Source organism: Croceitalea vernalis, from assembly GCF_031846405.1.
Lineage (GTDB): Bacteria > Bacteroidota > Bacteroidia > Flavobacteriales > Flavobacteriaceae > Croceitalea > Croceitalea vernalis.
In genome coordinates this window covers 634,387-692,057 of record NZ_JAVRHU010000002.1, presented here as the reverse complement: position 1 = coordinate 692,057, position 57,671 = coordinate 634,387, and the positions used below count along the sequence as shown (strand labels likewise).

The following is a 57,671-nucleotide window of genomic DNA, read 5'->3' as shown; positions in this document are numbered from 1 at the left end:
CGTTGGTAGCTTTATTACCTGTTCTAGGTACATCACAATCTGCTTTTGACAAATATGAAGATTCTGAAAATGTAGGTTCAGTAATCATCAATAAAGGTCTATTAGGTATTGTAGCAAGTATGTCTGCTGACGAAAATGATAAGGAAACTCAAGAATTCATAGAATTAGCAAAAAGTATCGATAATATCAAAGTCTTTATGTCAGAAGATGCATCGGCTTCTGCTGATATGGCGAAGACTATGAAAAAATATGTAAAATCAGCTTCGCTTGAAGAGTTAATGAAGGTTAAAGATGGTGATACTAATGTAAGGTTTTACATAAAAAACGGCCGAAACTCTAACCGAGTTACAGAATTATTGATGTTTGTGACCGGAATAGATGAAAAAGCAAAGGGTAAAAATGGACCGCATTTTGAAACTGTGCTTTTGACAATGACTGGTGATATTGAGCTAAGTAAGATAGGTTCACTTACAAATAAAATGAATTTACCCAAAGAGCTAAAAAAAGCTAAAAGAGGTAAATAATTATTACAATTAACTGTAACAAAACAGCCAAAAATCATACTTATTTATAAGTCAATCAAAAAATATAAAACAATGAAAAAAATAATTAAAAGCACCTTATTACTTGCAGTTATTTTGCTTGGGTCATGTGCTTCACAACAAAGCCTTCAAGAGTACTATATAGATAATCAAGAAAATCCTAATTTCATTTCTTTAGATATTCCTGCAAGTATTTTGAAAATGGAGGTAGCAGAATTAACAGATGGTCAACAAGCAGCTGTTAACTCTTTAAAAAAGTTTAATCTTTTGGCTTTTAAAAAGACCGATGAAAATTCTAGTGACTTTAAGATAGAAAAGGCTAGAGTGAAAGAGATATTGAAAAATGATGATTTTGTTGAGTTAATGAAAATTAATTCACAGTACGGTAAAGGAGTGGTAAAGTATCTTGGAGACGAAAATGCTATTGATGAAGTTATCATTTATGGTGCAAGTGACGAACAGGGTTTTGCTTTGGTTCGTGTATTAGGGAAAGATATGAATCCAGCTCATATTGTACAGCTAATGCAAGCCATTCAAAAATCAGATTATAATGGAGAAGGCCTGGGGGAAATAGGTAAGTTCTTAAAAGGATAATCCAAACTCAACTCAACTTGAAAATCCTGAAATGCAATTGCACTTCAGGATTTTTTTATGTTATAGATTTGATACTTTCTTAAAAAAAAGTGGTGACCAAATTGTTATATTAGTGTCAGAAAAATATATAACACTAAAACCTATATAAACAATATGGAAAATTTATCAATGGAAAGCATAATGGGTTACGTTGAAACCTATGGAGTACCAGTTTTAAAAGCCATTCTCGTATACATTATTGGTTCTTTTATTATCAAGAAACTAGTAGGTATTTTAAGAAAGGTAATGGCTAAAGGAAGTTATGATGAATCATTACAGAAGTTTTTGATGAATTTGGTTTCTTGGGCTTTAAAAATATTCTTAATAATAACAGTTATTGGTACGTTAGGAATTGAAACTACTAGTTTGGCAGCTGTAATCGCCGCCGCAGGTTTAGCTGTTGGTTTAGCCTTGCAGGGATCACTTTCAAATTTTGCAGGAGGAGTTTTAATAATGATTTTTAAGCCTTATAAAATTGGCGATTTAGTTGAAGCTCAAGGAGTATTAGGAGTTGTAAAAGAGATTGAAATTTTTACTACAAAATTAGTTTCTCCAGACAACAAACTCTTGATTGTACCAAATGGGGCAATGGCCAATGGAAATATTGTAAACTATACAGCAGAAGGTAAGATCCGAGTTGATACCGTGATTGGTGTTGATTACGCATCTGATATCAAACAAACAAAAGATGTTTTATTGGAAGTATTAACTTCGAATCCACTGGTTTTACAAGACCCTGCACCATCCGTTAATGTTATGGAATTGGCTGATAGTTCAGTGAATTTTGCTGTACGTCCTTTTTGCAAACCTGAGCATTATTGGGATGTCTACTTTGGAACATATGAAAATTGTAAAATAGCCTTGGATAAAGCAGGAATTGAAATTCCATATCCACATGAAGTTCAGATTAATAAATAATTTGAATCTACAATTTTAAAAAATTAAAGACCGCTAAAAAGCGGTCTTTTTTAGTTTTATAGGCTTACTATATGCCAGTATAGTTAGAGGGGTTTATTTGTTTTAGCTCAGTCTTAATATCATCTGAAACTTCTAGGGTTTCAATAAAACTGGAAATAGATTGGTGGTTAATTTTTTCATTAGTACGAGTTAGTCCTTTCAAAGCCTCATAAGGATTTGGATAACCTTCTCGTCTCAGAATTGTTTGGATAGCCTCAGCAACAACAGCCCAGTTATCCTCAAGGTCTTGTTCAAATTTAGAGCTGTTCAAAACAAGTTTATTCAAACCCTTTAAAGTAGATTGAAAAGCAACCACAGTATGAGCAAAAGGTACACCCACATTTCGGAGTACTGTACTGTCGGTTAAATCACGTTGTAACCTAGATACTGGTAGTTTGCCTGAAAGATGTTCAAAAATTGCGTTTGCTAAACCAAGATTTCCTTCTGAGTTTTCAAAATCTATTGGATTTACCTTATGTGGCATAGCTGAGGAGCCAACTTCACCTTTCTTTATCTTTTGTTTAAAATAATCCATTGAAATATAAGTCCACATATCTCGGTTTAAATCAACTATGATGGTATTAATGCGCTTTAAACAATCAAATAGCGCAGCCATATGATCATAGTGTTCAATCTGAGTAGTAGGGAAGGATTGGTATAAACCTAGTTTTTCTTGGACAAATTCTTGTCCAAATTTTTTCCAGTCTATTTGTGGGAAGGCAACTTTGTGCGCATTATAATTACCTGTTGCTCCGCCAAATTTTGCGGCTGAAGGAATATCATTTAGTAAATCAAACTGTTGTTTTAAACGTTCAACAAAAACACCAATTTCTTTACCCAATCTCGTTGGACTTGCAGGTTGACCGTGGGTTCTAGCCAACATTGGTATTGCTTCCCATTCTTTAGCTAAAGTTTTAAGTTTATCAAAAACTTCAAAGTATAAGGGGACATAAACATCATTCATTGCCGATTTAATTGAAAACGGAATTGCTGTATTATTAATGTCTTGTGAAGTCAATCCAAAATGGATAAACTCTTTATATTTCTGTAATTTTAAGTCGTCAAATTTTTGTTTGATAAAATATTCGACTGCTTTTACATCATGGTTGGTAATCTTTTCAATGTCCTTAATTGCTTGAGCATCACTGGCTGAAAACTCCAGATAAATTTTTTGCAAATCAGCAAACAATGATTTGTCAAAATCTGACAATTGAGGTAAAGGAATTTCACATAGCGCAATAAAATATTCAATTTCAACTTGAACCCGATATTTGATTAAAGCTTCTTCAGAAAAATAATTACCTAAAGCTTCAGTTTTATTGCGATAACGACCATCAATAGGAGATATAGCGCTTAGTTGATTTAAAGACATTTTGCTAATTTTTAAGAAAGCGCAAAGATACTTAATATTAAAGATTTATATTCCTTTTGCAATAAGCTTCTCAAGGGTTTTTTTGCCTCTGCTTTTATATCCAGCGGTGCTATTTCCAATGGTTGTTTCCAAGATTATTTTCAATTCTGGGTAGATCCAATCAAACCGCTTTCCTAATTCAAATAATGAAGACATTGCAAACACTTTTGTTGCCACTTTATGATTGCCAATGAACCAGTCAAAACAAACATCAACTAATCGTTCTAATTGTTGATTGGTAATTACGTTTACAAACTCTTTTTCACCTTTAAAATATGCTATAGTTATCAATTCACAAGTGTGGGCCATGGGCCGAAGACATGATTCTGAAACTAAGTTTTTAAGTTCTTTACTGAAAAATTCAAAATGGGGTAATAGATATTTTAATTTTTTTCTCATTAAATGGTCAAAAACCCAGCTTGCATTAAAATCATGCTCTTTATCTTGTCTAAATACTTCTTGAAGTAGCATTTCAGTAAGATTAGGGTAATCCATCAATTCATTTACTAACTCATCAATTTCAGTTTTAGATAATCGCCCTGAATTAAGCCTTCTATAAAGTTGCTCTTCTTTCAAATTTTATAAATTGGAATTTAATTCGTTTACCAATTGCGGTACACCAATACTAGCTGAAGATTTTAGAATTGTTAAATTTTCGAAATCATTTTTGGTAACACTCGGTTTCGGATCAATAAAAAAAATTGGGGTTTCAGATTTTACATAATTCACCAAACTCGCTGCCGGGTATACTTGCATTGATGTTCCAATTATAATTAAAATATCGGCTGTATAAGTTATTTCAATTGCTCTTTCGAGCATCGGCACCATTTCACCAAACCATACGATATGAGGGCGTAGTTGATGCCCATCTGTTCCTAAATCGCCTATGTTCAAATCTTTTTTCCAATTCAATACGAGATTTTCATTTACTGTACTTCTTACTTTGAAAAGCTCACCATGTAGGTGTAAAACTTTTGAACTTCCGGCTTGCTCATGTAAATTATCAACGTTTTGAGTAATGATATTTACTTCAAAATTGGTTTCAAGTTCAACTAAAGCCAAATGGCCAGCATTTGGTTTTACTTTTAATAACTGATTTCTTCTTTGATTATAAAACTCTAAAACCAATTCAGGATTTTTTGCAAACCCTTGTGGAGAGGCTACCTCCATAACGTCATGACCTTCCCATAAACCATTGGCATCTCGAAAAGTTTTCAATCCGCTTTCTGCACTAATTCCTGCACCTGTTAATATTACAATCTTTTTATTCATAACATGAATGATTTTAAAATTACAAATTTCATTCAGGGCTAACATCTAAAAACTATGCTTATTTCTCGCAAAAATGAATTTCGTATTTTTAATCACAACCAATTAAAAATTAACAAGATGACTACAGTATTATACATTGTTGCGGGTCTCATTTTTCTGATAATAATTTTGACTCTTTTAGCTCCTAAGACCTATGATGTTTCTCGTTCAATAACTATTGAGAAACCCAAAAAAGACGTATTTGAGGTATTACGTTCACTTAAAAAGCAAGATGAATGGTCACCATGGGCAAAAAAAGACCCTAATATGAAAAAGGAGTTTAAAGGTATAGATGGAGAGGAAGGGTCGGTAAGTTATTGGTTAGGGAATAAGGAAGTAGGTGAAGGTGAGCAAGAAATTAAAAAAATTATTGATGGCGAACGTATTGAAGGGGAACTACGTTTTATGAAGCCCTTTAAATCTGAATCAAACTGTTATTTCATCACAGATGAGATTTCAGAGGGAAACACAAAAGTCACTTGGGGCTTTTCAGGAAAAAACAAATTCCCGATGAGTATCATGATGCTATTTATGAGTATGGATAAAATGGTAGGTAAGGACTTTGAAGAAGGACTTTCAAATCTGAAAACTATTATGGAAGGCTAGCATGAATAAAAATATGATAGGTTGGTTTGAAATTCCTGTTACTGATATGGAACGAGCCAAAACCTTTTACGAAACAGTTTTTCAAATAGAAATTCAAATTCATGATTTTGGAGAAGCGGTTATGGGTTGGTTTCCAAGTGCAGATGGTAAGCCAGGCAGTTCAGGTTCTTTAATACAAAAACCTGAATGGTATATTCCAAATTTTAAAGAAGGTGTTTTGATTTACTTTTCCTCTGACGATGTTCAAAATGAATTAAACAGTATAACAGCTGCAGGTGGTCGTATATTAAAACAAAAAACGCTGATTAGTCCTGATATAGGGTATATGGCTCTTTTTCATGATTCCGAGGGCAATCGAATAGCTTTACATTCAAAAAAATAGACTATTCCATTAACTCTAATAAGGCTATATCAAAATCATTTTCTAAAATAACCTTATTATTACTAACGATTACTTCAGTTTCTGAGTAGGTATCGTAAAGTCTGGTGCCATTTCCAAAAAAGCCTTTTACCCAAAGCGATTTTTTACCTTTTGGAAGATTTAAGCCAATAACTACTTTGTCTTTATACTCGCCGTTAACATAGGTTCTTGAGAACACATAAGGAGATTTCGCTAAACGTTTATGTTTTCCCGCTCCAACAGCAGGGTGATTAGCTCTAAATTGCCCTAATTTTTGCCAATGACTATGAACTCTTTGGATAGACGGAATACTATCCAAATCTTCCCAATTCATATAAGAACGTAGCGTTGCATCCCCTTCTGTTCCTTCTATAACAAGTGGTCGAGAAGTTTCATCTCCATAGTACACTTGAGAAGCCCCTGGAGTTAACAATAATACATTGGCCGAATAAAATGGTTTTTTACGTTCTTTGTCAAAGGGACTACCATCATCGTGTGAGGTTAGGTAATTAAGAACACTTTTCTCCTTAAGTTTTGTATTGAGTAATTTATTATACTTTCTGAAAATGGTTTCATAATCTTTCTGAGCATCATATTTTAACTCAAAATTGATGAGACTTTTAAATCCATGATTAAAAAAATCAACTTTTTTATCACCAAAATTAAATAATCGCCCTGTTGAAATACCATAATTATAAACTTCTCCAACCATATAAAATGGGTTATCATCTAACACTTCATTCGGATGTTTTTTCTTCCAAGTTTCAAAAGCGTATTCTGATTCTTGATATAACTCCGTCCAAGCATTTTCATTAACGTGTTTAACGGTATCTACGCGAAAACCATCTACACCAAATTCATGAATATAATCTGTTAACCACTTGATAATATAAAATCTAGGAGCTCTGGGGTATCCTGTTCTTTCAAAAAATAGGTTTAATTCATCCAGTTCTTGACTAAGTCGTCCTTCCTCTTTCCATTTTGCTAGTAAAGCATCTGGTAATTCTACCGGTACGTCAGATTCCGTTAAAATATCAGGTAAATTATCTACTAATGTACATGCGGTAGTATTATCATAGGTGGTGAATTCGCACGTGGGATCTTTTCGAACCCACTCTTCTGGCCAGACAGGGTCTATCTCTGTTTCAGGTCCAGTATGGTTTAAAACTACATCCAACAAAATTCTTATGCCCTTGGCATGTGCTTTCTTAACTAAATTCTCAAGGTCTTTACTTGTACCAAAATTCGGATCTATTGCCGTCCAGTCTTTTGCCCAATAACCGTGATAGGCATAAGTATTGCCAGTTCCTTCATTAGTTGCTCCATGAACTTGCTCTATAATAGGGGTAAACCAAATTGCATTAATACCTAAATCAGTAAAATACCCTTCATCGATTTTCTTAGAAATACCATCAATATCCCCACCTTCAAAGCCTCTTAAAACAGCTGTTGAATCTGTTCTTTCAAAATTCACATCTTTTTCAGGATTGCCATTATTAAAACGATCTGTTAGTAAAAAATAGATATTAGCCCCTTCCCAAAAAAATGGCACTTCTTTTTTTACTTCCTTCTCTGTTGCGGCAACAACTTTTTCTTCAGAAATGCTTTCTTTTTTTACTTTTTTACAACCTAAAAGAAAGGTCAATATCGACATTGCGATAAGTAGTTTTTTCATCTTTGAGGAATTTCTCTAAAACTATAAAATGCATATCGAATTATAAAATTTATTTCCTCAGTATTCAATAGTAGAGCAATACTAGTGCATGTTGATCATAATAGAAATCACAACTATTTACGGTTCAATACTTTATATTCTTCATAGCAGCTACTAATTGCATCTAATATTTGAAGATCATTAGCTGTTTGTATGAAGGATTTTGAATAATTACAGTTGTTCAAGATGTCTTCAATATCCATTTTTTCAATTTGCAGCAATTGGATGAGTGTTTCCCGATCAAATTTAGAAGCCAACAAATCTCTAATATCATCATCTTCTTTCATCTGTCTTAACTTTCGCATTTGTTGTGGTTTCTTCCCAAATAAATTCCGCAACAAATCCGCAGGATTTAAGATAGCCCCTAAAACTTTGGTAACTGCACTTGGGTTCTTATTTCCTCCTTCATAGCTTTTGTTAAGACCTGAAATACTATATTGATATCCGGAATTTACCGGTAAGTTTTTTACATCAATTTCTAAAAAGCCAGTAAGTTGATAAGGTCTTACAATTACTTCTTCTAAGGCGTATGCCAATTCCGTTAGTGATATTTTGGTGTCCTCAAACTTGAACATATCATTGGTAACTCGAACCTTTTGTGGTTTAAAGCCCAAATAGGTTAAATATAGCGTATCGTTAACAGCAGCATCAATTGCAAATTGTCCGTCTTGATTTGTAATAGTACCCTTAACTTGATTTAAGTTGATAATATGAACACTCTCGAGCGGAAAGTTCGTTTGAGCATTTATAACGGTTGCTTTGAGTTCTTGAATAATTTGAGAATTCTCATTGTTCTGAGAAATACCTAGGGCAGTAAATAGAATAAAAACAACGGGTAAAAGTCTATTCATGTAACAATTTTGTTAACTAAAAATACAAAACAAAGCAAACAAAATGGCCCAGCCCCAATATTTAGGAACATCTTAACTAATAAAAACCAGGTTTTCTTTTTCCTTTAGGTTTTCCTGAGCCTCCTGAGCCTCTTGAATTTCCTCTACCTCCTCCTTTAAAAGATGAATTGCGATCTCTTCTACCACCTCTATTGCGGTCTCTTCTGCCACCGCCGCCTCGACTGCCGCGACCACCGCCTGGATTTTTGGAAACCTCAACATTTACAAAACGACCATCTACTTTAAAATCTGAAAAAGTCTCTAAAATTAGTGGTGTGAATTTTGCTTCTGTGTTGAAAAATGAAAAAGTATCTTTTGTGTCAACTTTATAAATATCATCTTTTTCAAGACCTAATGTGTCTCTTAAAAAGTCTTTTAATGACATCCAATCATAATCATCACGTTCTCCAACGTTGATGAAGTATCGCACAGAACCATCTTTTGGAATATCGCCAGCCTCAGATCTAGATCCTCGTTCTCTTTTGTTTGAACGGTCATCAGAATTTAAATCTCTGGTTTTATTATAATAATTAAAGAAACGTGTAAACTCTACAGAGACTATTTTTTTTATTAATTCATCACGGTCAATACCGTCAAGAACTTCATTAATTGCAGGTAAATAGACATCAACATCTTCGTTGATTTTTGTGTCTTTAATTTTATTTACAAGATGATATAGTTGTATTTCGCAAATTTGAATTCCGGTTGGAATTTTAACTTCGAGAAAATCTTGTTTAATTTTTCTTTCAATTGCGCTTATTTTTCGAAGTTCACTTCGGGTAACAATAACCATTGAAATACCTGATTTACCTGCTCTACCAGTTCTACCGCTTCTGTGGGTATAGGTTTCTATTTCGTCAGGAAGTTGGTAATTTATAACATGAGTAATATCATCAACATCTATACCTCTTGCAGCCACGTCGGTTGCTACTAGCATTTGAATTTGTTTTTTTCTAAACGAATTCATGACCAAATCTCGTTGGTTTTGACTCAAATCACCATGTAAGGCACCTGCATTGTAACCATCTTCAATTAACTTTTCAGCTACCCTTTGAGTATCACGCTTTGTTCTACAAAAGACTACAGAGAAAATACCTGGGTTGGCATCTGCTAAGCGCTTAAGTGCTGGGTATCGGTCACGTCCACTGACTACATAATATTCATGTTGTACGGTACTCGCCCCTGCATTTTTGGCCCCTACAGTAATTTCTTTAGGGCTATGCATAAATTTTTTAGCAATCGTAGATACTTCTTTCGGCATCGTAGCCGAGAATAACCATGTAGATTTCTCTTTTGGAGTATTTGAAAGAATATCTTTTATGTCTTCATAGAAGCCCATATTCAACATTTCATCAGCCTCATCAAGAATGCAATAATCTATTTTTGAAATGTCAACTAAACCACGACCAATCATATCTTTCATACGACCAGGAGTTGCAACAACAATCTGCGCTCCTCTTTTAATTTGTCTTGCTTGATCAGTTATGCTTGCACCTCCATAAATGGCTACAATGTTTACACCTTTTTCATATTTAGAATAAAGTTGCATTTCATTCGTGATTTGCAAACACAATTCTCGAGTAGGTGATAGAATTAAACCTTGGGTAGTTCTGCTAGCAGCATCAATTTTTTGTATTAGCGGAAAACCAAAAGCAGCAGTTTTACCTGTGCCTGTTTGGGCTAGGGCAACCAAATCGGTTTCATCTTCTAATAAAATTGGAATTGCTTTTTCTTGAACTTCTGAAGGGTTTTCAAACCCTAAATCTGTAATTGCTGATAACAAGGACTTTTGAAGCCCTAAACTTTCAAATTTTGACATGTATGTTTATAAGTAATCGCGAATATGTGTGTTGCATAGAGCGTTTTTGACTTATAAACCTTTGCTCAGCGCAGCACCTGCCATACCGGCGGCGTTATTAAAGCTGCAAAGGTACTGCTTATTATTTATGTAGCATTGGTAATTACAGATAACTTTAAACCAGCTACTTATAACTTCGAAAGATAATTTATGAGCTGTTTGATAGCTTTGGCTCGGTGACTGATGGTATTTTTTACTTCAAGAGCTAACTCCGCAAAGGTTTGATCATACCCATTAGGAATAAAAATTGGGTCATAACCAAAGCCCTTAGTTCCTTGTTTTTTTTCACTAATTCTTCCTTCTATTATACCTTTAAAAATATGATTTGTAGCACTGGTGTTTAATGCAATAACCGTTTTGAAGTGAGCATTGCGACTTTGGGCTAATTTTAAATTTTCAAGTAATTTTTTCATGTTATCCTCCGTATTTTTTTGTTCTCCTGCATATCTAGCAGTATGAACACCAGGCGCACCATTTAATGCATCTACTAACAAACCCGTATCATCTGAAAAGCAAGGAAGCCCAAAGTTTTTAGTCACAAAATCAGCTTTTATTTGAGCGTTTTCTTCAAGTGTGTTCCCAGTTTCGGGTATTTCATCTTTACAGCCAATCATATTTAAAGAATACAACTCAATATTTTTAGGCATCAGTAATTTCACTTCTTTAAACTTGTTCGTATTGTGAGTGGCAAAGACTAGTTTCATATCCTTTTGATAAATTTTGTGTACTAAAGTAGTACTTTAGTTACCATGAATATAAAAATACCTCCTCCTTTAGTCATGGCATTTTTTGCAGGTTTAATGTATGTACTAGCTACTTTTTTGCCAGTTGGTAAATTTGATTTTTTTGGAAGGGAGGTATTAAAATATATAATGTGGGCTTTGGCATTTTTTTTATTATTAATATCATTTCTACAGTTTTATTGGGCAAAAACTACCACTAATCCAATTAATCCTATAAAAGCAAAAAAATTGGTTATGAATGGAATTTATAGCTACACTAGAAACCCGATGTACCTCGCAATGCTCTTGTTTTTAATTGGTTTTGGATTAAAACTTGGGAATGCATTTAATGCGATTACGGCTGCCGGCTTTGTCTATTTTATGAATCATTTTCAAATAAAGAGGGAAGAACAAGCATTGGAAGATTTATTTGGAAAGAATTATAAATTGTATTGTAAAGCAGTTAGGAGATGGTTTTAAAAAATAAAATTGTTCTTGGATTAATTAGTTTGTTTTTAGCTCAGGTTTTGAATGCACAGATTCATTATTTTAACTCTTTTGATGACACCAAAATTGCATATACAATGGAAGGTACTGGTGAACCTGTTTTACTAGTACATGGTTTTATTCAAAATAGAAAGTCTTGGGATAAAACGGTACTGAAAAAGGAATTAATATCAAGAGGCTATAAGGTCATAGTGCCTGATTTGCGGGGTAATGGCGACTCTGACAAACCTCAAAAAAATACAGCTTATAGTGACCATGCGGAAGTTAAAGATCTAATTTTTTTAATGAATAAATTAGGTTTTGAAAAATACAAGGCAATAGGCTATTCACGGGGCAGTATTGTTTTAGCTAAGCTTTTAACTGAAGATAAAAAAATTGAGAAAGCAGTCTTGGGAGGTATGGGAATTGATTTTACCAATCCTAATTGGACTAGAAGATTACAGTTTACTGATGCTTTCAATGGGACAACAAATGAAATGACTAAAGGTGCGGTTGATTATGCTAATTCTATAAATGCTGATATTAAATCCCTCTATTTACAGCAAAAATTCCAGCCGGTTACTCCTGTTAGTGACTTAAGAAATCTGGAAATGAAAGTATTGGTAATTGCCGGAGATCAAGATTTAGATAATGGCAATCCGCAAGACTTAGCAGACGTAATTCCTAATGCTATTTTGAAAGTTGTGCCTGGAAATCACAATGAAACATACAAAAAGGAAGTCTTTTCAAAAGAGGTTATGGAGTTCATCAAAGACTAGCATAATTTAATTGAATGTCAAATCCTTAAAAATTTGATTCTTTCAGTAATAATTCTATATCGAATTATCTAAAATATGTTTCAAAACACTTTTTTTTAGCACGTAAAAAATGTCGAACATTTTTATGTTTATTTTTAGGGCTTAAATTTCTTTAAAGTGGTGGAAATAGGTAGAAAATATGTCTTTGATTTTGATAGTACTTTGACTAGGGTAGAAGCTCTAGATGTATTAGCGGAAATGACTCTTAACGGAAAGTCAAATAAAGATGCAGTCCTTGCTGAAATTCAAGAAATTACAAACCTAGGAATTGATGGAGATATTTCATTTACCGAGTCTTTAGAGCGAAGAATAAAGCTTTTAAAGGCGCACAAAAATGATTTACCTGCATTAGTTGCAGAACTGAAGCAAAAAATATCAAAATCGATTGAAGAGAATAAATCATTTTTTGATAATTACGGAGATGACATATATGTTATCTCATGTGGTTTTAAAGAATTTATTGACCCCATAGTAAAAGAGTATAATATTCCTTCTGAAAGAGTTTTTGCCAATACTTTTGAATTTGACAAAGAGGGCAATATTGTTGGTTTTGATGAGGGTAATGTACTTTCATCACACAATGGTAAAATCGAATGCCTTAAAAACCTTAATTTAGAAGGAGAAGTTCAGGTTATTGGTGATGGATACAGTGATTACGTGATGAGAGAGGCGGGTATAGCTGATAAGTTTTTCGCCTATACAGAGAATGTACATCGGGAAAAAGCAGCAAATAATGCCGATTATATAACACCTAATTTAAATGAATTTTTATTTGTGAACGATTTACCAAGAAAAATTTCATATCCAAAAAATAGAATAAAAATTCTATTATTAGAGAATGTTCATCCTGATGCTTTTGATAACCTTTCGGAAGAAGGTTTTTCTGTTGAATTGGTAAAACATGCTATCCCTGAAGAAGAATTAATTGAACGGATAAAGGGTGTACATGTTTTAGGAATTCGTTCAAAGACTCAAGTAACCAAAAGGGTTTTAGAGGCCGCTGACCGTTTATTAGTAGTTGGTGCCTTCTGCATTGGAACGACCCAAATAGATTTAGAAACGGCTAAGAAAGATGGGGTAGTAGTTTTTAACGCTCCCTATAGCAATACACGTTCCGTAGTTGAAATGGCGTTAGGTCAAATAATAATGTTGAAACGTAGCATTTTTGCACGTAGTTCTGAAATTCATAATGGACAATGGTTTAAAACCGCTTTAAATTCACAAGAAGTGCGCGGTAAGAATCTTGGAATAATTGGGTATGGTAATATTGGAAAGCAGCTTTCGGTATTAGCCGAGGCCATTGGGATGAGGGTCTATTATTACGATGTTGCTGATCGTTTAGCTCTTGGTAATGCCATAAAATGCAACACTTTGGAGGATTTATTATCTGTCTCAGATGTTGTTACCTTGCATATTGATGATAATAAAGCGAATAAGAATTTTATCAGCGAGCGTGAAATTAATCAAATGCGTGATGGAGCAATATTAATTAACCTATCAAGGGGTTTTGTTGTTGATATTCCTGCATTGGTAAACGCTCTTAAAATTAACAAATTAGGAGGTGCAGCAGTTGATGTTTATCCAGAAGAACCTCGAAGCAACGGTGAATTTTACAGCGAACTACAAGGTCTTGAAAATGTTATTTTAACTCCGCATATAGGAGGAAGCACTGAAGAAGCACAACGTGATATTGCTGATTTTGTTCCAAATAAAATCATGGATTATATCAATTCTGGCAATACAGTAGATGCTGTAAATTTCCCAAATATTAGATTGCCAAAACAGAATAATGCACATCGTTTTTTACACATTCATAAAAATGTTCCCGGCGTAATGGCAAAGATTAATGAAGTGCTTGCAAAATTTGAGATGAACATAACTGGTCAGTTTCTATCAACGGACAGTGATGTAGGTTATGTAATTTCAGATTTGGACAAAGAATATAATAAGGATGTAATTAAGGCTCTTAAGAACATTGAAAACACTATTAAATTTAGAGTACTTTATTAAAATCATAAAACTATTATCATTGCTTTTCACAAGCATTTATTTGTCTTTCACAACATTTATATTTTACGCTCAATTTTTAAGTTTAAATTGCCTAAAGATTAATAGTACTTCTTAAAGAAGATTCAATTGAAAATTGGTAATAAAGAAATTTTTAAAACAGGTTTTAGAGCATACTATTTGCTAGTAGTGTCAATAATTGTTTTGACGATAGCCATTCAGTCTATAATTCAATATTCGCTTGCCAAACAAAGATCAACTGCTATGATTGTGAACTTGGCGGGTAGACAACGTTCATTAAGTCAACGTTTGTTGAATGAAGCATATTCTTGCAAGTATGATAACTGTGATTTTGCCGAAGTTAAACTCACACTAAATAAATTGTATCAAATGAATACAATTTTACAAAAGGGTAGTGAGAATTTGGGTATTGACCCTTTGGATAGTGAAGAAATTCTTGCAAATTTTAGTAAGCTAGAACCACACGTTAATTGGTTTCAATGGAACCTTAGTGATTTAAGAGAATTAGATAATATAAAGTTTAACGATATGCGTTACCGTGTGGATCGTTTTACGGCCATCATGGATACTATCGTGTTACAATTTCAGAAAAAATCTGAGGAAGATATTAAAGGTATGCGAATAGTGGAACTAGAATTAGCTATTTTCTCTGTTTTAATAGTTTTATTTGAAATTTTCTTTATTGTTAATCCGATTATTAACCGGATTATAAAGCAAAAGAGAAAGCTTGAAGAAATTGCTTGGCATCAATCTCATGTTTTTAGTTCACACATGAAAAACATTCAAGATCTCCAATATGTGTTAAAGGTTGAGAAAATACCAGAGCGCCAACAAGAAATAATAAAGTTTATTTCAGAAGAATTGGATAAGCTAAAAAATGTTTCTGATAGTATGGTCAAAGCTCTTAAGAAAAATGACGAAACAGAAATGCCACATCATGCTGTTATAAAAAAAGTAGAAGGTTTGCTGGATAAGTACAATATCAAACCGTCAGAAGAACTTATTGATGATGATAAGGCTCATTCTTTAGAATAGTATATCCTCGGTATAATTGTTCAACAACAAATAACCGAACCATTTGGTGCGAAAAAGTCATTTTTGAAAGGCTTATTTTCTGATTGGCTCTTTCTTGTATAGCAGAGCTAAACCCATAAGGCCCACCAATAACAAAAAGTAAATTTTTTATACCACTATTCATTCGTTTTTGTAATAATTCTGAGAACTCAACACTCGAAAATTGTTTTCCTTTCTCATCTAATAAAATCAGAATATCGGAAGGTACTAACTGTTTTAAAATAGCTTCACCTTCTTTTCTTTTTTGTTCTGATTCAGATAAGTTTTTTGTGTTTTTGATATCCGGAATAATTAGCACTTCAAATTTCACATAATGTGTCAACCTATTGGTGTAAATTGACATTAAATTCTCTAGTTCCTTACTATCGGTTTTCCCTATAGCTATTAGTTTTATTTTCATAAAAGATATCGCCTTAAAACTATCAAATTTAGTATTTGCAAATGATTTAAGTCAGATGGATTAGCTTTTTAGTATTTTAGCTTAAACACAATTTTTGCCCATGATTTCTGAAACTCAATTTGGTAAAGAGTTAGATCTAATTATTAGTAATGCTATTCGAGAAGATGTTGGCGATGGAGACCATAGCTCATTAGCCTGTATTCCTAATGATACCGTTGGTAAAGCAATGTTATTAGTAAAAGATGAGGGAATTTTGGCTGGGATTGAATTTGCAAAACAAGTTTTTGCTTACGTTGATTCGAAATTAGTTATTGATACCCTGATAGAGGACGGAACACCTGTTATGTACGGTGATATTGCATTTTACGTAAAGGGAAGTTCTCAAAGTATATTAATGGCAGAACGTTTGGTATTAAATGCCATGCAACGAATGAGTGCAATTGCAACCAAAACTAATGATTTTGTAAAGTTATTAGAAGGCACAGACACTAAGATTTTGGATACTCGCAAAACAACTCCTGGTATTAGAGCTCTCGAAAAGTGGGCTGTTAAAATTGGAGGAGGAGAGAACCATCGTTTTGCTTTGTATGATATGATTATGCTTAAGGATAATCATATTGATTTTGCTGGAGGAATAACCAAAGCTATTGAAAAAACAAAGGATTATCTAAAAAGGAGTAATCGAGAATTAAAAATTATTGTAGAAGCTCGAAGTTTAGATGAAATAAAAGAAATTCTTGAATCTGAAGGAGTTTATCGAATCTTGATTGATAATTTTAATTACGAGGATACAAGAAAAGCTGTTGCGTTAATCGGTTCCAAATGTCTTACAGAATCATCTGGCGGTATAAATGAAGAAACTATTAGGCAATATGCAGAATGTGGGGTAAATTATATTTCATCCGGAGCTCTTACACACTCAGTCTACAATATGGATTTAAGCCTAAAAGCAGTATAAATGTCGGAGGCTATTGAAAAAAAGGTAGAACAAATTCCAATAATAAATTGGGTTGCTAGATTTTTAAAAAAAGTAAAACTACCGGGTTTCGAAGGTCTTTCAATTTATGATTTAATTGAAATCTATATTGTTGGTATTGTAAAAGGTACTTTGTCAAGCAGAGCAAGTTCGATAGCCTTTAGTTTGTTTATGGCACTTTTTCCTTTGCTGATATTTTTAGTTACACTTATACCATTCGTTATACCCCATGTTAGCGTTGGTAATGAGAATTTTGATGTCCAATTTTTGTTATTTCTTGAGTCTTTTTTACCGTCTGCAACAAGTGAATATTTTAGCGAAATTTACCAGCAAATTAAAGATCAAAAACGTGGAGGTTTATTATCTTCTGCATTTATAATTTCAATCTTTTTAGTTGCTAATGGAGTGAACGCCATTTTTAGCGCTTTTGAAAATTCATATCATATTGAACTCACAAGAAACTTTTTTCGCCAATATGCTTATGCCTTAATGGTGGGGCTATTACTTTCTATTTTATTAATTATTGGTGCTGTTGTTTTCGTCTATTTTGAATTTTATATTGTTGAGTATACTAGTGAGTATTTAGGTAAAACTTTAGGGTATGATGTTGCCAAAGGTGATGATATTGGCTTGCAATTATCTAAGATTTTATTCTTTATGCTTCTATCTTATTTAACTACAGCAATATTGTATTATTTTGGTACTGCTGAAGGACGAAAAGTCAAGTTTTTTTCGGCTGGAGCTTTAATGACTACCCTTTTATTTGTTGTAACATCTTATTTATTTGGAGTTTATGTGGAAAAATTTGCTAGATACAATGAACTTTATGGCGCTTTAGGAGGTTTATTAATATTAATGGTATTTATTTGGCTTAACTCAAACATAATATTGTTAGGCTTTGAACTAAATGCTACATTACATTCGCTTAGAAAGAATGTGATGAAACAAAACAAGAATGAGTAAAAGACACCCCCGAATTTTTATTTTTATTGCAGTATTTTTTTTCACGGCATATAATGTCTCATGTCAAGAAATTGTAGGTAAATGGAAAACTATAGATGACCGTTATGGCACTCCAAAGGCAATAGTAGAGCTTTACAAAGAAAGTGGTCTTTTACATGGTAAGGTGCTTGAGATTGTTGAAAAGGGTAAAGAAAATGCGCTTTGTATAAAATGTGATGGCGACTTAAAAGATAAGCCTGTTGAAGGCATGAAAATCATTTTTGGTTTTAAAGATAATGGAGAAGGTGTTTATAAAGGCAAAAAACTCTTTGACCCAGAGCAAGCTATGACTTTTAGAGGCAGAATTTGGCTAGACCCAGATAACCCAGATCAATTAAAAGTTCGTGGATATTTGGCATTTTTATATCGAACGCAAACATGGATTCGTGTAGTTGAATAATTAACAAGTATGGACTTTTTTTTAGATGTTGTCCTTCCGATACCGTTACAAAGATTTTTTACTTATCGCTTAAATACAGAACAGGCGTCTTTAATCAAAAAGGGTGTTCGAGTGGCAGTTCCTTTTGGTAAATCAAAAATATATACCGCGATTGCATTGGATATACATCATAACGCCCCAATCGCTTATGATGCTAAAGAGATTCATCAAGTTTTAGATAGTGAACCTATTATTACAGATACCCAACTCAAGCATTGGCAATGGATTGCGGAATATTATATGTGCACTTTGGGCGAAGTTTTAAGAGGAGCTTTACCGAGTGCTTTTCTTTTAGAAAGCGAAACTTTGGTTCAGTCCTCAAAAATGGAAAATGTTGATGAAGCGGAGTTGACAGATAATGAGTTTTTAATCCTAGAAGCACTGAGACATCAGTCAAGCTTAAAGATTGATGAAATATCAAAAATTGTTGATCGAAAGAATGTTTTGCCTATTGTTAATCAGTTGGTTAAAAAAGAGGCAATTATTTTACATGAGTCATTAAATGAACAGTATCGCCCAAAACTTGAAAAGTATATAAGATTAAATACTTTATATGAATCTGAAAACAATTTAGAAAACCTACTAAAAACACTGACCCGAGCACAAAAACAAAGCCAAGCGATTATGGCTTTTTTTCAATTAAAACCTAAAAATTCAGCTATAATAAAAGTAAATGAATTTGTTAAGTCTAGCGGAATTTCAAAAGCTGTAATAAAAGCCCTTATTGATAAAGGCATTTTTGAGGTCGTCAAGGTAAGAACTGATAGAATACAATTTGAAGAAAACTCAAAAGAAGTAAATCAAATTCAACTGAATGAACTTCAAACAAAGGCTATTGTAAACATAAAATCTAGTTTTAATTCAAACAAAGTGTGCTTATTGCATGGTGTAACATCTTCTGGAAAGACCGAAGTGTACATAAAACTCATCGACGAAGTACTTCGAGCTGGTAAGCAGGTTTTGTATTTATTGCCAGAGATTGCATTAACTTCTCAGCTTATTAATCGACTTAGAGCATATTTTGGTAATAAGGTCGCGGTTTATCATTCAAAATATAGCGTGAATGAACGAGTTGAAGTTTGGAATAATGTTTTACATAATACCAAAAAAGCTCAAATCGTAATTGGTGCGAGATCAGCGCTATTTTTACCTTTTGGTCATTTAGGTCTTGTTGTAGTAGATGAGGAGCATGAATCATCATTTAAACAATTTGACCCTGCTCCTCGATATCATGCTAGAGATGCTGCTATTGTTTTAGCAAGCCTACAAGAATCAAATTGTTTATTGGGGTCAGCTACGCCAAGTATAGAAACCTATTTTAATGTAAAGTCCAAAAAGTATGGTTTTGCACAAATGAGCAGACGTTTCGGAGATGTTTTAATGCCTGAAATTGAGCTGGTTGATATTAAAGAGGCCACCCGAAAAAAACGAATGAAAGGTCATTTTTCTGAAAGACTTTTAGAAGAAATTTCGACATGTTTAGAAGAAAAAGAGCAAATAATTTTGTTTCAAAACAGAAGAGGTTTTGCCCCGATTGTTGAATGTACCACCTGTGGTAATGCAACTCAATGCCCTAATTGTGATGTTAGTTTAACTTATCATCAGCATAGGAACCAATTAAGGTGTCATTATTGCGGATATCATATGTCATTGGTCCAAAGTTGCCAGGCATGTGGTAATAATACCCTTGACACTAAGGGATTTGGCACTGAACAAATACAGGAAGAATTATTAAAATTATTTCCTAATCATCGGATTGGCAGGATGGATTTAGATACCACTAGGGGTAAATATGCTTATGAGAAAATAATTAATGCATTTGAAAATCATGAATTTGATATTTTAGTCGGCACTCAAATGGTCACAAAAGGTCTTGATTTTAGAAATGTGGCTTTAGTTGGTATCATGAATGCCGATAATTTATTAAATTTTCCGGACTATAGGGCCCATGAACGCAGCTTTCAGTTAATGACACAAGTAGCAGGAAGAGCTGGTAGAACTGAAAAAAGAGGAAAAGTACTTATACAAACCTACAACCCATATCATCAAATTTTGCATCAGGTATCGAACTACGATTTTGATAAGATGTTTACTGAACAGTTGTATGAAAGAGAACAATTTAAATATCCGCCTCACGTCAGAATTATACGAATTACTTTAAAAGACAAAGATTATAATAAACTAAACGAGGCATCTGATTGGTTTGCTTCATCACTCCGAAATGTATTAAAAACGCAAGTTTTAGGACCTGAGTATCCTGCTGTGGCAAGAATTAGAAACCAGTATTTAAAGAATATTTTAATTAAAATAAGCAGTAATTCATCTGTACTACAAACAAAAAATAGCATTAAAAGAATTGAAAAATCCTTTAATGCTATTTCGTATTACAGAAGTATTAGACTAATCTACAACGTGGACCACATCTAATTATACATTTGCTAACGCTTCGGCTAGCTCAGTTTTTTTGTTTCTACTTAAAGGTATTTGTCTTCCACCTACTTCAACATTTTTACTGTTGAATTTCTCTATTTTTTCAAGATTAACGATGTAAGACTTGTGAATTCTTAAGAATTTTTCAGCAGGTAATTGCTTTTCAAAAGATTTCATAGTAGATAAAATCACAATGTTAGCTTCGTCAGTAACTAATTTAATATAGTCACCTAAGGCCTCTATCCATTTAATATCATTAAGGATAACCTTTCGTTTTTTAAGGTTACTTTTTACAAAAATGTGCTCTTCATCCTCATCAACTCTATTGATTTGCTCATATTTTGATACGGCTCTTTTTACAGAGGCTTCAAAACGGGCTAAGGTAATAGGTTTGTGCAGATAATCGGTAACATCATAGTCAAATGCCTTTAGTGCATAATCCGGTTTACCAGTGATTAGAATAACCTGTGGTGGGTTCTCTAAAGCCTCTAAAAGGTCAAAACCACTGATAATAGGCATCTCAACATCTAAAAAGATAAGATCTACTTCGTGGTTCTTTAAACCGTTTTTGGCTTCAATGGCATTGCTGTACTCAGCGACCAAGGCAAGATGTGGGTGATTGTTGACCAACTTAGCTACAGCCATGCGCTGCATTGATGAGTCGTCTACAATTATACTTTTAAGTTTCATAAATTGGGGTGATTTGTGGGGTTAAATCATCGGCAAATTACATAAAAACAACGTTAAAGTGCAACAAAAGATGTAAACATGGTGTATTCTGTTGTGTAATTAGCATTAGGCGCGATGTAGGGTTTATTTCGATTTTTATTGTTAATAACTTCTTAAACGAATAACGAAGATTTAAGTTATTTCTTGTGAAAGGACAGAAGAATGTTTACTTTTGCGCTCCTTAAATAAATATATAATATGAATCATTACGAAACTGTTTTCATTTTGAATCCCGTTCTGTCTGAAACTCAGATAGAGGAAACAGTTAAGAAATTTGAAGATTTCTTAATTAAGAATGGTGCCAAAATGGTGGCCAAAGAAAATTGGGGGCTAAAGAAATTAGCCTACCCTATTCAGAACAAGAAAAGTGGTTTTTACCACTTATTTGAATTTGCTGCTCCAGGTGAGGCCATTGGTCCTTACGAGTTAGAGTTCAGAAGAGATGAGCGCATTATGCGATTTTTAACTGTTAAGTTAGACAAACATGCAGTTGCATGGGCAGAAAGAAGAAGAACTAAATTAAAAGCTAAAGCATAGTTATGTCATCAATAGAACAACAAGCAAAATCAAAAAAAGACGGTGAAATCAGGTATTTGACCCCTTTAAACATTGAAACTAACAAACAGAAAAAGTATTGTCGTTTCAAAAAGTCTGGTATCAAGTATGTTGATTATAAAGACCCAGATTTTTTAATGAAGTTGGTTAATGAGCAAGGTAAACTTTTACCAAGAAGATTAACAGGTACTTCATTAAAGTATCAAAGAAAAGTAGCTCAAGCTGTAAAGAGAGCTCGTCATTTGGCATTGATGCCATACGTAGGTGATATGTTAAAATAATAAAAGACGGAGAAATGGAACTTATATTAAAACAAGATGTACAAGATTTAGGTTTTAAAGATGATGTCGTTACTGTGAAGAATGGTTACGGTAGAAACTTTTTGATTCCTCAAGGTTTGGCTGATTTAGCTACCCCGTCTGCAAAGAAAGTGCTTGCTGAAAATTTGAAGCAAAGAGCGCATAAAGAGAAAAAAGTAATTGATGAAGCACAAAAGATTGCAGACAGTCTAAAAGCTTTAGAAATTAAAATACCAGCGAAGGTTGGTGCTGGTGATAAACTATTTGGATCTATATCTAATATTGATTTAGCTGCCTCTATCGAAAAAGCTGGTCAAGCTATCGATAGAAAGTTTATTACAATACAAGGTGGTACCGTTAAAAGAACTGGCCCTTATAACGCTAAGATTAGATTACATAGAGAAGTTATTGTTGATTTTCCTTTTGAAGTAATTGCAGAGGCTAAGTAAACAGTACTTTTTTGTTAATAAATTGTGAAGAGCTATGCATGCATAGCTCTTTTTTTTTGCTACGTTTACAATTGCTTAAATATCATATTAATCAGATCATTATGAAAAAAATATTTTTAATGGGAATAGTCGTTTTGATGACCATCACATCGGCTTTATCTCAAGTTACCACCTCTAATATCAGAGGTGAAGTGACAGATAATCAGGACGCACCTTTATTTGGCGCAAACGTTGTTGCTATTCATACTCCTACAGGAACGAGATACGGCTCTATTACTAATGATGAAGGGCGTTTTAATCTACTAAACCTAAGGGTTGGTGGCCCATATACGGTAACAATTTCCTTTGTTGGTTTTCAAGATGACGTGAGAAGTGATATATTTCTTTCGCTTGGTAAAACCTTCAATTATAATGTTCAGATGATGGCTGGTAGCCAGCAGCTTGACGAGGTGGTCGTTGTTTCTGACCAATCAGGCACTTTTGGAAGTGATAGAACAGGAGCCGCTACAAGTGTGAGCAGAAGAGATTTGGTACGTTTACCAACAATCTCAAGATCTACAAATGATTTCATCAGATTGGAACCAGCAGCTTCTTCGGGTGCTTCGGGGCTTTCATTTGGTGGTCGTAATGACCAGTACAATAATTTCTCATTGGATGGAGCAATTTTTAATAATCCATTTGGATTGGATGCTGCCCAACCAGGTGGACAAACCAATGCAACACCAATTTCTATTGAGGCGATTGATCAAATTTCAGTTACTACTGCTCCTTATGATGTAACCCAATCAGGTTTTACAGGAGCATCGGTAAATGCCGTTACGAAAAGTGGAACAAATAATTTTTCTGGGACTGCCTACGGTTTTTTTAGAAATGATGATTTGACCGGAGGAAAAATCAACGGAGATGATGTAACCAAAACCGGTTTGGAACAAAAGCAATATGGATTCAGTATTGGAGGACCAATCGTTAAGGATAAGTTATTTTTCTTTGCAAATTTTGAAAAAGATGATTTAACTGAGTTGGGCACCGACGGTTTTGTGCCTAGCGGCGTCGGGCAAGATGGAATTAGTACTTCTAGGGTAACTCAAAGTGATATGCAATTGGTTGATAATATTTTACGTCAAGTTGTTGTTGGCCAAGATGCTCAAGGCAATCCGACTTTTTATAACCCAGGCGCCATTACAGGTTTTAATTTTAATCAAGAATCTACCAAAGGTATTATCAAGCTAGATTGGAATATTAATGATAACAACCGATTGGCTTTGATTTACAACTTTTTAAATGCTACTAAAGGTAAACCAGCTAATCGTGACGCAATCACATTTCGTGGTCCTAGCACACAAACTTTGCAGTTTGAAAATGCCGGGTATGAAATCACCAATAATATAAGATCCGTACAATTAGAATTAAATAGTACAATTAGCAACGAGGCAACTAATAAACTTCAAGTTGGTTATACACATTTTGACGATTTTAGAACGCCATTTTCAAGTCCTGCACCAAGTATTACAATTTTGGATGAAACCGGTAGTTCAAATTATATTATAGCTGGCCACGAACCTTTTTCAATTAATAATCGATTGGATCAAAAGGTATTTCAGCTAACTGATAATTTAAATTTTTTCACTGGTGATCATACTTTTACGGTAGGTTTTTCCTTTGAGAAATTCCAGTTTGACAATTCCTTTAACTTAGGTTTTTATGGAGCAAGAGGTGTTTTCTTTCCTTCAAACTCTATTGCTGATTTTAGAAATTTAGATGCAGCTGGCGAAGCAGCCTTAGTCGCTGATTACCAAGCACAGTTCAACGCAGCCATAGCCACAGCAAATAACAATAACCAATTTGAAGACGGTACCCCTGGTGGTTGGTCTTTGGCAGAAACCAATGTTGGGCAGCTATCATTTTACATTCAAGATGAATGGGATGCCACTGATGACTTTAAATTGACTTATGGAGTTCGTTTTGATAAGCCGTTATATTTTAATACTGCTGATTTGATAAGGGACAATATTGATAGAAAAGGTGGAACTTTAGCAGAAGGTGGTACTTATGCCCCAGATATTCAATATTTTGATCCCGAAACGAATGAACCTATTACTATCAACTCAGAAACCTTGCCAAACAATGATTGGTTGGTTTCTCCAAGAGTTGGTTTTAATTGGGATATTCATGGTGACCAAAGCGTTCAGCTTAGAGGTGGCTCTGGAGTATTCACAGGGCGTTTTCCATTCGTTTGGTTAGGTAATCAGGTACAGGGAACCGACTTTTTCTTTTACCAAGCCGTTGATCCAGATTTTCAGTGGCCGCAAGTATGGAGAACTAACTTAGGTCTTGACAAACGTTTTAATAACGGAATTGTACTTACAGCTGATCTTTCATATACTAAGGACCTTAATGCAGCACATGTTCAAAATTGGGGCCTAGGCGCACCTTCTTCAACACTAAATGGACCTGATAATAGAGTTGTTTATGAAGATGATGACAAATCACAATTATTTGGTGGGCCAACAAATGCCTATGTATTCACTAACTCTGACCAGGGTCGTATTTGGAATGCTACATTGAAATTGCAAAAAACCTTTGATGACGGTCTTTATACACAATTGGCATATAGTTATTTAGACGCTAAAGAAGTGAATTCTATTGATGCTGAAATTACAGGTGATGCTTTTGCAGGAAATGCTATAGTAGGTAACGCAAATACAGATGTATTGTCAAATTCACGTTATGGAGACAAGCACCGTATCATAGGTGTAATTTCAAAAGCTTTTAAAACTGGGACTACCATTTCATCTTTTTTCGAATATGCTCAGAGTGGTCGTTTTAACTATATCTATGGTGGAGATATCAATAATGATGGTTCTAGCATAAATGATTTGCTTTACATTCCAACAGCTAGCGAGATTGGTCAAATGGCCTTTACGGGAGTAGGCCAAGATGCAGCATTTGAATCTTTTATTCAACAAGATGATTATTTGAGCGGGAGAAGAGGTCAATATGCCGAGCGTTATGGAGCCTTAGCGCCTTGGAGAGGTCGCTGGGATGTAAAAGTGCTACAAGATATTAAGTTGAACGATACGAATAAATTTCAGGTGAGTTTGGATGTCATCAATATTGGAAATTTATTGAATTCTGATTGGGGAGTGGTAGAACGTCAAGATTTTGATCAAGTACTGGGTGTAACCGTTGACGATACAAATACGCCGACGTTTACATTTGATCCTAATAGAACAAATACTTTCTCTGCAGATACGAGATTACTTTCTAGATGGCAAGCGCAAATTGGTCTGCGTTATATATTTAATTAATAAAGTTTCAAAATTTCAAAGAGGGCTGTGCGTAAGCACGGCCCTTTTTTATTTTTGCATTATGAAGTATAGTAGATTATCAAAAGAACAATTTGTAGAATTACATCAAGAATTCATCAATTTTTTGGCAACCCAATCCATCACTGCAGATGAATGGAAAAAGCTTAAAAATGAGAAGCCAGAAGTTGCCGAAGAAGAACTTGATGTTTTTAGTGATTTAATTTGGGAAGGTGTCCTAACCAAGGTAAAGTATTTAGAAAATATATCGGAACGCCATATGCATCTTTTTGATTTGAAAGAAAAAGAGATGAAATTAATTTCGGTCAAAATTTTAAATCCTGAAATAGATTTAAGGACCGAAGTTGGTTTCAGCTGGTTTAAGAGAAATTTTCAATCAGATTTTGTAGAATATCTTACTGCTTCAAAAAAGTATTCTGAAGATAAAAATGTGGATAAATTCAGCTTAATTCAGCAAGGCGCTGTTATTACAAAAGGTGCACTTTATCAATGGTTTGACGATATGATTGAATAATACCAATTAATAGTAATATTCAATTCTAAAATATACAATCTAGTATATTTGCAAGATATTCAATTTTTATGGCACATAAACCATCAATTCCTAAAGGTACCCGAGATTTTTCTCCTTCTGAAATAGCAAAGCGCAATCATATTTTTAGTGCGATAAAAAAACAGTTTGAGATTTTTGGTTTTCAACCTATTGAGACACCAAGTTTTGAGAATTCAGAAACATTATTAGGTAAGTATGGCGATGAAGGAGACCGACTGATTTTTAAGATTCTGAACTCTGGAGATTTTATTTCTAAAGTAGATGATGTTACATATAGCTCCAAAAATTCAACTTCTATTGCTCCTAAGATTACAGAAAAGGCGTTGCGCTATGATTTAACAGTACCATTTGCTAGGTATGTGGTAATGCACCAAAACGAGCTTGATTTTCCATTTAAACGGTATCAAATTCAGCCAGTATGGCGCGCTGATAGACCTCAGAAGGGGAGGTTTAGAGAATTTTACCAATGTGATGCCGATGTAGTTGGCGCAAATTCATTATTACAAGAAGTTGAATTAATTCAACTATATGACTCTGTTTTTACGGAATTGGGTTTGAAGGACACTACTATTAAAATCAACAACAGAAAGATTTTATCAGGAATTGCCGAATTTATAGGGGCTAAACACCTATTAATTGACTTTACAGTTGCATTAGACAAACTAGATAAAATAGGAGAGAGGAAGGTAAAAGATGAAATGCTTAACAAAGGTATTTCTCAATCAGCAATTGATAAGGCATCTCCATTATTTTCAATGAAAGGAAGTGTCAAAGAACAATTGACTCAACTAAAAGGATTATTAACAGATTCTGCAGTGGGTATAACAGGAATCGATGAATTAGAAGCTATCATAAGTACCGTAACAGAATTGGGTTTAAAATCTGCTAATTTACAATTAGATGTAACCCTTGCTCGTGGGTTGAATTATTATACAGGTGCCATATTCGAAGTTTCAGCGCCAGAAGGTGTACAAATGGGTTCTATTGGCGGTGGAGGGCGTTATGATGATTTAACTGGAATCTTCGGACTAAAAGATGTAAGTGGTGTTGGCATCTCTTTTGGTTTGGATAGAATATATTTGGTATTAGAAGAATTGAATCTTTTTCCTGAGTCAGTTGACCAGTCTTTAAAGGTATTATGCTTGAACTTTGGTGATAAAGAAGGTTTAGCAGCTTTAAAATTAGTAGCTAGGTTACGAAATAAAGGTATTAAGGCTGATTTATATCCTTCAACAACCAAGGTTCAAAAGCAATTCAAATACGCTGATAAACGAAATGTGCCTTATGTCATCTTGCTGGGTGCAAAGGAACTGGAGAATGGAGAATTTATACTAAAAGATATGGTTTTTGGTGAGCAAACCACTCATAAACTAGATGAAACTCCGAATGCTCTTTTTAACTAAAATCTTTAAGACGTTTTTGGATTTCAGAAATCACAAATTCGAAACGCTTTTCTGAATTGGGGATTAAACCTTGATGTTTTTGAGATATCCAAGATTCAAAATCTTTAATCGAAATCCATTCTAAGGCTTCTACTTCACTTTCTTGCTTGGTAAGCGCTACGCTCTTATCCAACTCATAGATAAAAACATTGATGAATTCTCGGTCAAAAATACGATTGCTGTGTTTCTTTTCTTTTTTATAAATGGTGATTTTTTGAAGGTTTTCAATTTCAATAGTAATTCCTAACTCCTCTTGACATTCTCGAAAAGCACCTATTTGAGGACTTTCACCTGCTCCAATGTGTCCGGCTGCAGATACATCCCATTTTAGAGGATAGGTTTCTTTATGCCTTCCGCGTTGCTGTAAAAGAAGATAACCATCTAAAGAATAACACCAAACATGAATAGTAGGATGAAAAAGTCCGTTTGCATGTGCAACGGACTTTAATTCTGTTGTTCCTGTTGGTGAGCCATCTTCATTTAAAATGTCAATAAGTTCATCCATGAATATGAGCTCTTACTCTTTAATGAAGAGTTTAAGAAAGATTTTAATCAAAATAACTAAAAGTTTCACCAGATTTGATGGTCAATAATGTTTCGTAAATCAAACGAATTACATTTTCTACATCATCTTGATGAACAGTTTCTACGGTGGTATGCATATAGCGTAAAGGCAATGAAATCAATGCAGATGCTACACCGCCATTGCTATATGCAAATGCATCCGTATCTGTTCCTGTAGCCCTGGAGTTTGCGGCGCGCTGGAAAGGTATTTTATTAGCCTCTGCAGTTTCAATAATTCGCTCACGTAATTTTTGTTGTACCGCAGGAGCATAAGCTATGACCGGTCCTTTACCAATTGATGCTTCACCTTGAACTTTTTTATCAATTAGTGGCGTTGTTGTATCATGAGTAACATCAGTAATTATAGCTACATTAGGTTTTATAGTTTGCGTGATCATTTCTGCTCCACGTAATCCAATTTCCTCTTGTACGGAATTTGTGATGTATAACCCAAAAGGTAATTTCTTATTGTTTTCATAAAGTAATCGTGCTACTTCGGCTATCATAAAACCGCCTGCTCTATTATCCAAAGCTCTACATACGAACTTGTCTTTATTTAAAATCTGAAACTCATCAGGGTAAGTAATCACACAGCCTACATGTACCCCCATTTTCTCGACTTCTTCTTTATCTTTTGCTCCTATATCAATAAAGATATTATCAATTTTTGGCGGTTCCTCTTTCCCGTTTCGTCGCGTATGAATTGCCGGCCATCCAAATACACCTTTTACAATACCATTCTTTGTGTGAATGTTTACCCACTTTGAAGGTGCAATTTGATGGTCGCTTCCACCATTTCTAATTACATAAAGCAAACCATTGTCGGTAATATAATTTACATACCAAGAAATTTCATCGGAATGGCCTTCAATAACAACTTTGTACTCAGCTTCTGGGTTAATTACCGCAACAGCAGTACCATAGGTGTCAGTAATAAAATCATCTACATATGGTTTCAAATAATCCATCCAAATTTTTTGACCTTCCCATTCATAACCTGTTGGAGATGCATTGTTTAGGTATTTTTCAAAAAATTTGATAGACTTATCTGTAATGATTTTTTTATCAGGCATGAGTATGTTTTAAGGTACAAACATAGCAATATTCACTTTTATTTAATAATATGAATTAGCCTTTATCCTTACTTTTGGTACGATTAATGACCTCTTTGGTTTATGGAAAAACTTGTAACCGCCATTTTAAGTATTTTCTTGCTAACGTTTACCTATGGGCAAGAAGAACAACCACTAGATTCCATTTCTGATTATTATGTTAGAATGCAGGGAGACTCTGTTCTTTTGAGTTCTATTCCACTTGATGAAGTTTATATTTTCGGTAAGTTGGAGTTTTCAGATAAACAAGAAAAATTAAGATATTATATTTTAAGAAGAAAGACTTTAAAGGTTTATCCTTATGCCAAATTAGCAGCCGAGAAGTTAGTTGAACTTAATGATAGTATCTCCCAAATAAAAAAGAAACGTCAACAAAAACGCTACACAAAAAAGGTTCAAAAGTATATAGAAGGAGAGTTTTCAGATAAATTGAAAAAATTAACGCGAACTGAAGGTCAGATACTAATAAAATTAATTCATCGACAAACCGGCGCTACTGCTTTTGATTTGGTAAAAGAACTTAGAAGTGGATGGCGAGCTTTCTGGTATAATACTACAGCGAAAGCATTTAAAATAAGCCTAAAGCAAGAGTTTTTGCCTAAAGAGGTTCATGAAGATTATTTAATTGAAGATATTTTACAACGTGCTTTTGCATCAAACAGATTAAAAAGGCAGAAATCTGTTTTAGATTATGATTATGCTTCATTAAGTAATAAATGGAAGCAAACAGGCGAACATAAAAAGTGATTATTTCTTTTTACCAAAAACAGCGTCCATTACAATGTTTATAGATCGAAAACCTAAATAAATGGCAAATATTGCCATAATAATACCAACAATCAGCACAGGTATAAATAATGGTTTATCGGTGTTCTTAAATGCCTGATATAAAATTATTGGAGCCACAAACATGACTAAGGCGGTATAACCGAAAGACTTTAAACCTTTTATTAAAAGCTCTTTGTTAGTTTTCAATGTCATTTGATTTATTCAACTATGAGGGTTTGTTTGAATTCTTGAACAACGGCAAAGTAACCTAATGGAAAGGACTCTGGTCTGCCGGCATTATCAAAGATTTCAATATTATCTAAGCCGGTTACATCAAACATATTTCCACGTACGGTTCCTGACGGAGTTTCAAAAATACCTCCAGTATCTTCAGTTTGTTCGACAAGTAGATCCATATAATTAAAAAATTGTTGGTCGGCTCCTAAAATACTTACTGCAATAGTATTACCTGTTTCAGTTTCACTGTCATAAAAATAGGAGAATTCAAATTCTTGTCCATCAATGAACTGGTCGTCTAAAGCTAAAAATTCTCCGAAGCCAAAATCAAAGACATAATAATTTTTTTTATCAGGAGTATCTGTAATTGTAATTTTCACTTCCGTATCATCTTCATCAAATAAGGTTTCATCACCTTGTTCTAGTTTGTCAATAGGAACTGTCGGCACATAGTTTGTAATTCCGGCATATCTCTTACCCTTATGTTCCACAATTAAATAAAAAACAGTATTTGGGTTGATAAAGGCAGTTGGTATTCTTTCATCTACATCATTGCCAATAGTATCTGGTTCATAAATTCCTGTTCCTGCCTGATATTCTCTTAAAACTGAAACACCTAGATTAAGATTGTCGGGGTTGTCAGGGTCAGGCTCACCTACCAATATAACAGCATCATCAAGCTGAGTTACCACAGGTTCATCAAAGAAGCTAGTTGTTTCAGTTGCTTCAATACGTATCGGTAAAAATTCATCGTCTTGATTTATGCGAACGATTCCATTGATAATTAAACGAGTTTCAGTTTCAGGTAAATCCACGTCGACAACTTCTTCACAACTCCCCGAGAAAAAAATGAAGACTAACAGCAAAAAAGGCTCCTTAAAAGTGATATGAGGTTTTATGTTTTCAATCATATTCAATTTTCGAACGATTTATTCAACAACAAACGTTCGTTTGAATTCTTGAACAACTGCAAAATAACCAAGTGCGAAATTATCCGGACGTTCAACATTATCAAATATTTCAGAATTATCAATACCGGTTACATCGAATACATTGCCTCTAACAGTGGCAGCAGGTGTTTCAAAAACTCCACCAGCATCTTCTGTTTGCACCAATATTAAATCCATATAATTAAAAAACTCCAAATCAGCACCTAAAATACTTACCTCTGCTGCATCACCGGGTAGCAACTCTTTTTCATAGAAGTACGAAAACTGGAATTGCTGCCCGTCTATAAATTGATCATCTAGAGCTAAATATTCATTAAAATCAAAATCAAAAATGAAGTAGTTATCCTCATCTGGGCGGTCAGATATGGTGACTAATAATTCGATATCGTCTTCATCGAAAAGGGTTTCATCACCTTGCTCTAATGCGTCAATAGGTACTACAGGTGAATAAACCGTTTGTGCTGCATATCTTCTTCCTTTATGTTGTAATATTAGAATAAACACTGTGCCAGGCCTTGTAGCTAAAGAAGTACTAACTCGTTGGTCATCATCAAAAGTCGGGTCAGGCTCATAAATACCACTGCCAGGTGTAACTTCGGCAAGGGACGAAGTACCTCCACCTTCAACAATTAAATCGAGGGTGTTTGGGTCATTAGGATCTGGAACTCCGTACAATAAGGTCGCATTACCATCTAATTGTGTAACTGTATTTTCCTCGAAGAAGCCATTTGTTTCGGTAACCTTTACCGAAACTGGAATAAAATCTTGGGTAACATCAACTCTAAAAACGGCATTAACAACCAATTTGGAATCCGAGGGGGCTAGTTCAACATCAATGACATCTTCACAAGAAAAAATTAAAAAAAGAACCGAGACAAATATGAATGCTTTTTTCATGGTTAGAATTTAAAATTATAGGTTAAAGATGGGACTACTCCAAAAATGGAAGTCCTAATCGCTTCGTTTCTACCTGTGTCTTGATTTTGTCTAAAATTAATTGAAGCCGCATTCATTCTATTATATACGTTGTATATGCTAAATATCCACTCTGATTGAAAATTTCGATTCTTGTTTTTCTTAGGTTGAAAAGTTGCTGCAATATCTAATCTGTGATAATTAGGTAAACGAGTTTGATTACGAAGACCGAAGAAGGGTACAACTAAACCTTGAAATTCAAACTGACCTACAGGATAATTAGTAGGTTGCCCGGTTTGAAAAATAAAATTAGAATTGAAACTCCATCTATCATTTAGCTCATAATTACCGTAAAGTGCTATATCATGTGTTTTGTCATATGGAGTATTGTACCATTCCCCAAAATTAATACCAGATTCTAAGTTAGATCTTCCGTTATCAACAACGGGATCACGACCTGGTGTTCGTTGTTCTGATTTGGACAAGGTGTAGGCCAGCCAACCTTGAAAGCGTCCTTCATTTTTACGAAGTAAAAACTCTAGTCCATAAGCCCTAGCTTCTCCATTCAAAATAACCTGTTCAATAGCATCATTTGCAATCAAATCTGCGCCATCGATATAATCAATTCTATTTTGGATATCCTTATAAAAACCTTCCATTTCTAAAGAATATTCTCCGTCGTTTATATTTCTAAAATAACCAAGGGCATACTGATCTAATAATTGAGGCTCTATAAAAGGACCACTTGGTGCCCAAACATCAAGAGGAGTAGGGGAACTCGTATTAGAAAGTAAATGCAGATATTGTGCTAATCTGGTATAACTAGCCTTAATAGAATTTTTATCATTAATGGTATAAGCCATGGAAACTCTTGGCTCTAAATTGGTGAATGTAGAAAGGTTGGTTCCTCTTCCAGGGTTAATAGTATCAATAGGGGTTGCCTCACGATAAATAAGTTGAAAAGGGTCAAAAAGTACTGGTTGATTGTTTTCATATACAAAAAGCTCATCTTGCCCCAATCTGTTAAACATACTAGCTCTTAAACCGTAATTAACACTCAAGTTATCAGTAATTTTTTGCTCCACGTCAATATAGGCTGCAGCTTCATTGGCATACTTTTTTGTTAACTGATCTTCAATAATTCCTGAATCGTCTCTATTTGGTTTGATTTTACCAGGGTTGAAGACGTAATAAATATTATTTAATCCATAATTAATTTGTAATCCGTCATTTATATAGTGTTTTAAATCATACTTGAAGTTGAAGTTTTGAATACCTGAATCCCATTCAAAGCCAACAAAGTCAAGTTCAAGGCCATAGAAATAATCAGAATAAATCAGAGAAAGATTAGAAAAAAGCTTATCTGAAAAGAGATGATTCCACCTGAAATTTCCAACAGCATTTCCATAAACATTTACAAAACTATCATTGATACTAAATAAATCTCTACCAAAATATCCGGATAGAAAAATACTGTTATTATCATTTATCTTATGGCTTATCTTAGTATTCACATCATAGAAGTAAGCCTTATTATTAACATCGAAAAGTGGCAAAAACAAATGGGCGTATGAAGCTCTTCCACCTGCTAAAAAAGCTGTTTTGTCTTTAGTTATAGGCCCTTCAATCAGTAATCTACTAGCCACCGCACCGATACCACCAGTAACCTTTGTTTCTTTGCTATTACCTTCACGTTGAAAAATTTCTAAAACCGATGAAACTCTTCCGCCATATCTTGCAGGAATACCCCCTTTAAAAAGTTTGATATCCTTTATAGCATCAGGATTGAATACTGAGAAAAATCCAAAAAGGTGAGACGAATTGAAAATGATAGCTTCATCTAATAAAATTAAATTTTGATCTGCTGCTCCACCGCGTACGTTGAAACCCGAGGAAGCTTCACCAGCACTTGTGACACCTGGCAGTAAAAGCAATGATTTAATGACGTCGGCTTCTCCAAGAACAACAGGAATTTTTTTGATGGTTTGCACTTTTAAAGCATTCACACTCATTTGGGGTTTACGAATGTCAACCCTTTCAATATCTTCTGTAAGAATAATTTCATCAAGGGCTTCAGCTTCTTCAATCATTTTGAAGTTGAATTTTTTATCTGCGTTCAAAACTAATGTTTGTTTGATATCACCATAACCCAAATAAGAAACCACCAATTCATATTCCCCTTGGGGTAAGGTTAAAGAGTAAAAACCATATTCATTAGTTGTTGTACCAGTTCTTAACTCAGTAATAGCGATGGTAACGCCAATCATAGTTTCGTTACTAGCTGCCTCGCTTATTGTACCACTTATAGTATAACGTTGTTGTGAATAAATAGAACTTGAAAAAAGGAGAAGCACAATAAGAAGTGCGTTAAAATTATTTGGCATGTTTTGGCTTTCTGATTATGATGAATTATACTTTGGAAGTTACAAACTTTAATATTATTAAAAAACCTTTATTCTACAGTTAAAACCGCAATATCAAACTCACTAATGGAGAAGTAACCAAAGGCTATATTTTCTGGGTCAGATACATTCATAATATTTCCTCGCACTGTTGCGGGTACAGTTGAGAAGGGGCCTCCACCACCATCACCAGATTGTGATAAAGTTTGATCAACATAGTCAGCAAATTCTTTATCAATACCTAGCAAGGTAACGGAGATTAAATCACCAGGATCAATATTTTCATAATAATATGAGAAATTCAAATTACTATCTTGATAAAATTCATCATCTGTAACTAAATAGTTATCAAAACCAAAGGAAAACAAATAGTAATTCCTTTCGTTCACGATGTCTGAAAAATTTACCTTGACTTCAGTTTCAATTTGCTCATCAAATAAAAAACCATCTCCTTGTTCTACACTGATAAGTGTTCCTGTTCTTACAAGTTCTTCTGTGGCAATGTATATTTCATCATTATAAACAATCCTTAAATTGTATGATTTGTTGAATTCTAAATTTGGAAATCCATCAATAAAAATACCAGGTTCCTGCTCGACTAATTCAAATATTTCACCAGAAGTGTTATCAATGATTTGGACGGAGGCGTTTTCTGGAACAGGAACTTGTTCCGCCAAAAAGGGTGCTGTTAAGGTAAGCTTAACTTGACCTATCGTAATTGGGTCATCATTATTTTCATTATAACCTATTAGCGCGTCAACAACCAACCTCGAATCGGAAGTAGGTAATTCAACGTCTATGGCTTCTTCGCATGCTAAAGCGACTGGAAGGATAATAAGAAATAAATAATAATATTTTTTCAAGTTCAGTTTTTGTTCAAACTCAAAAATATATAATGGTCAACTTGTCATGGTCACCATTAACAATTATTTAATCTAAACTTATAATTAAAGCTGATTAAGAATCATGTTCAATGTTTTACTTGGTCGCATTGCAGCAGCGGCTTTTTCAGCATCAGGTAAATAATAACCACCAATATCAATAGTTTTTCCTTGAGCCTCAATTAACTCTTTTACGATTTGTTTTTCTTTATCTGTAAAAGCTTTAGTGACAGGTTCAAAAATCGTTTTTAATTCAGAATTTTCGTTTTGGGCAGCCAATTCTTGTGCCCAATACATTGCTAAATAAAAATGACTACCTCTGGTATCTAATTCGTTAACTTTTCTAGAAGGAGACTTGTCATTATCTAAGAACTTCTCAGTGGCATTATCTAAAGCTTCACCTAGAACTTTGGCTTTAGAATTTTGATTTTTATTACCAAAGTGTTCTAAAGAAACTCCTAAAGCTAAGAATTCACCTAGAGAATCCCATCTTAGGTGACCTTCTTCTATAAATTGTTCAACGTGCTTAGGTGCAGAACCACCAGCACCAGTTTCAAATAAACCACCGCCATTCATTAAAGGTACAATAGATAACATTTTAGCACTTGTACCCACTTCAAGAATTGGAAATAAGTCCGTAAGATAATCTCTCAAAACATTCCCTGAGACAGAAATGGTGTCTTTCCCTTCTTTAATTCTTTCTAAGGTAAAATGTGTAGCCTTTAAAGGAGATAGAATATGTATTTCTAATCCGGATGTGTCATGATTTGGAAGATATTCTTTAACTTTTTTAATTAACTCGGCATCATGGGCACGATTTTCATCTAGCCAAAAAACTGCTGGTACACGGGTAGCACGAGCTCTAGAAACGGCTAGCTTAACCCAATCTTGAATTGGAGCATCTTTTACTTGACACATTCTCCATATATCTCCCTTTTCAACCTGATGTTCTAAAACAATTTCTCCAGAACCATCTATGACCTGAACTACACCATTTTCTTTTATTTCAAAGGTTTTATCATGTGATCCATATTCTTCTGCTTTCTGGGCCATAAGACCTACATTCGGTACAGTGCCCATAGTGGTAGGATCAAAAGCGCCATGCTCTTTGCAAAAATCAATTGTTGCTTGGTAAATACTAGCATAACTGCTATCTGGGATAACCGCCTTTGTGTCTTGAAGTTTTCCTTCAAAATCCCACATTTTACCTGAATTTCTAATCATTGCAGGCATTGAAGCATCTATAATAATATCACTAGGAACATGAAGGTTTGTAATACCCTTTTCAGAATTGACCATAGCCAAAGCCGGTCCATTATCTATCGTGCTTTTAATATCAGATTTTACTTGCTCCTCATTGGCATGTCCACTAAGCTTATCGAGTAAACTCTCTAATCCGTTGTTTGAATTAATACTTAATTCTTCAAAAACGTTTTTGTTTTTGGTAAAGACGTCTTTGAAATATGTTTCTACGACATGTCCAAATATGATGGGGTCAGATACCTTCATCATAGTTGCCTTCAAATGTATGGAGAGTAATAGATTTTTACTTTTAGCGTCTTGAATTTCTTCATTAAGAAAATCGACCAAGGCATTTTTACTCATTACGGTGGCATCAATAATTTCGCCTTTTTGTAAATGAATACCTTCTTTTAGTATTGTTTGACCATTTGAAGATTTGAAAAGAATTTTTACGGTCGTTGCTTGATTAGTGGTTAAAGACCTTTCATTAGAACGAAAATCACCAGATGACATTGTAGCGACATGTGTATTCGAATCAGAAGACCATTCACCCATTCTATGTGGGTTCTTTTTGGCATAATTTTTAACGGCTTTTGGAGCTCTTCTGTCCGAGTTTCCTTCTCTGAGCACAGGATTTACGGCACTACCTTTAATTTTATCGTATCTGGCTTTTATATCTTTTTCTGAATCATTCTGAGGATTGGCAGGATAACTAGGTATGGCATAACCTTTAGCTTGAAGTTCTTCTATTGCCTCGGTAAGTTGTGGTACAGAAGCACTAATGTTTGGCAGCTTGATGATGTTAGCTTCAGAATCTTTAGCAATAGCTCCTAATTCTTGCAAATCATTTGGTATTTGTTGCTCTTCTTTTAAAAAATCTGGAAAAATCGCTATGATACGACCTGCTAAGGAGATGTCCTTCGTTTCAATGGTTATATCTGCTGTTTTAGTAAATGCTTTAACAATAGGAAGAAAAGATTGGGTTGCCAAAGCCGGAGCTTCATCGGTCTTGGTGTATCGTATTTTTGCCATTAAGGTGTAATTTTTAGCGGTGCAAATATACGATTTAAGCTCGTTCTTTAAACAGAAAATTTTGATTAAAAGGCAAGTTACAATGATAAAAGCCATATCATCGTACAAGTACATTGATATGGCTTTTTAGAAATATTGCATAAACTTTAAACCTGCATTGCTGCACGGTTTCGGCCTTGGGCCACATTTATCGCAAAATTTCAACGTTTAGGTAGATTCATGTTTTTAACTTTTCAATCAAACAACTTGAATAAACTTTGTTATTATTCATTATATATTGTCAAAATAAAAAATAGCTCTTTTATTCGCACACAATGTATATTTCAAAATAATAGTGTTTAACACTATTATCATTGAATTCACTTTTTTATTAGTAGTGCTACTATCTTAAAGTAATTTGAATAATAATTTAAAGAACGTAAACTTTAAAAGAGGAAAGTAAATAGTTACCCATTTCCATTTCTTCTGTTATAAATTTAAAAATAATATTGAATATTGGTTAGTTTGTAACTAATTTGTAATCAACAACTTATGAACCCTAGTTATTAACATTTGTTCATAAAAAAAGCACCCAATGAAATTAGGTGCTTTTTAAAAATTATTTTTGTTTGTTTAAGAACGTACTTCTTTGATACGCGCTTTTTTACCAGTCAAGCCTCTGAAGTAGAAGATTCTTGATCTACGAACTTTACCTTGCTTATTAATTTCAATTTTCTGTAATGCTGGCATATTGATAGGAAAAATACGCTCAACACCTACAGTACCCGACATTTTTCTAATTGTAAAAGTTTCAGTTGCTCCAGTACCACGTCTTTGTATAACTACTCCTTTAAAGAACTGTGTACGTGTTTTTTCACCTTCTTTAATTTCGTAATAAACTGTTACTGTATCCCCAGAAGAAAATTGAGGAAAATCTTTTTTTGATACGAATTCCTCTTCTACAAATTTTATTAAAGAGTCCATTTTAATTTTATTTATGGATTTCTTAAAACCAACATTCACGTATATCGTCAGAGGTTAACTTTAATGGAGTGCAAAATTATAACCTTTTTTAAAACTAGCAAGTATGTTCGATTGTTTTTTTCAAATCAACTCATTTTAATAAGTCTGGCCTTCTTTCCTCAGTTCTTTTCAATGCTTCTTCTTCTCGCCATTGTTCAATTTTTGGAAAATTTCCACTCAATAGAACTTCAGGTACTTTCATTCCTTTATATTCTGACGGACGCGTATAGACTGGTGGTGCTAATAGGTTGTCTTGAAAAGTGTCCGTTAGTGCTGAAGTTTCATCATTTAGAACTCCAGGTAATAATCTAATTATGGAATCACAAAGCACAGCTGCGGCTAGTTCTCCTCCGGACAGCACATAATCACCAATCGAAATTTCTTTAGTTATAAACTTATCTCTAACACGCTGATCAACCCCTTTATAATGTCCACAAAGGATAATAATATTCTTTTTAAGTGATAAATGGTTAGACATTCCTTGGTTTAGTGTTGTTCCATCTGGTGTCATATAAATAACCTCATCATAATCGCGATGCTTCATAAGTTCACTTATACATTTATCTATAGGTTCAATCATTAATACCATGCCTGCACCTCCTCCAAATTGGTAATCGTCAACCTGGTTATAATTTCCGAGAGCAAAATCTCTTAAATTATGCAGATGTACCTCGACCAATCCCTTTTCTATAGCTCGCTTTAAAATAGAAGCTTCAAAGGGGCTTTTAAGTAATTCGGGTAAAACTGTAATAATATCTATGCGCATATATGCTGACTTGTACAGAACAAAAGTAGTTGATTATTCACTCTTTGGACACTTCCAGAAATAATGTAAAAAGTCTTCATCTTTTACCCAACCAAGTTTTTCGTAAAGATGCTGAGCAGGGTTTTCTTTAGCTGTTTCTAACGCTAAACCTTTATATTTTAATAAAGAACAATGTTTTTTGGCTTCTTTAAGTAATTTTTCGCCTATACCTATTCCCCTAAATTTTGGACTGACAAATAAGTCATTAAGAATATAAAATGACTCCAAAGAAACGGATGAAAATGTTGGAAACAATTGAACAAAACCTATAGCACTTTGAGCTTTATATGCGATAAATACGATAGACTCTTTATTTTCTAGTCTTTTAGTCAGAAAGGTTTCGGCTTTCTTTTTGTCTGATAATTGCTGGTAAAATATTCTATAAGCATCAAAAAGCGGAACTAAATCCTTAAGATTTTTGTGGTCAGCTTTAACTACTTGTATCATATTCTTTTATGTACTCTTCTTGTTCTTGTTGATTTCGTCTTGAAGTTTCCGACTGATTTTTTGCTCTCTTTCTAATGCTCTTCTTCGATGATCTTCAAATTCACCTTCAACATCTGAAAGCGCCAATTTTGCCTGTTGAGTTAGCGTATTGCTATTTTTAAATTTGTAAATAAACAACACAAGAAAAATGAGTAAGCCAAAAATTATACACCAAACAATCAGTTTATAAGTGCCTTTAGAAACCATGGCCCCAAAAAAAGACATGCTATCTTTTTCTGCTGTAAGTTCTATCAATTTTTTAGAAGTGTCATCTAATCTGGTATTCAATGAATTAAGAGCGGTCTCATTTTCGGAAATTGTAGCTTGGAGCTCACCAATATTAGTGTTGGCAACTCGAATGGTATCTAATATATTTCTTTGAAAAGCTTCCAACTCAAGCAATCGTACTACTTCATATCTTTTTCCACCTTGTCGATAATTAGTAGATTTTCTAATTAATGTCTCAAACTGACCTTTAACAGTATTATCATTAGTAGTGGTCTGTTCTTCTTGTGCATTTATAGTAATTACACAAAACACCGTACAAATGAATACCAATAAAAACTTTTTCATAGGTTCTATTCTTAAATATTTTATTTCGATTTAGAGGATAACGAATTTACACCAATAAAGAGAATCACCAAAAATTTACTTCCTCTTGAAGTCCTAGTAATAAGTATATCTTCTAACTTTTGCAATATACTTAGCTAATCTAATAACTTGATGTGAATAACCGTATTCATTATCATACCATATATATAGTACAATATTTTTACCATCTGCAGCTACAATAGTAGCTCTGCTATCGTATATAGATGGAGCTGTTGTACCTACAATATCCGAAGAAACTAATTCATTACTTAATGAATATTTGATTTGTTCTACCAAATCGCCTTCAAGAGCATATTTCTTTAAAATAGTATTAATGGCTTCAACTGAAGTTTTGTTTTCAATTTCAAGATTAAGAATAGCTAAAGATCCATTGGGCACCGGTACCCTAATTGCATTTGATGTCAATTTACCCTCCAAAGCAGGAAGGGCCTTAGAAACGGCTTTACCGGCACCTGTTTCGGTTATGACCATATTCAGTGCTGCTGATCTTCCACGACGATATTTACTATGCATATTATCAACCAAGTTTTGATCATTGGTATAGGCATGAATTGTTTCTAAATGCCCTTTTATTATACCAAGAGAGTCATCTATAACTTTAAGTATTGGGGTAATGGCATTTGTCGTACATGATGCTGCAGAAAATAGCTTTGTTTTATCGGGGTGATACTCCGTATGATTAACTCCATGAACAATATTCGGAACTTCTTTACCTGGCGCAGTCAATAAAACTTTACTGGCTCCTTTAGACCTTAAATGACGAGATAGCGCTTTTTTATCTCTAAATACGCCCGTATTATCAATGACTAGGGCATTAAAAATACCGTAAGCAGTATAATCAATATCTTCCGGATTATTTGCATTTATTAGATGCACTGTGGTGCCATTAATCAGCAGTGCTTTCTTTTTTAAATCAGCATCTACAGTTCCACTAAATTGACCATGTACAGAATCCGTTCGTAAAAGCGCGGCTCTCTTTTCTAAAACTTCTTCTGTGATTTCACCTCTGGTAACAATGGCACGTAATCGGAGTTGATTTCCCTTACCAGTTCTAGCCATGAGTTCTCTTGCAACCAAACGTCCAATTCTTCCAAAGCCATATAAGACAACATCTTTTGGTTTTATCTCTTTTGATGAACTAGCTCCTTTAAGTTTGTCAACCACGAAAGCCTTTACATTAAGGTGTTGAGTATCTTGTGAATGAAATTCATATGTTAATTTTCCGATATCAAGTTTTGCTGGCGGAAGGTGAATGTCGTTTATAGCTCTCAACAATTCAACTGAATCAAAAATTGAAATTGGTTTTTGAACGAACTCGCCGGCGTATTGGTGTAAATTTATAATCTCACTAACATTTTTATCAATTATTTGGTTTTTGAATAGTACCACTTCAATGGCCTTATCATACCAAAGATCACTAATGATTTTTATAAATTCAGTCGTTGCTTTTCTTCTATCTGCCTGAAATGCCAGTTCTTTTTCGTAAGATTTAATGTCGCTCATGATTGGTTTTAAAATGGTTGTTTTAAAAGATGTGCAAAAGTACTTATTTCAAACGTTTTCGTAAACCATTTGTTTATAAAAAAAAGCGCCTCAATTAAGAGGCGTTTTTATGATTATTTTACTGAAAAATTAGTCGTTCTCGTTCTCCATCTTTACTTAATAATGTCATACTCGTTCGACCATATCTTGAAATTTTGCTGAAGCTCGATTTTGCATCTTCAATATTGTCAATTTCATTGTCATCAACTTTTACTATTACTTTATCTCGCAAACCATAATCAGCGTAACGTTCAGGAACATTTGTGATTTTCACTCCATTCTTTGTGTTGTATATTTTTTCATCTTTTTTGGAAAGTTCTTTCACGGTTAATCCCATTATAGGTAATTGCACTGAAAGCTGTTTTTTTAAGGTAACCTCTTTGGTTATTCTTTTGCCACCTCTTTCAATAGCCACTTCAACTTGATCTCCTGGTCTTTTGGCAGAAAGGTAACCAGTTAATTCTGAGAACTTACTGACTTTCACGTTGTCTACTTGTTTGATAATATCTCCTTCTTCAAGCCCTGCTGCATCAGCGCCAGATTCTTCTTCAACTCCAGCAACATAGACCCCTTCAATTTCATTAAGTCCTTCTTCCTGTGCGAACCGCGAGTTTAAATTAACGGCAGATATTCCTAATATTCCTTTTTGTACTCTGCCAAACTCCAAAAGATCACTAACTACTTTATTAGCTATGTTACTAGGTACTGCAAAAGAATAACCCACGTAAGAACCCGTTTGCGAAGTTATTGCGGTGTTGATACCTATTAATTCTCCATTAGTGTTCACAAGTGCACCACCTGAATTTCCTGGATTTACGGCAGCATCTGTTTGTATAAAGGATTGATTCGTTCTATTCGAAATTGATCTAGCTTTCGCACTAACGATTCCTGCTGTAACTGTGGATGTAAGATTAAATGGATTACCAACTGCTAAAACCCATTCACCGATACGTGTGCCGTCAGAATCTCCAAATGCTAAATATGGTAAGGGCTCTTCTACATTAATTTTCAATAAAGCAATATCCGAATTGGCATCAGCACCAATTATTTCGGCTTCATAAGTTCTGTTGTTATTTAAGGCAACTTCTAAGCGTTGCGATTTATCTATCACATGGTTATTTGTAACTATGTATCCATCTGCAGAAATAATCACTCCTGAACCGCTTCCAATTTGTGGTTGCTGATTACTTTCAAAACCATAAAAGAAACCTGAGATGGGGTTGCTTTTACTCGTGGTCATGTTTTTAACGTGTACTACCGCATTGACTGTTTTTTCGGCGGCAATGGTAAAATCAATATCATTGAGTGCGGCAGCCTTGGCAAAATTAATATTAGAATTAGTTTTCAGAAAAGGTGTTTCTTCTTTACTAGAATACGTTATCGTATTGTTTTCAAAAAATAATTTGTAAGACCCTAAGGTTATTACACCTGCAAACAGGGCAACTAAAAATAGACTTGCAGTTTTTTTCATTTTTATATGATTTATCATTTTAAAAAGAGCATAAATGATTGCCAAAGAGGTTGGCACTTTTTTATACTTTAAATTCTACATTGAGTTCAATAGTCTAAAATTAGTTCAATTTCCTAATTGATTTTAACAGTTTAACGCCTTTTTAACTGCAAAAAAAAACTTAAAGAATACATTATATTTGTCTGATGAAGGCTAAGTTAGAACTCAACTTTTATAAGTATCAAGGCACTGGTAATGATTTCATACTTTTTGATAATCGCAGTAATTTTTTTCCCAAAGAAGATACTTCATTAGTGGCTTTTTTATGTGATAGAAGATTTGGTATTGGAGCTGATGGTCTGATTTTACTAGAAAATCACGAATCTTCAGATTTCAAAATGGTTTATTATAATTCTGATGGTAATCAGAGTACAATGTGTGGTAATGGTGGACGATGTATTGTTGCTTTTGCAAAAAACTTAAATATAATTGATTCGGAAACAAATTTTATGGCGGTTGACGGTATTCATCACGCTAGTATTGAAGGTACTATAGTTAAGTTACAAATGATTGATGTTTCCGACATTCAATCTAGAGAAAAATACTCCTTTTTAAATACAGGTTCTCCTCATCATGTTCAATTGGTATCTGATTTAGATAATTTAGAGGTACAACTAGAAGGTGCAAAAATCAGATATGGAATTTATGGCAAAGAAGGAAGCAATGTTAATTTTGTTAGCCAACTAAATGATGATACTTTTAGCATAAGAACTTACGAGAGGGGTGTTGAAGGAGAAACGCTTTCGTGCGGCACTGGAGTGACAGCTGTGGCTTTAGCCATGTTTCAAAACCAAAAGACGAAAAGCAATCAAATTAAAGTTGTTACAAAGGGTGGAGAATTAAGAGTCAATTTTAGCTCAAAAGGTAGTGTTTATACCAATGTTCAATTGATTGGCGATGCGAGTTTAGTATTTAAAGGGTCCATTTCATGTTAAAATTAAGTGGTAAACAAATTTATTTGCGAGCTCTAGAGCCTACTGATCTAGATTTTTTATATCATTTAGAGAATGATACTGACAATTGGGAACTAAGTGGTACACAGACACCATACTCCAAGGCGGTTCTTGAATTTTATTTAGATAATGCTCATCGTGATATTTACGAAGTGAAACAATTACGATTATGTATTTGCAATGCATCAGAGGAAGTAATAGGCTTAATCGATTTGTTTGATTTTGACCCTAAGAATCGAAAAGCTGGGCTAGGATTGATAATAAAAAATCAAGATGATAGAAACAAGGGATTTGGAGCCGAGGCAATTTCTGTTTTTTGTGAATATGCTTTTTCCATACTAAACTTGCATCAAGTGTACGCCAATATTTTAGAAAGTAATACCAACAGTATTAAAGTTTTTGAGAAACTTGGATTTACTGCTGTTGGACTTAAAAAAGATTGGGTATTTTCAAATGGAAGTTTTAAAAACGAAATTTTATACCAAAAATTTAAATCTTGAAAAACCTTAAAAAAGTACTTTGGGCTACCGCCATATTGGGCCTAGTTATTTGCGGATTCTTTGTCTACAACATATATAACGCCATATTTTCTCCTAATACAACTTTTGCTAATGAAGAGGCTTATCTGTTTATTTCTTCCGATGCTACTATTGATGACGTCAGTGCACAGTTAAGTCCATTATTGGATGATGTATCTTCCTTTAAAGCTGTTGCAAAGCGGAAAGGGTATTCAAATAATATAAAAGCTGGTAAATACATTCTTTCAAAAGGAATGAATAATAACGATATAATTAATACACTACGAAGTCAAAACCAACCTGTAAAAGTTTCTTTTAACAATCAAGAAAACTTAAAATCGCTGGCTGGGAGAATTTCATCTCAAATTGAAGCCGATACTCTAAGCCTCCTGAAGATTTTAAATGATGATGTTTTTCTTAAAGAAAATGGTTTTAATGACGATACCAAATTGAGCATGTATTTACCCAATACCTATGAATTTTTCTGGAATACAAATGCAGAAGAATTCAGAGCTCGAATGAAGAAGGAGTATGATAAATTTTGGAATGAAGAAAGACTATCCAAGGCTCAAGCTTTAAATTTATCACCAGCAGAAATCACTTCTTTAGCAGCCATAGTGCAAAAGGAAACTGCGAAGATTGACGAAAGACCGCGAGTTGCGGGGTTATATTTGAATAGGATAAGAAAAGGAATGTATCTGCAGGCTGACCCAACGGTAATTTTTGCGATAAAGAAGGAAACGGGTAATTATGATACCATAATTAAAAGAGTATTGTATAAAGACTTAGAAATTGATTCTCCATACAACACCTATAAAAATATTGGTGTTCCTCCAGGTCCAATTACAATGCCTGATATTTCTTCAATTGAAGGTGTTTTGAACGCGGAAAAACATGATTATCTATATATGGTTTCCAATATTTCAAACTTCGGATATCATATGTTCGCAAAGAGTCTAACGCAACATAACCGAAATAAAGCACAGTACATCAGGTGGTTAAACGAGCAGAATATTAGCAGATAATGCTACTTCATCGTGTTTTTATGACGGTTTAACGTTATTTACCACTAGTTTAAGAAATTCTTAGCAGTTTTATGCCTCGCTTATAAAAATCCCCCACTATATTTGCCCGCTTAAATTAAAGTTCTCCCCGAACTATAAATTTATGAGTTATGAAAAGATGGATTGGATTTTTAGGTCATCTCGCAATAATAATAATTTTCACCAGCTTTGGAACATATTCGTTCAAAAGTAAAAGTGTTGTTGAAGTACCTTTTCAATTAAAGGTAACTAGCACATATTTATCTTATGTTCCTTCTTTGATTGATTTTCAAAATCAAGAAGACCAGGGTAGCCCGATACTTTTAGGTAAATCATATGTAGGATTTAAAGAAGCTTTGGCTTTTAAAGAATCTCAAGGTAAATATGAAATTGTAAACTCATTAGGTTATTTAGGTAAGTATCAATTTGGTTCATCAACTTTAAAACTGATGGGGGTTTCAAATGCTGTTTATTTTTTAAATGATCCTGTTTTACAAGAAAGAATATTTGAATTGAATGTGGCTCGTAATAAATGGATTTTAAGACGAGACATCAAACGTTTTGTTGGTAAAAGAATAAATGGAGTTATTATTTCAGAATCAGGAATGGTCGCCGCTGCTCATTTAGCAGGTGCAGGAAATGTAAAAAAGTATCTTAGATCCTATGGACAAAATGATTTTTCTGATGCTTATGGAAGTAACATAGCACATTACATGAAGAAATTTGCCAATTATAATATTTCTAAGATTAAAGCACAGCATAACCCAAAGGTTTAGGCTTACTTTTAAAAATATAAAAGAACCAGATGTATGTCTGGTTTTTTTATGCTTGAAAAATAAAGATCGTAGGTTTTTTATGCAAACTGATTGTCACATGTTTCCATTCTGAAACCGTCTTCGTTTGAATAAACTCGGTGGGTAAAGTAATATCAGAGGCTATACTTAATAAGGTATTTGATTGTAAGGTTTTTTTTAACTCTTCAAATAATTTATCGTTTCTATAAGGTGTTTCAATAAATATCTGAGATTGCTGAAAATCTCTTGAATGTCGTTCTAATTTCTTTAAAGCAGCTTTTTTTTCTGAACCATCAATAGGTAAATAACCATTGAAAGCAAAATTTTGTCCATTCATACCACTGGCCATCATTGCTAGCAAAATTGATGAAGGGCCTACCATTGGTACAACTTGAATATTTTTCTGGTGTGCTATTCGAACAACTTCGGCACCAGGGTCCGCTATCCCGGGGCAACCAGCTTCGGATAATAAACCAACACTAAATCCTTCTAAACACGGATTAAGAAAAGAGGGTATTTCAGATGGGTCGGTAAATTTATTAAGCTGTTCAACATGTAAATCTGGTTGAGATTTTCGTGCATGTATTTTTTTGATGAAACGTCTTGCGGTTTTTTCATTTTCTGCGATGTAATAGTCAATATTGTCAATGGCACCTTTAATAGAAATGGGTAAAACTTCTAGAGGGGCATTATCACCCAATGTAGTAGGTATTAAATAAAGTTTTCCTTTAGCCTTCATTATTTTCTAGTTTTCTTGCTATTACTTCACATGCTTCATTAATCATATGATAAATATTTTCAAATCCATCTAAACCACCATAATACGGGTCTGGAACTTCTTGTAAAGCTGAAGAAGTATCATGTAACAATAAGTCAACTTTTTTTATATCATTTTCAGTTCTAATTTGGTCCAAAATATCCGCATAGTTGCTTTTATCCATCACATATATTAAATCAAATGCATCAAAGTCTGATGGAATAAATTTTCGGCATTTTTGTTGGCTAATGTCTATACCATATTCTTGAGCAATTGCTATAGATCTTTTATCTGGATGTTTACCAATATGGTATCCCGCAGTACCAGCAGAATCCACAATTACTTTATTGTCATTCACTTTTGACCGCAAAATACCTTCAGCTAATGGTGACCTACAAATGTTACCAAGGCACACCATTAAAACTCGAATCATGGAATAAAACTATTAGGTGAATTTTTTATTGAGATCCTCAATATATTTTCTAAACTGTTTGTCAGTTTCGGCAAGGTTATCGACTGTTTTACATGCGTGTAGAACCGTAGCATGGTCTCTTTTGCCAATTTGTGAACCAATACTGGCTAATGAGGCTTTTGTGAATTTTTTAGCAAAAAACATTGCTAATTGTCTTGCCTGTACAATATGACGTTTTCTAGTCTTTGATTGTAAAGTGGCCACATCCATTTCAAAATAGTCAGATACTACTTTTTGAATATAATCTATAGAGACTTCACGTTTGGTGTTTTTAACAAATTTCTCAACGACTTGTTGCGCTAATTCCAAAGTAACTTCGCGCTTATTAAAGGATGATTGAGCAATCAATGATATTATCGCACCTTCTAATTCTCTAATATTTGACTTGATATTTTTTGCGACATGTTCAATTATTTCATCAGGCATCTCAACACCATCGCGATATAATTTATTTTTCAATATGGAAACTCTAGTCTCATAATCAGGGACTTGAAGCTCTGCTGAAAGACCCCATTTGAATCTAGATAGTAAACGTTGTTCAATATCTTGCATGTCAACGGGTGCCTTATCAGACGTTAAGATAACCTGTTTTCCATTTTGATGTAAATGGTTGAAGATGTGAAAGAATACATCTTGTGTACCTGATTTTCCGGATAAAAATTGAACATCATCAATTATAAGAACATCAATTAATTGATAGAAATGAATAAAATCATTTCTAGTATTCTTTTTAACAGATTCTATATATTGTTGAGTAAACTTTTCTGCAGAAATATAAAGAACCGTACGTTCGGGGTATTTATCTTTTATTTCAACACCAATAGCATGAGCTAAATGTGTTTTTCCTAAACCTACACCTCCAAAAACCAACAAAGGGTTAAAAGAAGTGCCACCCGGTTTATTTGCAACGGCCATACCTGCAGACCTAGCAAGCCTATTGGAGTCTCCTTCAAGGAAATTCTCAAAATTATAGTTAGGATTTAGCTGAGATTCAATTTTAATATTACGTATTCCAGGAATTACAAAAGGATTTTTTAATTCTGGATTTTTAGAAGTAATAGGTACATCAAGTTCTTGAGGAGCCATGGTTGATCTATTACTACTTGGAATTTTTTCAGTAAATGGCTCATTATTGCCATATTTGTTTTCCATCTTAATGATGTAAACCAATTTCGCGTTGGCACCTAGTTCTTTTCTAAGCGCAACTTTTAAAAGCTTAACATAATGTTCTTCTAACCATTCGTAGAAAAACTTGCTCGGCACCTGAATACTTAAAGCATTATCTTGAAGACGAACAGGTTTGATGGGAAGGAACCATGTCTTGAATGCCTGCGGTTGGATATTATCTTCGATAAAAGCCAAACAATTGTTCCATACGGAAGTAGCAGTAACACTCATAAAAATTATTCCTTGTTTCTTGGTTAGTAATTAAGCTTCATTCTTATTAACAAAAAGTGGGGGTTGACCTTCCATCATAAGAGCGACAAATATGTGAACAAAAAATCTAAAAAAAAAAGATTAATTGGTTGAATTTATTCTTTTTTTTTCTCATGTTCCGGTCGCGAAAACAAAGCCTATAAATATATACTTTTTAGTTAAATAATATGACTTCTCACAAAATTTCTTTTCGGATTAGATATGGTGAAACCGACCAAATGGGTGTGGTGTACCACGGTAATTATGCCCAGTACCTTGAGATGGGTAGGGTGGAGTGGCTTAGGTCTCTGGGAGTTAGCTATAAAAGTATGGAAAATGAAGGAATTATATTACCGGTAATTCACTTACAAGTTACGTACAAAAAACCTGCAATTTATGATGACTTGATTACTGTAGAAACAACATTATTGAATTCCCCATTAGTTAAAATTGAATTTAATTATAACATCTACAATCAAAGCGAAGAATTGCTCGCAACGGCAAACACTGTTTTAGCCTTTATAGACAAAAAGACAAATAGACCGATTAAATGTCCAGAATATATTTTAGAGAAATTAACTTTCTAATTTTTTAAAACTTATTTCATGAAGTTCTTGAAAAATTTTAAATATTTTTCCCTCTAAGCTTTTTCTCGCAATAATTATTATGGAACAAGAAAGTTCCATTTTTTGCTGTTTGATAATTAAGTCTAATTGTTTTATCAAACGCATAACCTTATCTAAATTCTTGTATTCAAATTTTATTTCGAATTCAACCGAGATAAATTTTTCAATAATTGTTGATTCTTCTAAGGTTAGCTGTGCAGTAGCTTTATAAGCTTGTATTAATCCGCCAACACCCAACTTAGTGCCTCCGAATACTCTTGGTACAGCAACTAGAACATTGGTTAGTTCAAATGCTTTGATTTGGCCATAGATGGGCATTCCTGCCGAATTGTTAGGTTCTCCATCGTCGTTTGCTCTATAACTAATTTCCGAAACACCAAGTTGCCAAGCATAACAAATATGACCTGCAGTCTGATATTTTTTTCTTAATTTTTCTATGATGAGCTTTACATCTTCTTCAGCACTAATTGGAAAAGAGCGTCCGAAGAATTTGCTCTTGCGGTCTTTATAAAGAATCTCTTTGGAGGGTATAGCTATAGTCTTGTATATATCTTCCATCATAATTTATTAGAAAAATGCTACCAAAACTATACTAACTACAGCTAATAAAATTCCTATCCAATTCTTAAAACTTAGTTGTTCTTTAAAAAGTAGTATTCCAAGTAAAGTGGAGAACATAACAATGGCCACATTGTTAATTGTGAAAATAGACGCACTGTTTAAACTTTCGTTCTGTAAGGCTCGTAATAGAAAAAAGATAGAAAAGTAATTTGGAACGCCTAAAGTTATGCCGCCAATTATGTTTTTAAAATTTATTTTTAAAGGTGTCTTTATTGATTTTAAAAAAATAAAAACAAACCCTGTGCAAGCCGCTGCTGCGAATACGGTAGCCGAAAAAATTGGGAATTCCACTGAATTCAATTTTGTTTCTCTAAAATAATTAATACTGGCATCAATTATTCCAGAACCTAAAAAAACTAATACAGGTAGAATGAAAACTTCCTTGGAAAACTTAATTGATTTAGTTTTTAAAGAAGCGAAATAGACTGCGGCTAAAGCTAAAAGTATACCTATTGTCTTAAGTATGGACAATTGTTCATGATATGCAACAACGCCCACTAGAACAGGTATAACTAGGGACATTTTAGTAGCAACCGATGCTACAGCAACGCCAACCGCTTGGGCCGTTTTTGCCATAATATTAAAAATCAAAATAAAAAGAACCCCCAATAGTATAGTGCCCCAGAACCATGATTTTGTTGGAATTTCAGAAAATGAAATCGGTTCTTGATAAAATAGTAGGCCCGTAATACAGGCAACAATATAGTTCGTTATTATTGCGAACAGTGTTTGAATTTTATAAGTATCAAACAATTTGAAAATTACAAAAATTAACGAGGAACAAAAAATGCTAAGTAGCAAGTCTAGCATTAAAGATGATTTTTTAATTCAATAAAATCTTCTTTACCAACTTGTAAATTCCAAACTTGAATTCCTAAGCTTGCCGCTGAATCAGTATTTTCTTTGGTGTCATCAACAAAAAGGGTTTCATTGGCATTAAGGTTATTTTCTTTTAATACAAATTCGAAAATTTCCGCGTCAGGTTTTCGCATACCCATTTCATAAGACAAATAAAATACTTCAAAAGAATTCTTAAACCGATTAAATTTTTCTAAACCAATATTTGATTTTACATGCTCTATATGTATATCATTGGTATTACTTAGAAGGAATAGACGGTAATTATTTTCTTGTGCTAACTTTTCTAAAAATTCTAAACGATAATCTGGAAAATCAAGCAAAATAGCATTCCAAGCATCAATTAAGTTTTGTTTTGTTGCCGATGAAAACAGTGTACCAGTTTTATCTAGAAAATAATCCGAGCTAAACAAACCTTTTTCATAGTCATTAAATAACTTCTCTAATTGTGGCGTTGTGTTCTTGAATCCATAATTAGACATAGCTTTAGGGGTTGCCGTTTTATCTAAATTGATAAAAATATCGCCAAAGTCAAGGATAAGGTTTTTAATCATTTTTTATAACGGTTAGCGTGTCGTTTATAATTTTTTTAGATGATATTAATTCACCAGTAATTTCTGGAGCTTTGAGCCCAGTTTCAAATACTTTTGTTCCTTTAAATATTCTAGCTTCGTCCCAAATATTTTCATCAATAAAACTTTGAAGCGTTTTTTTGCCGCCTTCTACAATCAAACTAGTAATATGATGCTTATAAAGAATGGAACACAGTTGGCTTATCGTGTTTTCACCAAAATCAATAGCTTCATAAATAATTTTAGTTTGCTTTTTTGCTTTTGCCTTGTGATGATGCACAACAATTGTTTTTATTGACTTATCAAAAATATTATGTTCAGAGTTTAATACAAGATTTGCATCAATAATAACTCTTGTTGGTGAATTTCCTTGCCAATCTCTTACGTTGAGTTTGGGGTTATCTTCTTTAACAGTATTTGTGCCTACTAAAATGGCTTGTTCTTCACTACGCCATTGATGAACTAGCTGTCTAGAATGTATGTTTGTAATCCAATAGGGTTCTGGATTATTTTTTCTCTTAAGGACTTCAGGCGCGATAAACCCATCGGAACTTTCCGCCCATTTTAAAATGATGTAGGGCCGTTTTCTTTCTTGAAATGTCAAAAATCTTTTGTGATGTTCTCTACATTCATTTTCGAGCACACCAATCTTCACTTCACAGCCCGCGGAACGGAGTTTAGCTATGCCTTTACCCGCCACCTTCTTATGCGGGTCTTGTAGACCAATAACCACTTTAGGAATAGTATTTGAAACAATTAAATCTGAACAAGGTGGAGTAAGACCAAAATGTGAACAGGGTTCTAAAGTAACATACAAAGTAGCAGATTTCAACAAGGACTTATCTGATACTGAATTAATAGCATTAACTTCTGCATGCGGCCCACCATAAGGGCTCGTATAGCCCTCTCCAATAATTTCATTATTATGAACCAAAACAGCGCCGACCATAGGGTTCGGGGCAGTTGAGCCTAAACCATTTTTCGCGAGTTGAATACAACGTAAAAGGTATTTTTCATCTATATTCACCTTGTAAAAATAATATAATAAATCGGCAAGATGACAGGGCCTACTATCCGTAAAATAGAAGCTAAAGATAATCAACAGGTTGCTAAATTAATTCGCAATGTTTTTGAAGAGTTAGAAATTACTAAAGTAGGTACAGCTTATGAAGATGAAGAATTGGATTGCTTGTATGAAGCATACCAGAATATGTCAAAAGCGGAATTCTATGTTATCGTACAAAATAATAAGATAATAGGATGTGGTGGTTTTGCTCCACTCGCAAACCAAGGAAAGAATATTTGTGAATTACAAAAAATGTATTTTTTGCCGGAATTGAGAGGACAAGGATTCGGACAAAAATTAATAACTATTTGCTTAAATAAAGCTAGGGGTTTTAAATACGATAGCTGTTACTTAGAAACTATGCCGCACATGAAAACAGCTCAAAAATTATATCAAAAAAATGGTTTTAGCTATTTGGAAGAAGCCATGGGATGCACTGGACATAGTTCGTGCCCTGTTTATATGATAAAAAACTTTTAGTCAATGCAATTGTCCGAAATCAAATTGATTTATCATAAAGAGCTTTCTGAACTTTATCCAAAAGAAGAGATTGATAGTTTCTTTTTTCGTTCAATAGAGTTCTACTTGAAACTAGAACGATTTATTTTGGTAATGCAGCCTAATTATACCTTAAGTAAGTCAGAAGAACGACCCTTGTTTGAGACGCTAACAAGATTAGTTAAAGAAGAGCCTTTACAGTACATTTTTAAAGAAGCTACTTTTATGGACTTAAGCTTTGAAGTTAATGAACATACCTTAATTCCTAGGCCTGAAACAGAAGAGCTCGTTCAATGGATTATTGATGATTGTTCAATGAAGTTTAATCAAGATGTTAAGGTTTTAGATATTGGCACTGGGAGTGGCTGTATAGCCATTGCATTGGCAGCTAATTTAAGGAAACTTAATGTTCATGCTATAGATATTTCGCAAAAAGCATTGTCAATTGCGATTAAGAATTCCGATAGAAACAAAGTAAATATTAGTTTTGAAAAAGCAGATATTTTAGACCGAAATTTATCCATGAATATGCAATTTGATATTATAGTTTCAAATCCTCCTTATGTGCGAGAATCTGAAAAGGATGACATGCTTAATAATGTAAAAAATCATGAACCTAATACTGCTCTTTTCGTGCCAGACAATGATTCCCTTCTTTTTTATAAGGCTATTGCCTATTTCTCTAAAAAACACTTGAAAAATGGGGGTAATCTTTATCTTGAGATTAATCAGTATTTAGGTAAAGAAACACAACTGATTTTTGAACAAGAAAATTTTGAAAACATTAGTCTAAAAAAAGATATTTTTGGGAACGATCGAATGCTGAAGTGTTGTAAAAATATATAAATGAAGCGAATTGTAGTCTTTTGTGGTAGTAGTCTAGGTGTTAGCCCAAGCTATGCTAATGAAGCACATATACTAGGCAAAACATTGGCACAAAAAAAAATTGGTCTGGTATATGGAGGTGCTAAAATTGGTATTATGGGTGCAATCGCCAATGCAGTGTTGCAATTTAATGGAGAGGTCATTGGAGTTATACCTGAATTTTTAAAAAAGAAAGAAGTTTATCACCCTAAATTGAATGAGTTAATTATCACGAAAGATATGCATCAACGCAAAATGAAAATGCATGAATTATCCGACGGGATTCTTATGCTACCAGGAGGTTATGGTACTCTTGAAGAATTTTTTGAGATGCTGACTTGGGGGCAATTAGGTTTACATCGCTATCCAATAGGTATTTTGAACACAAATGGTTTTTATAATTCTCTTTTGAATATGCTAGGCCATATGGTTGAAGAGGGTTTTGTGAAGCAAATAAATTTTGATATGTTGCTCGTTGATGATAGTGTTGAGGGTGTTTTAAATAAAATGTCTCTTTACGAGCCAGTGCCTGTTCCAAAATGGATAACGAAAGACCAAACTTAATTAGCGTTCTACTCTTAGCGAATTGATATATGGAAATAAAATCAAAGATTGAGGCATTACGAAATGAATTGAGAACACATAATCACAATTATTATGTTCTTGATAAACCCATTATTTCTGATTATGAATTCGACATAAAACTTAAAGAATTGCAGCGTCTAGAAACCCAATATCCTGAATACTATGATGCTACGTCACCTACATTAAGAGTCGGAGGTTCAGTGACTAAAAATTTTAATACCATCTCTCATGAAACTCGAATGTACTCACTAGATAATTCTTATTCTAAAGAAGATTTAGAAGATTGGGAGAAGCGAATGCAACGAATTCTTGGTGATGTTGATGTAACCTTTACTTGCGAATTAAAGTATGACGGGGCATCTATAAGTCTAACTTATGAAGATGGAAAACTAGTGCGCGCCGTTACTAGGGGTGATGGTTTTCAAGGCGATGATGTCACTGCAAATATCAAAACTATAAAATCAGTTCCATTACAATTAAAAGGTGATTACCCTTCAAAATTTGACATCAGAGGCGAAATTATTTTGACATTGGAAGGTTTTGCCAAAATGAATCAATTGCGTCTTGCTAATGGAGAAGAAGCGTATATGAATCCTCGTAATACGGCCTCTGGCAGTTTAAAATTACAAGATAGTGCTGAGGTGGCAAAACGCCCATTAGAGTGTTTGCTTTATAGTATCGTGGGTAAAAATTTGAATTTTGATACGCAATATGAAATGCTTGAAAGAGCACGTTCTTGGGGCTTCAAAGTGCCAAAAGTCGCTAAACACTGTTCAAACACGGATGATGTAATGAACTTTGTTGAGGAATGGGATGTTAAACGACATGATTTACCTTATGAAACGGATGGTGTAGTTGTCAAAGTTAATAGTTTAAGACATCAAGAAGAGTTAGGTTTTACAGCCAAGGCACCAAGATGGGCCATGGCTTATAAATTTAAGGCTGAACAAGTTTCAACTGTTTTAAATAAAATAACCTATCAGGTTGGCAGAACTGGCGCCATTACACCAGTTGCTAATCTACAGCCAGTTTTATTAGCCGGTACGACTGTAAAAAGAGCTTCTTTGCACAATGCTGACCAAATTGAAAAATTAGATATCAGAGAAGGTGATACTGTATTTGTGGAGAAAGGAGGCGAGATTATCCCTAAAATCATTGCGGTTGATTTTACAAAACGACCCAAGAATTCTATCCCAACAAACTATAAAACCCATTGCCCAGAATGTGAAACACTACTTGTAAGAAAAGATGGTGAGGCACAGCATTTCTGTCCAAATGATACGGGTTGCCCAACGCAGATTACCGGTCGAATTCAACATTTTATTTCTCGTAAAGCCATGGATATTGAAGGTTTAGGTGGTGAAACAGTTGAGCTTTTATTTAAAAAGGGTTTGATAAAGAACTACGCTGATTTATATACATTGACTAAGGAACAGATTATGCCACTTGAGCGTATGGCTGAGAAGTCTGCTGATAATTTAGTTAAAGGCGTAGCCGCTTCAAAATCAATTCCTTTTGAAAGAGTTTTATTCGGATTAGGCATTCGGTATGTTGGAGAAACAGTGGCTAAAAAATTAGCCAAGGCCTATAAAAACATTGATGATTTAATGGTTGCATCGCAAGAAGAACTTGTTGCTGTTGACGAAATTGGAGAAAGGATAGCAGAAAGCGTTTTACAATTTTTTGAAAATGAAACTAACCTTGAGCTTATTTCTCGTTTTAAAACCTATGGTTTACAGTTTTCATTATCGGAAGAGCAATTAGAGAGTCAATCAGATACCTTAAAAGGTAAAACTTTTGTAGTATCTGGTGTTTTTGAAAGCTTAGGTAGAACTGAACTTAAAAAATTAATTGAAGATAATGGGGGCAAGGTAAGTTCTTCAATTTCATCAAAAACATCTTTTTTAGTTGCCGGAGA

59 protein-coding genes (2 of these 59 only partly in view) are annotated in these 57,671 nt (G+C 33.9%); 29 read left to right on the top strand and 30 right to left on the bottom strand.

The genetic code is table 11. The annotated features are described in order from the left end of the window. The 3 genes from RM520_RS09525 to RM520_RS09515 form a co-directional block, all read left to right on the top strand. On the top strand, positions 1–524 hold the 3' portion of the coding sequence (locus tag RM520_RS09525) for a DUF4252 domain-containing protein (RefSeq protein ID WP_311385481.1). 22 nt of this gene lie to the left of the window's left edge; 524 of the gene's 546 nt are visible here — the last part of the coding sequence; its start codon lies off the left edge, out of view; its stop codon occupies positions 522–524. Between the two features lie 72 nt (positions 525–596). After that, positions 597–1,136, top strand: coding sequence for a GFO_1091 family lipoprotein (locus tag RM520_RS09520; protein WP_311387853.1), 540 nt, complete (start codon positions 597–599; stop codon positions 1,134–1,136). Between the two features lie 153 nt (positions 1,137–1,289). Next, on the top strand, positions 1,290–2,093 hold the full coding sequence (locus RM520_RS09515) for a mechanosensitive ion channel family protein (RefSeq protein ID WP_311387852.1): 804 nt from the start codon (positions 1,290–1,292) through the stop codon (positions 2,091–2,093). A 67-nt stretch (positions 2,094–2,160) separates the two neighbouring features. On the opposite strand, the gene purB is transcribed toward RM520_RS09515, so the two are convergent. Genes purB through RM520_RS09500 form a run of 3 tightly spaced genes read right to left on the bottom strand, consistent with a single transcriptional unit; the run spans position 2,161 to position 4,815 of the window. After that, the gene (gene purB / locus RM520_RS09510) at positions 2,161–3,504 is read right to left on the bottom strand and encodes an adenylosuccinate lyase (protein ID WP_311387851.1); all 1,344 of its coding nucleotides are present in this window, start codon (positions 3,502–3,504) and stop codon (positions 2,161–2,163) included. Positions 3,505–3,549: 45 nt separating this feature from the next. Further along, positions 3,550–4,119: a HEAT-like fold family protein gene (locus tag RM520_RS09505; protein ID WP_311387850.1), complete on the bottom strand. Its 570-nt coding sequence runs from the start codon at positions 4,117–4,119 to the stop codon at positions 3,550–3,552. A 3-nt stretch (positions 4,120–4,122) separates the two neighbouring features. Next, the gene (locus RM520_RS09500; RefSeq protein ID WP_311387849.1) at positions 4,123–4,815 is read right to left on the bottom strand and encodes an SIR2 family NAD-dependent protein deacylase; all 693 of its coding nucleotides are present in this window, start codon (positions 4,813–4,815) and stop codon (positions 4,123–4,125) included. Between the two features lie 117 nt (positions 4,816–4,932). On the opposite strand from RM520_RS09500, the gene RM520_RS09495 reads away from it, so the two are divergent. Beyond that, complete coding sequence (locus RM520_RS09495; RefSeq protein WP_311387848.1) at positions 4,933–5,460, top strand: SRPBCC family protein; 528 nt, start codon at positions 4,933–4,935, stop codon at positions 5,458–5,460. Between the two features lies 1 nt (position 5,461). After that, on the top strand, positions 5,462–5,842 hold the full coding sequence (locus tag RM520_RS09490; RefSeq protein ID WP_311387847.1) for a VOC family protein: 381 nt from the start codon (positions 5,462–5,464) through the stop codon (positions 5,840–5,842). A 1-nt stretch (position 5,843) separates the two neighbouring features. Here the strand turns inward: RM520_RS09490 and RM520_RS09485 are convergent, their stop codons facing one another. The 4 genes from RM520_RS09485 to RM520_RS09470 form a co-directional block, all read right to left on the bottom strand. After that, the gene (locus RM520_RS09485) at positions 5,844–7,535 is read right to left on the bottom strand and encodes an alpha-amylase family glycosyl hydrolase (protein ID WP_311387846.1); all 1,692 of its coding nucleotides are present in this window, start codon (positions 7,533–7,535) and stop codon (positions 5,844–5,846) included. Between the two features lie 113 nt (positions 7,536–7,648). After that, positions 7,649–8,425: a carboxypeptidase-like regulatory domain-containing protein gene (locus RM520_RS09480; protein ID WP_311387845.1), complete on the bottom strand. Its 777-nt coding sequence runs from the start codon at positions 8,423–8,425 to the stop codon at positions 7,649–7,651. A gap of 76 nt (positions 8,426–8,501) precedes the next feature. Further along, positions 8,502–10,283 (bottom strand): DEAD/DEAH box helicase, encoded by a 1,782-nt coding sequence (locus RM520_RS09475; protein ID WP_311385471.1) that lies wholly within the window; start codon positions 10,281–10,283, stop codon positions 8,502–8,504. Positions 10,284–10,450: 167 nt separating this feature from the next. Further along, complete coding sequence (locus RM520_RS09470; protein WP_311385470.1) at positions 10,451–11,026, bottom strand: non-canonical purine NTP diphosphatase; 576 nt, start codon at positions 11,024–11,026, stop codon at positions 10,451–10,453. 45 nt (positions 11,027–11,071) lie between these two features. Between RM520_RS09470 and RM520_RS09465 the strand changes: the two genes are divergently transcribed. From RM520_RS09465 to RM520_RS09450, 4 genes are all read left to right on the top strand, one after another. Next, positions 11,072–11,524, top strand: coding sequence for a methyltransferase family protein (locus tag RM520_RS09465; RefSeq protein WP_311387844.1), 453 nt, complete (start codon positions 11,072–11,074; stop codon positions 11,522–11,524). Further along, on the top strand, positions 11,515–12,309 hold the full coding sequence (locus tag RM520_RS09460) for an alpha/beta fold hydrolase (protein WP_311387843.1): 795 nt from the start codon (positions 11,515–11,517) through the stop codon (positions 12,307–12,309). The genes RM520_RS09465 and RM520_RS09460 overlap by 10 nt, the downstream gene beginning before the upstream one ends. Before the next feature lie 156 nt (positions 12,310–12,465). Then, entirely contained in the window at positions 12,466–14,358 is a 1,893-nt protein-coding gene (gene serA / locus RM520_RS09455; RefSeq protein WP_311387842.1) for a phosphoglycerate dehydrogenase, read from the top strand. Between the two features lie 126 nt (positions 14,359–14,484). Beyond that, the gene (locus RM520_RS09450; RefSeq protein ID WP_311385465.1) at positions 14,485–15,411 is read left to right on the top strand and encodes a type IV pili methyl-accepting chemotaxis transducer N-terminal domain-containing protein; all 927 of its coding nucleotides are present in this window, start codon (positions 14,485–14,487) and stop codon (positions 15,409–15,411) included. On the opposite strand, the gene rlmH is transcribed toward RM520_RS09450, so the two are convergent. Then, a complete protein-coding gene (gene rlmH / locus RM520_RS09445; protein ID WP_311387841.1) occupies positions 15,377–15,850 on the bottom strand; it encodes a 23S rRNA (pseudouridine(1915)-N(3))-methyltransferase RlmH in 474 nt (157 codons plus the stop codon). The two genes, RM520_RS09450 and rlmH, sit on opposite strands and share 35 nt — an antisense overlap. Positions 15,851–15,950: 100 nt before the next feature. On the opposite strand from rlmH, the gene nadC reads away from it, so the two are divergent. Genes nadC through priA form a run of 4 tightly spaced genes read left to right on the top strand, consistent with a single transcriptional unit; the run spans position 15,951 to position 20,694 of the window. Then, positions 15,951–16,808 carry a carboxylating nicotinate-nucleotide diphosphorylase gene (gene nadC, locus RM520_RS09440; RefSeq protein WP_311387840.1) on the top strand — a complete coding sequence of 286 codons (858 nt, stop codon included), beginning with the start codon at positions 15,951–15,953 and terminating at the stop codon, positions 16,806–16,808. Further along, a complete protein-coding gene (locus tag RM520_RS09435) occupies positions 16,809–17,789 on the top strand; it encodes a YihY/virulence factor BrkB family protein (protein WP_311385462.1) in 981 nt (326 codons plus the stop codon). It begins immediately after the preceding gene. Next, complete coding sequence (locus tag RM520_RS09430; RefSeq protein WP_311387839.1) at positions 17,782–18,228, top strand: DUF2147 domain-containing protein; 447 nt, start codon at positions 17,782–17,784, stop codon at positions 18,226–18,228. The genes RM520_RS09435 and RM520_RS09430 overlap by 8 nt, the downstream gene beginning before the upstream one ends. Before the next feature lie 9 nt (positions 18,229–18,237). Next, positions 18,238–20,694: a replication restart helicase PriA gene (priA, locus tag RM520_RS09425; protein ID WP_311387838.1), complete on the top strand. Its 2,457-nt coding sequence runs from the start codon at positions 18,238–18,240 to the stop codon at positions 20,692–20,694. Here priA and RM520_RS09420 read toward each other — a convergent pair whose 3' ends face one another. After that, entirely contained in the window at positions 20,695–21,387 is a 693-nt protein-coding gene (locus tag RM520_RS09420) for a LytR/AlgR family response regulator transcription factor (RefSeq protein ID WP_311385459.1), read from the bottom strand. A gap of 237 nt (positions 21,388–21,624) precedes the next feature. Here RM520_RS09420 and rpsF point away from each other — a divergent pair, with 237 nt between their 5' ends. From rpsF to hisS, 6 genes are all read left to right on the top strand, one after another. After that, a complete protein-coding gene (gene rpsF / locus RM520_RS09415) occupies positions 21,625–21,963 on the top strand; it encodes a 30S ribosomal protein S6 (protein ID WP_311385458.1) in 339 nt (112 codons plus the stop codon). Between the two features lie 2 nt (positions 21,964–21,965). Beyond that, positions 21,966–22,262 (top strand): 30S ribosomal protein S18, encoded by a 297-nt coding sequence (rpsR, locus tag RM520_RS09410; protein ID WP_311385457.1) that lies wholly within the window; start codon positions 21,966–21,968, stop codon positions 22,260–22,262. Between the two features lie 14 nt (positions 22,263–22,276). Continuing rightward, positions 22,277–22,729 carry a 50S ribosomal protein L9 gene (rplI, locus tag RM520_RS09405; RefSeq protein ID WP_311387837.1) on the top strand — a complete coding sequence of 151 codons (453 nt, stop codon included), beginning with the start codon at positions 22,277–22,279 and terminating at the stop codon, positions 22,727–22,729. A 101-nt stretch (positions 22,730–22,830) separates the two neighbouring features. Then, complete coding sequence (locus RM520_RS09400) at positions 22,831–26,037, top strand: TonB-dependent receptor (RefSeq protein ID WP_311387836.1); 3,207 nt, start codon at positions 22,831–22,833, stop codon at positions 26,035–26,037. A gap of 61 nt (positions 26,038–26,098) precedes the next feature. Beyond that, the gene (locus RM520_RS09395; protein ID WP_311387835.1) at positions 26,099–26,569 is read left to right on the top strand and encodes a DUF6495 family protein; all 471 of its coding nucleotides are present in this window, start codon (positions 26,099–26,101) and stop codon (positions 26,567–26,569) included. Positions 26,570–26,637: 68 nt separating this feature from the next. Then, positions 26,638–28,011 (top strand): histidine--tRNA ligase, encoded by a 1,374-nt coding sequence (gene hisS, locus RM520_RS09390; RefSeq protein ID WP_311387834.1) that lies wholly within the window; start codon positions 26,638–26,640, stop codon positions 28,009–28,011. Here hisS and RM520_RS09385 read toward each other — a convergent pair. Both RM520_RS09385 and RM520_RS09380 read right to left on the bottom strand, forming a co-directional pair. Beyond that, entirely contained in the window at positions 28,004–28,555 is a 552-nt protein-coding gene (locus RM520_RS09385; protein WP_311385452.1) for an NUDIX hydrolase, read from the bottom strand. The genes hisS and RM520_RS09385 overlap by 8 nt on opposite strands. Before the next feature lie 43 nt (positions 28,556–28,598). Continuing rightward, positions 28,599–29,687 carry a M42 family metallopeptidase gene (locus RM520_RS09380; protein ID WP_311387833.1) on the bottom strand — a complete coding sequence of 363 codons (1,089 nt, stop codon included), beginning with the start codon at positions 29,685–29,687 and terminating at the stop codon, positions 28,599–28,601. Positions 29,688–29,789: 102 nt separating this feature from the next. Here RM520_RS09380 and RM520_RS09375 point away from each other — a divergent pair, with 102 nt between their 5' ends. Then, positions 29,790–30,473 (top strand): DUF4294 domain-containing protein, encoded by a 684-nt coding sequence (locus tag RM520_RS09375; RefSeq protein WP_311387832.1) that lies wholly within the window; start codon positions 29,790–29,792, stop codon positions 30,471–30,473. Here the strand turns inward: RM520_RS09375 and RM520_RS09370 are convergent, their stop codons facing one another. The 12 genes from RM520_RS09370 to RM520_RS09315 form a co-directional block, all read right to left on the bottom strand. Next, the gene (locus RM520_RS09370; RefSeq protein ID WP_311387831.1) at positions 30,474–30,707 is read right to left on the bottom strand and encodes a DUF6095 family protein; all 234 of its coding nucleotides are present in this window, start codon (positions 30,705–30,707) and stop codon (positions 30,474–30,476) included. 5 nt (positions 30,708–30,712) lie between these two features. Then, entirely contained in the window at positions 30,713–31,642 is a 930-nt protein-coding gene (locus tag RM520_RS09365; protein ID WP_311385448.1) for a DUF4249 family protein, read from the bottom strand. Positions 31,643–31,660: 18 nt separating this feature from the next. Beyond that, positions 31,661–32,578: a DUF4249 family protein gene (locus RM520_RS09360; RefSeq protein ID WP_311387830.1), complete on the bottom strand. Its 918-nt coding sequence runs from the start codon at positions 32,576–32,578 to the stop codon at positions 31,661–31,663. Positions 32,579–32,580: 2 nt separating this feature from the next. Then, entirely contained in the window at positions 32,581–34,980 is a 2,400-nt protein-coding gene (locus RM520_RS09355; RefSeq protein ID WP_311385446.1) for a TonB-dependent receptor, read from the bottom strand. 68 nt (positions 34,981–35,048) lie between these two features. Next, a complete protein-coding gene (locus tag RM520_RS09350) occupies positions 35,049–35,861 on the bottom strand; it encodes a DUF4249 family protein (protein ID WP_311387829.1) in 813 nt (270 codons plus the stop codon). An 84-nt stretch (positions 35,862–35,945) separates the two neighbouring features. Then, entirely contained in the window at positions 35,946–38,153 is a 2,208-nt protein-coding gene (locus RM520_RS09345; RefSeq protein WP_311387828.1) for an NADP-dependent isocitrate dehydrogenase, read from the bottom strand. Between the two features lie 612 nt (positions 38,154–38,765). Continuing rightward, positions 38,766–39,116, bottom strand: coding sequence for a 50S ribosomal protein L19 (gene rplS, locus RM520_RS09340; RefSeq protein WP_311387827.1), 351 nt, complete (start codon positions 39,114–39,116; stop codon positions 38,766–38,768). Between the two features lie 130 nt (positions 39,117–39,246). Continuing rightward, on the bottom strand, positions 39,247–39,921 hold the full coding sequence (gene trmD, locus RM520_RS09335; protein ID WP_311387826.1) for a tRNA (guanosine(37)-N1)-methyltransferase TrmD: 675 nt from the start codon (positions 39,919–39,921) through the stop codon (positions 39,247–39,249). Between the two features lie 33 nt (positions 39,922–39,954). Further along, positions 39,955–40,407, bottom strand: coding sequence for a GNAT family N-acetyltransferase (locus tag RM520_RS09330; RefSeq protein ID WP_311387825.1), 453 nt, complete (start codon positions 40,405–40,407; stop codon positions 39,955–39,957). 6 nt (positions 40,408–40,413) lie between these two features. Beyond that, on the bottom strand, positions 40,414–41,019 hold the full coding sequence (locus tag RM520_RS09325; protein WP_311387824.1) for a tRNA (guanine-N1)-methyltransferase: 606 nt from the start codon (positions 41,017–41,019) through the stop codon (positions 40,414–40,416). A gap of 93 nt (positions 41,020–41,112) precedes the next feature. Beyond that, on the bottom strand, positions 41,113–42,561 hold the full coding sequence (locus RM520_RS09320) for a glyceraldehyde-3-phosphate dehydrogenase (protein WP_311387823.1): 1,449 nt from the start codon (positions 42,559–42,561) through the stop codon (positions 41,113–41,115). 118 nt (positions 42,562–42,679) lie between these two features. After that, positions 42,680–44,071 (bottom strand): S1C family serine protease, encoded by a 1,392-nt coding sequence (locus tag RM520_RS09315; protein WP_311385438.1) that lies wholly within the window; start codon positions 44,069–44,071, stop codon positions 42,680–42,682. A gap of 185 nt (positions 44,072–44,256) precedes the next feature. On the opposite strand from RM520_RS09315, the gene dapF reads away from it, so the two are divergent. The 4 genes from dapF to RM520_RS09295 all read left to right on the top strand — a co-directional run bounded on the left by dapF (position 44,257) and on the right by RM520_RS09295 (position 47,400). Then, a complete protein-coding gene (dapF, locus tag RM520_RS09310; protein WP_311387822.1) occupies positions 44,257–45,045 on the top strand; it encodes a diaminopimelate epimerase in 789 nt (262 codons plus the stop codon). Then, positions 45,039–45,563 carry a GNAT family N-acetyltransferase gene (locus RM520_RS09305; protein ID WP_311387821.1) on the top strand — a complete coding sequence of 175 codons (525 nt, stop codon included), beginning with the start codon at positions 45,039–45,041 and terminating at the stop codon, positions 45,561–45,563. The genes dapF and RM520_RS09305 overlap by 7 nt, the downstream gene beginning before the upstream one ends. Next, positions 45,560–46,606 (top strand): endolytic transglycosylase MltG, encoded by a 1,047-nt coding sequence (gene mltG / locus RM520_RS09300; RefSeq protein ID WP_311387820.1) that lies wholly within the window; start codon positions 45,560–45,562, stop codon positions 46,604–46,606. The genes RM520_RS09305 and mltG overlap by 4 nt, the downstream gene beginning before the upstream one ends. 149 nt (positions 46,607–46,755) lie before the next feature. Beyond that, positions 46,756–47,400, top strand: a complete 645-nt coding sequence (locus RM520_RS09295) for a lysozyme family protein (protein WP_311387819.1) — start codon at positions 46,756–46,758, stop codon at positions 47,398–47,400. Positions 47,401–47,446: 46 nt separating this feature from the next. Here the strand turns inward: RM520_RS09295 and RM520_RS09290 are convergent, their stop codons facing one another. The 3 genes from RM520_RS09290 to dnaA are packed head-to-tail and all read right to left on the bottom strand — an operon-like array spanning position 47,447 to position 50,045. Beyond that, positions 47,447–48,157: an SAM-dependent methyltransferase gene (locus RM520_RS09290; protein ID WP_311387818.1), complete on the bottom strand. Its 711-nt coding sequence runs from the start codon at positions 48,155–48,157 to the stop codon at positions 47,447–47,449. Further along, complete coding sequence (locus RM520_RS09285; RefSeq protein WP_311387817.1) at positions 48,147–48,608, bottom strand: low molecular weight protein-tyrosine-phosphatase; 462 nt, start codon at positions 48,606–48,608, stop codon at positions 48,147–48,149. Before RM520_RS09285 ends, RM520_RS09290 begins: the two co-directional genes overlap by 11 nt. A gap of 12 nt (positions 48,609–48,620) precedes the next feature. Beyond that, positions 48,621–50,045, bottom strand: coding sequence for a chromosomal replication initiator protein DnaA (dnaA, locus tag RM520_RS09280; RefSeq protein ID WP_311385431.1), 1,425 nt, complete (start codon positions 50,043–50,045; stop codon positions 48,621–48,623). Positions 50,046–50,251: 206 nt separating this feature from the next. Between dnaA and RM520_RS09275 the strand changes: the two genes are divergently transcribed. Then, entirely contained in the window at positions 50,252–50,650 is a 399-nt protein-coding gene (locus RM520_RS09275) for an acyl-CoA thioesterase (RefSeq protein WP_311385430.1), read from the top strand. Here the strand turns inward: RM520_RS09275 and RM520_RS09270 are convergent. From RM520_RS09270 to ribD, 4 genes are read right to left on the bottom strand one after another with little or no spacing between them, the layout of a single operon-like run. Further along, the gene (locus tag RM520_RS09270; protein WP_311387816.1) at positions 50,639–51,250 is read right to left on the bottom strand and encodes an IMPACT family protein; all 612 of its coding nucleotides are present in this window, start codon (positions 51,248–51,250) and stop codon (positions 50,639–50,641) included. The two genes, RM520_RS09275 and RM520_RS09270, sit on opposite strands and share 12 nt — an antisense overlap. A gap of 6 nt (positions 51,251–51,256) precedes the next feature. After that, positions 51,257–52,120: an EamA family transporter gene (locus tag RM520_RS09265; protein ID WP_311387815.1), complete on the bottom strand. Its 864-nt coding sequence runs from the start codon at positions 52,118–52,120 to the stop codon at positions 51,257–51,259. Continuing rightward, a complete protein-coding gene (locus RM520_RS09260) occupies positions 52,120–52,722 on the bottom strand; it encodes an HAD-IA family hydrolase (protein WP_311387814.1) in 603 nt (200 codons plus the stop codon). Before RM520_RS09260 ends, RM520_RS09265 begins: the two co-directional genes overlap by 1 nt. Next, the gene (ribD, locus tag RM520_RS09255) at positions 52,715–53,767 is read right to left on the bottom strand and encodes a bifunctional diaminohydroxyphosphoribosylaminopyrimidine deaminase/5-amino-6-(5-phosphoribosylamino)uracil reductase RibD (RefSeq protein WP_311387813.1); all 1,053 of its coding nucleotides are present in this window, start codon (positions 53,765–53,767) and stop codon (positions 52,715–52,717) included. Before ribD ends, RM520_RS09260 begins: the two co-directional genes overlap by 8 nt. A gap of 30 nt (positions 53,768–53,797) precedes the next feature. On the opposite strand from ribD, the gene RM520_RS09250 reads away from it, so the two are divergent. The 4 genes in view from RM520_RS09250 to ligA are tightly spaced (at most 29 nt apart) and all read left to right on the top strand, a layout consistent with a single transcriptional unit that may run on beyond the window. Then, positions 53,798–54,286 carry a GNAT family N-acetyltransferase gene (locus RM520_RS09250; RefSeq protein ID WP_311387812.1) on the top strand — a complete coding sequence of 163 codons (489 nt, stop codon included), beginning with the start codon at positions 53,798–53,800 and terminating at the stop codon, positions 54,284–54,286. Between the two features lie 3 nt (positions 54,287–54,289). Continuing rightward, positions 54,290–55,150 (top strand): peptide chain release factor N(5)-glutamine methyltransferase, encoded by an 861-nt coding sequence (prmC, locus tag RM520_RS09245; RefSeq protein WP_311387811.1) that lies wholly within the window; start codon positions 54,290–54,292, stop codon positions 55,148–55,150. Then, positions 55,151–55,732, top strand: coding sequence for an LOG family protein (locus tag RM520_RS09240; protein ID WP_311387810.1), 582 nt, complete (start codon positions 55,151–55,153; stop codon positions 55,730–55,732). 29 nt (positions 55,733–55,761) lie between these two features. After that, positions 55,762–57,671 carry the 5' portion of an NAD-dependent DNA ligase LigA gene (gene ligA, locus RM520_RS09235; RefSeq protein ID WP_311387809.1) on the top strand. Its footprint extends 85 nt past the window's final position, so the window shows 1,910 of its 1,995 coding nt (coding positions 1–1,910); it begins with the start codon at positions 55,762–55,764; its stop codon lies beyond the right edge, outside the window.

What these genes read in the sequence shown, in the direction of transcription:
- RM520_RS09520 (WP_311387853.1), top strand. Translation starts at nt 597, where the DNA reads ATGAAAAAAATAATTAAAAGCACCTTATTACTTGCAGTTATTTTGCTT.
- RM520_RS09515 (WP_311387852.1), top strand. Translation starts at nt 1,290, where the DNA reads ATGGAAAATTTATCAATGGAAAGCATAATGGGTTACGTTGAAACCTAT.
- purB (WP_311387851.1), bottom strand. Translation starts at nt 3,504, where the DNA reads ATGTCTTTAAATCAACTAAGCGCTATATCTCCTATTGATGGTCGTTAT.
- RM520_RS09500 (WP_311387849.1), bottom strand. Translation starts at nt 4,815, where the DNA reads ATGAATAAAAAGATTGTAATATTAACAGGTGCAGGAATTAGTGCAGAA.
- RM520_RS09495 (WP_311387848.1), top strand. Translation starts at nt 4,933, where the DNA reads ATGACTACAGTATTATACATTGTTGCGGGTCTCATTTTTCTGATAATA.
- RM520_RS09490 (WP_311387847.1), top strand. Translation starts at nt 5,462, where the DNA reads ATGAATAAAAATATGATAGGTTGGTTTGAAATTCCTGTTACTGATATG.
- RM520_RS09485 (WP_311387846.1), bottom strand. Translation starts at nt 7,535, where the DNA reads ATGAAAAAACTACTTATCGCAATGTCGATATTGACCTTTCTTTTAGGT.
- RM520_RS09480 (WP_311387845.1), bottom strand. Translation starts at nt 8,425, where the DNA reads ATGAATAGACTTTTACCCGTTGTTTTTATTCTATTTACTGCCCTAGGT.
- RM520_RS09475 (WP_311385471.1), bottom strand. Translation starts at nt 10,283, where the DNA reads ATGTCAAAATTTGAAAGTTTAGGGCTTCAAAAGTCCTTGTTATCAGCA.
- RM520_RS09470 (WP_311385470.1), bottom strand. Translation starts at nt 11,026, where the DNA reads ATGAAACTAGTCTTTGCCACTCACAATACGAACAAGTTTAAAGAAGTG.
- RM520_RS09465 (WP_311387844.1), top strand. Translation starts at nt 11,072, where the DNA reads ATGAATATAAAAATACCTCCTCCTTTAGTCATGGCATTTTTTGCAGGT.
- RM520_RS09460 (WP_311387843.1), top strand. Translation starts at nt 11,515, where the DNA reads ATGGTTTTAAAAAATAAAATTGTTCTTGGATTAATTAGTTTGTTTTTA.
- rlmH (WP_311387841.1), bottom strand. Translation starts at nt 15,850, where the DNA reads ATGAAAATAAAACTAATAGCTATAGGGAAAACCGATAGTAAGGAACTA.
- nadC (WP_311387840.1), top strand. Translation starts at nt 15,951, where the DNA reads ATGATTTCTGAAACTCAATTTGGTAAAGAGTTAGATCTAATTATTAGT.
- RM520_RS09435 (WP_311385462.1), top strand. Translation starts at nt 16,809, where the DNA reads ATGTCGGAGGCTATTGAAAAAAAGGTAGAACAAATTCCAATAATAAAT.
- RM520_RS09430 (WP_311387839.1), top strand. Translation starts at nt 17,782, where the DNA reads ATGAGTAAAAGACACCCCCGAATTTTTATTTTTATTGCAGTATTTTTT.
- priA (WP_311387838.1), top strand. Translation starts at nt 18,238, where the DNA reads ATGGACTTTTTTTTAGATGTTGTCCTTCCGATACCGTTACAAAGATTT.
- RM520_RS09420 (WP_311385459.1), bottom strand. Translation starts at nt 21,387, where the DNA reads ATGAAACTTAAAAGTATAATTGTAGACGACTCATCAATGCAGCGCATG.
- rpsF (WP_311385458.1), top strand. Translation starts at nt 21,625, where the DNA reads ATGAATCATTACGAAACTGTTTTCATTTTGAATCCCGTTCTGTCTGAA.
- rpsR (WP_311385457.1), top strand. Translation starts at nt 21,966, where the DNA reads ATGTCATCAATAGAACAACAAGCAAAATCAAAAAAAGACGGTGAAATC.
- rplI (WP_311387837.1), top strand. Translation starts at nt 22,277, where the DNA reads ATGGAACTTATATTAAAACAAGATGTACAAGATTTAGGTTTTAAAGAT.
- RM520_RS09400 (WP_311387836.1), top strand. Translation starts at nt 22,831, where the DNA reads ATGAAAAAAATATTTTTAATGGGAATAGTCGTTTTGATGACCATCACA.
- RM520_RS09395 (WP_311387835.1), top strand. Translation starts at nt 26,099, where the DNA reads ATGAAGTATAGTAGATTATCAAAAGAACAATTTGTAGAATTACATCAA.
- hisS (WP_311387834.1), top strand. Translation starts at nt 26,638, where the DNA reads ATGGCACATAAACCATCAATTCCTAAAGGTACCCGAGATTTTTCTCCT.
- RM520_RS09385 (WP_311385452.1), bottom strand. Translation starts at nt 28,555, where the DNA reads ATGGATGAACTTATTGACATTTTAAATGAAGATGGCTCACCAACAGGA.
- RM520_RS09380 (WP_311387833.1), bottom strand. Translation starts at nt 29,687, where the DNA reads ATGCCTGATAAAAAAATCATTACAGATAAGTCTATCAAATTTTTTGAA.
- RM520_RS09375 (WP_311387832.1), top strand. Translation starts at nt 29,790, where the DNA reads ATGGAAAAACTTGTAACCGCCATTTTAAGTATTTTCTTGCTAACGTTT.
- RM520_RS09370 (WP_311387831.1), bottom strand. Translation starts at nt 30,707, where the DNA reads ATGACATTGAAAACTAACAAAGAGCTTTTAATAAAAGGTTTAAAGTCT.
- RM520_RS09365 (WP_311385448.1), bottom strand. Translation starts at nt 31,642, where the DNA reads ATGATTGAAAACATAAAACCTCATATCACTTTTAAGGAGCCTTTTTTG.
- RM520_RS09360 (WP_311387830.1), bottom strand. Translation starts at nt 32,578, where the DNA reads ATGAAAAAAGCATTCATATTTGTCTCGGTTCTTTTTTTAATTTTTTCT.
- RM520_RS09355 (WP_311385446.1), bottom strand. Translation starts at nt 34,980, where the DNA reads ATGCCAAATAATTTTAACGCACTTCTTATTGTGCTTCTCCTTTTTTCA.
- RM520_RS09345 (WP_311387828.1), bottom strand. Translation starts at nt 38,153, where the DNA reads ATGGCAAAAATACGATACACCAAGACCGATGAAGCTCCGGCTTTGGCA.
- rplS (WP_311387827.1), bottom strand. Translation starts at nt 39,116, where the DNA reads ATGGACTCTTTAATAAAATTTGTAGAAGAGGAATTCGTATCAAAAAAA.
- trmD (WP_311387826.1), bottom strand. Translation starts at nt 39,921, where the DNA reads ATGCGCATAGATATTATTACAGTTTTACCCGAATTACTTAAAAGCCCC.
- RM520_RS09330 (WP_311387825.1), bottom strand. Translation starts at nt 40,407, where the DNA reads ATGATACAAGTAGTTAAAGCTGACCACAAAAATCTTAAGGATTTAGTT.
- RM520_RS09325 (WP_311387824.1), bottom strand. Translation starts at nt 41,019, where the DNA reads ATGAAAAAGTTTTTATTGGTATTCATTTGTACGGTGTTTTGTGTAATT.
- RM520_RS09320 (WP_311387823.1), bottom strand. Translation starts at nt 42,561, where the DNA reads ATGAGCGACATTAAATCTTACGAAAAAGAACTGGCATTTCAGGCAGAT.
- RM520_RS09315 (WP_311385438.1), bottom strand. Translation starts at nt 44,071, where the DNA reads ATGAAAAAAACTGCAAGTCTATTTTTAGTTGCCCTGTTTGCAGGTGTA.
- dapF (WP_311387822.1), top strand. Translation starts at nt 44,257, where the DNA reads ATGAAGGCTAAGTTAGAACTCAACTTTTATAAGTATCAAGGCACTGGT.
- RM520_RS09305 (WP_311387821.1), top strand. Translation starts at nt 45,039, where the DNA reads ATGTTAAAATTAAGTGGTAAACAAATTTATTTGCGAGCTCTAGAGCCT.
- RM520_RS09295 (WP_311387819.1), top strand. Translation starts at nt 46,756, where the DNA reads ATGAAAAGATGGATTGGATTTTTAGGTCATCTCGCAATAATAATAATT.
- RM520_RS09290 (WP_311387818.1), bottom strand. Translation starts at nt 48,157, where the DNA reads ATGAAGGCTAAAGGAAAACTTTATTTAATACCTACTACATTGGGTGAT.
- RM520_RS09285 (WP_311387817.1), bottom strand. Translation starts at nt 48,608, where the DNA reads ATGATTCGAGTTTTAATGGTGTGCCTTGGTAACATTTGTAGGTCACCA.
- dnaA (WP_311385431.1), bottom strand. Translation starts at nt 50,045, where the DNA reads ATGAGTGTTACTGCTACTTCCGTATGGAACAATTGTTTGGCTTTTATC.
- RM520_RS09275 (WP_311385430.1), top strand. Translation starts at nt 50,252, where the DNA reads ATGACTTCTCACAAAATTTCTTTTCGGATTAGATATGGTGAAACCGAC.
- RM520_RS09270 (WP_311387816.1), bottom strand. Translation starts at nt 51,250, where the DNA reads ATGATGGAAGATATATACAAGACTATAGCTATACCCTCCAAAGAGATT.
- RM520_RS09265 (WP_311387815.1), bottom strand. Translation starts at nt 52,120, where the DNA reads ATGCTAGACTTGCTACTTAGCATTTTTTGTTCCTCGTTAATTTTTGTA.
- RM520_RS09260 (WP_311387814.1), bottom strand. Translation starts at nt 52,722, where the DNA reads ATGATTAAAAACCTTATCCTTGACTTTGGCGATATTTTTATCAATTTA.
- RM520_RS09250 (WP_311387812.1), top strand. Translation starts at nt 53,798, where the DNA reads ATGACAGGGCCTACTATCCGTAAAATAGAAGCTAAAGATAATCAACAG.
- prmC (WP_311387811.1), top strand. Translation starts at nt 54,290, where the DNA reads ATGCAATTGTCCGAAATCAAATTGATTTATCATAAAGAGCTTTCTGAA.
- RM520_RS09240 (WP_311387810.1), top strand. Translation starts at nt 55,151, where the DNA reads ATGAAGCGAATTGTAGTCTTTTGTGGTAGTAGTCTAGGTGTTAGCCCA.